The organism is Glutamicibacter mishrai (assembly GCF_012221945.1).
In the GTDB taxonomy this organism is placed as follows: domain Bacteria; phylum Actinomycetota; class Actinomycetes; order Actinomycetales; family Micrococcaceae; genus Glutamicibacter; species Glutamicibacter mishrai.
Map to the genome: position 1 here is coordinate 2,690,880 of NZ_CP032549.1, position 55,541 is coordinate 2,746,420.

The 55,541-nt window shown below is 60.2% G+C and carries 54 protein-coding genes, 3 tRNA genes and 1 riboswitch (1 of these 58 only partly in view); of the genes, 34 read left to right on the plus strand and 23 right to left on the minus strand.

The genetic code is table 11. The annotated features are described in order from the left end of the window. A protein-coding gene (gene hutI, locus D3791_RS12665; RefSeq protein ID WP_172512426.1) for an imidazolonepropionase crosses the window boundary here: on the plus strand, positions 1 to 974 show its 3' portion. 217 nt of this gene lie to the left of the window's left edge; only the last 974 of its 1,191 coding nucleotides appear in the window; its start codon lies off the left edge, out of view; its stop codon occupies positions 972 to 974. Between the two features lie 81 nt (positions 975 to 1,055). After that, entirely contained in the window at positions 1,056 to 1,553 is a 498-nt protein-coding gene (gene tpx, locus D3791_RS12670; protein WP_022875039.1) for a thiol peroxidase, read from the plus strand. Between the two features lie 61 nt (positions 1,554 to 1,614). Here tpx and D3791_RS12675 read toward each other — a convergent pair whose 3' ends face one another. From D3791_RS12675 to D3791_RS12685, 3 genes are all read right to left on the minus strand, one after another. Further along, on the minus strand, positions 1,615 to 2,505 hold the full coding sequence (locus D3791_RS12675) for a phosphotransferase (RefSeq protein ID WP_172512427.1): 891 nt from the start codon (positions 2,503 to 2,505) through the stop codon (positions 1,615 to 1,617). A 66-nt stretch (positions 2,506 to 2,571) separates the two neighbouring features. Next, positions 2,572 to 2,967, minus strand: a complete 396-nt coding sequence (locus D3791_RS12680) for a hypothetical protein (protein WP_172512428.1) — start codon at positions 2,965 to 2,967, stop codon at positions 2,572 to 2,574. A gap of 18 nt (positions 2,968 to 2,985) precedes the next feature. After that, a complete protein-coding gene (locus tag D3791_RS12685) occupies positions 2,986 to 3,831 on the minus strand; it encodes a phosphotransferase family protein (RefSeq protein WP_061954490.1) in 846 nt (281 codons plus the stop codon). Positions 3,832 to 3,892: 61 nt separating this feature from the next. Between D3791_RS12685 and D3791_RS12690 the strand changes: the two genes are divergently transcribed. Next, positions 3,893 to 4,648, plus strand: coding sequence for a CPBP family intramembrane glutamic endopeptidase (locus D3791_RS12690; RefSeq protein WP_022875042.1), 756 nt, complete (start codon positions 3,893 to 3,895; stop codon positions 4,646 to 4,648). A gap of 18 nt (positions 4,649 to 4,666) precedes the next feature. Beyond that, positions 4,667 to 5,086, plus strand: coding sequence for a GNAT family acetyltransferase (locus D3791_RS12695; RefSeq protein ID WP_172512429.1), 420 nt, complete (start codon positions 4,667 to 4,669; stop codon positions 5,084 to 5,086). 42 nt (positions 5,087 to 5,128) lie between these two features. Here the strand turns inward: D3791_RS12695 and D3791_RS12700 are convergent, their stop codons facing one another. Next, positions 5,129 to 5,773 carry a VOC family protein gene (locus D3791_RS12700; RefSeq protein WP_022875044.1) on the minus strand — a complete coding sequence of 215 codons (645 nt, stop codon included), beginning with the start codon at positions 5,771 to 5,773 and terminating at the stop codon, positions 5,129 to 5,131. A 172-nt stretch (positions 5,774 to 5,945) separates the two neighbouring features. Beyond that, positions 5,946 to 6,066: riboswitch (SAM riboswitch) on the plus strand. Between the two features lie 90 nt (positions 6,067 to 6,156). On the opposite strand from D3791_RS12700, the gene D3791_RS12705 reads away from it, so the two are divergent. Further along, complete coding sequence (locus tag D3791_RS12705) at positions 6,157 to 7,515, plus strand: bifunctional o-acetylhomoserine/o-acetylserine sulfhydrylase (RefSeq protein ID WP_035761874.1); 1,359 nt, start codon at positions 6,157 to 6,159, stop codon at positions 7,513 to 7,515. A gap of 2 nt (positions 7,516 to 7,517) precedes the next feature. After that, positions 7,518 to 8,651, plus strand: coding sequence for a homoserine O-acetyltransferase MetX (gene metX, locus D3791_RS12710; RefSeq protein ID WP_172512430.1), 1,134 nt, complete (start codon positions 7,518 to 7,520; stop codon positions 8,649 to 8,651). A 72-nt stretch (positions 8,652 to 8,723) separates the two neighbouring features. On the opposite strand, the gene D3791_RS12715 is transcribed toward metX, so the two are convergent. Both D3791_RS12715 and D3791_RS12720 read right to left on the minus strand, forming a co-directional pair. Further along, a complete protein-coding gene (locus D3791_RS12715) occupies positions 8,724 to 9,581 on the minus strand; it encodes an SGNH/GDSL hydrolase family protein (RefSeq protein ID WP_246242081.1) in 858 nt (285 codons plus the stop codon). Between the two features lie 58 nt (positions 9,582 to 9,639). Further along, a complete protein-coding gene (locus D3791_RS12720; protein ID WP_172512431.1) occupies positions 9,640 to 10,050 on the minus strand; it encodes an SHOCT domain-containing protein in 411 nt (136 codons plus the stop codon). A gap of 289 nt (positions 10,051 to 10,339) precedes the next feature. On the opposite strand from D3791_RS12720, the gene D3791_RS12725 reads away from it, so the two are divergent. Then, a complete protein-coding gene (locus D3791_RS12725; protein ID WP_172512432.1) occupies positions 10,340 to 11,899 on the plus strand; it encodes an HNH endonuclease signature motif containing protein in 1,560 nt (519 codons plus the stop codon). Between the two features lie 400 nt (positions 11,900 to 12,299). Further along, complete coding sequence (locus tag D3791_RS12730) at positions 12,300 to 12,950, plus strand: alpha/beta hydrolase (RefSeq protein WP_172512433.1); 651 nt, start codon at positions 12,300 to 12,302, stop codon at positions 12,948 to 12,950. Here the strand turns inward: D3791_RS12730 and D3791_RS12735 are convergent, their stop codons facing one another. Then, complete coding sequence (locus D3791_RS12735) at positions 12,951 to 13,181, minus strand: RNA-binding S4 domain-containing protein (RefSeq protein WP_022875051.1); 231 nt, start codon at positions 13,179 to 13,181, stop codon at positions 12,951 to 12,953. A 180-nt stretch (positions 13,182 to 13,361) separates the two neighbouring features. Here D3791_RS12735 and D3791_RS12740 point away from each other — a divergent pair, with 180 nt between their 5' ends. The 7 genes from D3791_RS12740 (at position 13,362) to D3791_RS12770 (ending at position 21,541) form a co-directional block, all read left to right on the plus strand. After that, the gene (locus D3791_RS12740) at positions 13,362 to 14,747 is read left to right on the plus strand and encodes a glycine--tRNA ligase (protein WP_172512434.1); all 1,386 of its coding nucleotides are present in this window, start codon (positions 13,362 to 13,364) and stop codon (positions 14,745 to 14,747) included. 6 nt (positions 14,748 to 14,753) lie between these two features. Further along, positions 14,754 to 15,677, plus strand: a complete 924-nt coding sequence (locus D3791_RS12745) for a GNAT family N-acetyltransferase (protein ID WP_061954509.1) — start codon at positions 14,754 to 14,756, stop codon at positions 15,675 to 15,677. Positions 15,678 to 15,760: 83 nt separating this feature from the next. Beyond that, positions 15,761 to 16,960: a chromate efflux transporter gene (chrA, locus tag D3791_RS12750; RefSeq protein WP_216847349.1), complete on the plus strand. Its 1,200-nt coding sequence runs from the start codon at positions 15,761 to 15,763 to the stop codon at positions 16,958 to 16,960. Positions 16,961 to 17,006: 46 nt separating this feature from the next. Beyond that, a complete protein-coding gene (gene dusB / locus D3791_RS12755) occupies positions 17,007 to 18,191 on the plus strand; it encodes a tRNA dihydrouridine synthase DusB (protein ID WP_172512436.1) in 1,185 nt (394 codons plus the stop codon). A 53-nt stretch (positions 18,192 to 18,244) separates the two neighbouring features. Continuing rightward, positions 18,245 to 19,528, plus strand: coding sequence for a deoxyguanosinetriphosphate triphosphohydrolase (locus D3791_RS12760; protein WP_022875056.1), 1,284 nt, complete (start codon positions 18,245 to 18,247; stop codon positions 19,526 to 19,528). Positions 19,529 to 19,537: 9 nt separating this feature from the next. Continuing rightward, positions 19,538 to 21,415 (plus strand): DNA primase, encoded by a 1,878-nt coding sequence (dnaG, locus tag D3791_RS12765; protein ID WP_172512437.1) that lies wholly within the window; start codon positions 19,538 to 19,540, stop codon positions 21,413 to 21,415. 53 nt (positions 21,416 to 21,468) lie between these two features. Then, a tRNA-Asn gene (locus tag D3791_RS12770) sits at positions 21,469 to 21,541 on the plus strand. Positions 21,542 to 21,588: 47 nt separating this feature from the next. Here the strand turns inward: D3791_RS12770 and D3791_RS12775 are convergent. Then, on the minus strand, positions 21,589 to 22,416 hold the full coding sequence (locus tag D3791_RS12775; RefSeq protein ID WP_172512438.1) for a hypothetical protein: 828 nt from the start codon (positions 22,414 to 22,416) through the stop codon (positions 21,589 to 21,591). 241 nt (positions 22,417 to 22,657) lie between these two features. On the opposite strand from D3791_RS12775, the gene D3791_RS12780 reads away from it, so the two are divergent. The 5 genes from D3791_RS12780 to D3791_RS12800 all read left to right on the plus strand — a co-directional run bounded on the left by D3791_RS12780 (position 22,658) and on the right by D3791_RS12800 (position 28,203). Further along, positions 22,658 to 23,467: a DUF4190 domain-containing protein gene (locus tag D3791_RS12780; RefSeq protein ID WP_172512439.1), complete on the plus strand. Its 810-nt coding sequence runs from the start codon at positions 22,658 to 22,660 to the stop codon at positions 23,465 to 23,467. A gap of 200 nt (positions 23,468 to 23,667) precedes the next feature. After that, positions 23,668 to 23,859 carry a hypothetical protein gene (locus D3791_RS12785; RefSeq protein WP_152485601.1) on the plus strand — a complete coding sequence of 64 codons (192 nt, stop codon included), beginning with the start codon at positions 23,668 to 23,670 and terminating at the stop codon, positions 23,857 to 23,859. After that, positions 23,849 to 25,372, plus strand: coding sequence for an ATP-binding protein (locus D3791_RS12790; protein ID WP_172512440.1), 1,524 nt, complete (start codon positions 23,849 to 23,851; stop codon positions 25,370 to 25,372). The genes D3791_RS12785 and D3791_RS12790 overlap by 11 nt, the downstream gene beginning before the upstream one ends. Beyond that, positions 25,369 to 26,928: an SLC13 family permease gene (locus D3791_RS12795; protein WP_172512441.1), complete on the plus strand. Its 1,560-nt coding sequence runs from the start codon at positions 25,369 to 25,371 to the stop codon at positions 26,926 to 26,928. The genes D3791_RS12790 and D3791_RS12795 overlap by 4 nt, the downstream gene beginning before the upstream one ends. Before the next feature lie 48 nt (positions 26,929 to 26,976). After that, positions 26,977 to 28,203, plus strand: coding sequence for a glycerate kinase family protein (locus tag D3791_RS12800; RefSeq protein ID WP_172512442.1), 1,227 nt, complete (start codon positions 26,977 to 26,979; stop codon positions 28,201 to 28,203). Between the two features lie 9 nt (positions 28,204 to 28,212). Here the strand turns inward: D3791_RS12800 and D3791_RS12805 are convergent, their stop codons facing one another. The 3 genes from D3791_RS12805 to D3791_RS12815 all read right to left on the minus strand — a co-directional run bounded on the left by D3791_RS12805 (position 28,213) and on the right by D3791_RS12815 (position 30,268). Further along, on the minus strand, positions 28,213 to 28,587 hold the full coding sequence (locus D3791_RS12805; protein ID WP_028268911.1) for a PH domain-containing protein: 375 nt from the start codon (positions 28,585 to 28,587) through the stop codon (positions 28,213 to 28,215). Positions 28,588 to 28,695: 108 nt separating this feature from the next. Further along, complete coding sequence (locus D3791_RS12810; protein ID WP_281350637.1) at positions 28,696 to 29,139, minus strand: 6,7-dimethyl-8-ribityllumazine synthase; 444 nt, start codon at positions 29,137 to 29,139, stop codon at positions 28,696 to 28,698. Between the two features lie 106 nt (positions 29,140 to 29,245). Next, positions 29,246 to 30,268 carry an LLM class flavin-dependent oxidoreductase gene (locus D3791_RS12815; protein ID WP_172512443.1) on the minus strand — a complete coding sequence of 341 codons (1,023 nt, stop codon included), beginning with the start codon at positions 30,266 to 30,268 and terminating at the stop codon, positions 29,246 to 29,248. Between the two features lie 147 nt (positions 30,269 to 30,415). Here D3791_RS12815 and D3791_RS12820 point away from each other — a divergent pair, with 147 nt between their 5' ends. Together D3791_RS12820 and D3791_RS12825 are read left to right on the plus strand one after the other, a co-directional pair. After that, positions 30,416 to 30,877 (plus strand): GNAT family N-acetyltransferase, encoded by a 462-nt coding sequence (locus tag D3791_RS12820; RefSeq protein WP_022877127.1) that lies wholly within the window; start codon positions 30,416 to 30,418, stop codon positions 30,875 to 30,877. Further along, positions 30,874 to 31,575 (plus strand): GNAT family N-acetyltransferase, encoded by a 702-nt coding sequence (locus tag D3791_RS12825; protein ID WP_172512444.1) that lies wholly within the window; start codon positions 30,874 to 30,876, stop codon positions 31,573 to 31,575. The genes D3791_RS12820 and D3791_RS12825 overlap by 4 nt, the downstream gene beginning before the upstream one ends. A gap of 12 nt (positions 31,576 to 31,587) precedes the next feature. Here the strand turns inward: D3791_RS12825 and D3791_RS12830 are convergent, their stop codons facing one another. Continuing rightward, positions 31,588 to 31,872 carry a helix-turn-helix domain-containing protein gene (locus D3791_RS12830; protein ID WP_081638217.1) on the minus strand — a complete coding sequence of 95 codons (285 nt, stop codon included), beginning with the start codon at positions 31,870 to 31,872 and terminating at the stop codon, positions 31,588 to 31,590. A gap of 46 nt (positions 31,873 to 31,918) precedes the next feature. Here D3791_RS12830 and map point away from each other — a divergent pair, with 46 nt between their 5' ends. After that, complete coding sequence (gene map / locus D3791_RS12835; RefSeq protein WP_172512445.1) at positions 31,919 to 32,692, plus strand: type I methionyl aminopeptidase; 774 nt, start codon at positions 31,919 to 31,921, stop codon at positions 32,690 to 32,692. A 36-nt stretch (positions 32,693 to 32,728) separates the two neighbouring features. On the opposite strand, the gene bioD is transcribed toward map, so the two are convergent. The 5 genes from bioD to bioB are packed head-to-tail and all read right to left on the minus strand — an operon-like array spanning position 32,729 to position 38,357. Next, positions 32,729 to 33,433: a dethiobiotin synthase gene (gene bioD / locus D3791_RS12840; RefSeq protein WP_028268913.1), complete on the minus strand. Its 705-nt coding sequence runs from the start codon at positions 33,431 to 33,433 to the stop codon at positions 32,729 to 32,731. Then, positions 33,430 to 34,608 (minus strand): cytochrome P450 family protein, encoded by a 1,179-nt coding sequence (locus D3791_RS12845; protein ID WP_028268914.1) that lies wholly within the window; start codon positions 34,606 to 34,608, stop codon positions 33,430 to 33,432. The genes bioD and D3791_RS12845 overlap by 4 nt, the downstream gene beginning before the upstream one ends. Further along, on the minus strand, positions 34,605 to 35,774 hold the full coding sequence (locus tag D3791_RS12850; RefSeq protein ID WP_172512446.1) for an aminotransferase class I/II-fold pyridoxal phosphate-dependent enzyme: 1,170 nt from the start codon (positions 35,772 to 35,774) through the stop codon (positions 34,605 to 34,607). The genes D3791_RS12845 and D3791_RS12850 overlap by 4 nt, the downstream gene beginning before the upstream one ends. Further along, positions 35,767 to 37,128, minus strand: a complete 1,362-nt coding sequence (bioA, locus tag D3791_RS12855) for an adenosylmethionine--8-amino-7-oxononanoate transaminase (RefSeq protein WP_022877133.1) — start codon at positions 37,126 to 37,128, stop codon at positions 35,767 to 35,769. The genes D3791_RS12850 and bioA overlap by 8 nt, the downstream gene beginning before the upstream one ends. Then, positions 37,125 to 38,357 carry a biotin synthase BioB gene (bioB, locus tag D3791_RS12860; RefSeq protein WP_022877134.1) on the minus strand — a complete coding sequence of 411 codons (1,233 nt, stop codon included), beginning with the start codon at positions 38,355 to 38,357 and terminating at the stop codon, positions 37,125 to 37,127. The genes bioA and bioB overlap by 4 nt, the downstream gene beginning before the upstream one ends. 169 nt (positions 38,358 to 38,526) lie before the next feature. On the opposite strand from bioB, the gene D3791_RS12865 reads away from it, so the two are divergent. After that, complete coding sequence (locus tag D3791_RS12865; RefSeq protein WP_172512447.1) at positions 38,527 to 39,153, plus strand: maleylpyruvate isomerase family mycothiol-dependent enzyme; 627 nt, start codon at positions 38,527 to 38,529, stop codon at positions 39,151 to 39,153. A gap of 67 nt (positions 39,154 to 39,220) precedes the next feature. Here the strand turns inward: D3791_RS12865 and D3791_RS12870 are convergent, their stop codons facing one another. Genes D3791_RS12870 through D3791_RS12880 form a run of 3 tightly spaced genes read right to left on the minus strand, consistent with a single transcriptional unit; the run spans position 39,221 to position 44,449 of the window. Then, positions 39,221 to 41,569: a GNAT family N-acetyltransferase gene (locus D3791_RS12870; protein ID WP_022877136.1), complete on the minus strand. Its 2,349-nt coding sequence runs from the start codon at positions 41,567 to 41,569 to the stop codon at positions 39,221 to 39,223. A gap of 13 nt (positions 41,570 to 41,582) precedes the next feature. Then, positions 41,583 to 42,926 carry a lysine N(6)-hydroxylase/L-ornithine N(5)-oxygenase family protein gene (locus tag D3791_RS12875; protein ID WP_172512448.1) on the minus strand — a complete coding sequence of 448 codons (1,344 nt, stop codon included), beginning with the start codon at positions 42,924 to 42,926 and terminating at the stop codon, positions 41,583 to 41,585. Then, positions 42,926 to 44,449, minus strand: coding sequence for a pyridoxal phosphate-dependent decarboxylase family protein (locus D3791_RS12880; RefSeq protein ID WP_246242084.1), 1,524 nt, complete (start codon positions 44,447 to 44,449; stop codon positions 42,926 to 42,928). The genes D3791_RS12875 and D3791_RS12880 overlap by 1 nt, the downstream gene beginning before the upstream one ends. Before the next feature lie 339 nt (positions 44,450 to 44,788). Here D3791_RS12880 and D3791_RS12885 point away from each other — a divergent pair, with 339 nt between their 5' ends. The 3 genes from D3791_RS12885 to D3791_RS12895 all read left to right on the plus strand — a co-directional run bounded on the left by D3791_RS12885 (position 44,789) and on the right by D3791_RS12895 (position 47,365). Beyond that, a complete protein-coding gene (locus tag D3791_RS12885; RefSeq protein WP_172512450.1) occupies positions 44,789 to 46,036 on the plus strand; it encodes an MFS transporter in 1,248 nt (415 codons plus the stop codon). A gap of 43 nt (positions 46,037 to 46,079) precedes the next feature. Beyond that, entirely contained in the window at positions 46,080 to 47,153 is a 1,074-nt protein-coding gene (locus D3791_RS12890) for a glycosyltransferase family 4 protein (RefSeq protein ID WP_172512451.1), read from the plus strand. A 139-nt stretch (positions 47,154 to 47,292) separates the two neighbouring features. After that, positions 47,293 to 47,365: transfer RNA gene (locus tag D3791_RS12895), tRNA-Asn, on the plus strand. Positions 47,366 to 47,529: 164 nt separating this feature from the next. Here D3791_RS12895 and D3791_RS12900 read toward each other — a convergent pair. After that, positions 47,530 to 48,489: a methyltransferase family protein gene (locus D3791_RS12900; protein WP_172512452.1), complete on the minus strand. Its 960-nt coding sequence runs from the start codon at positions 48,487 to 48,489 to the stop codon at positions 47,530 to 47,532. 117 nt (positions 48,490 to 48,606) lie between these two features. Between D3791_RS12900 and D3791_RS12905 the strand changes: the two genes are divergently transcribed. The 5 genes from D3791_RS12905 (at position 48,607) to D3791_RS12925 (ending at position 52,235) form a co-directional block, all read left to right on the plus strand. Continuing rightward, positions 48,607 to 48,828, plus strand: a complete 222-nt coding sequence (locus D3791_RS12905) for a hypothetical protein (protein ID WP_172512453.1) — start codon at positions 48,607 to 48,609, stop codon at positions 48,826 to 48,828. Between the two features lie 151 nt (positions 48,829 to 48,979). Then, positions 48,980 to 49,819, plus strand: coding sequence for a phage holin family protein (locus D3791_RS12910; protein WP_061954564.1), 840 nt, complete (start codon positions 48,980 to 48,982; stop codon positions 49,817 to 49,819). An 89-nt stretch (positions 49,820 to 49,908) separates the two neighbouring features. Then, the gene (locus D3791_RS12915; RefSeq protein WP_022876023.1) at positions 49,909 to 50,814 is read left to right on the plus strand and encodes a DMT family transporter; all 906 of its coding nucleotides are present in this window, start codon (positions 49,909 to 49,911) and stop codon (positions 50,812 to 50,814) included. Positions 50,815 to 50,872: 58 nt separating this feature from the next. Then, positions 50,873 to 52,060: a glycosyltransferase gene (locus D3791_RS12920; protein WP_172512454.1), complete on the plus strand. Its 1,188-nt coding sequence runs from the start codon at positions 50,873 to 50,875 to the stop codon at positions 52,058 to 52,060. Positions 52,061 to 52,158: 98 nt separating this feature from the next. Beyond that, positions 52,159 to 52,235: transfer RNA gene (locus D3791_RS12925), tRNA-Ile, on the plus strand. Between the two features lie 54 nt (positions 52,236 to 52,289). Here D3791_RS12925 and D3791_RS12930 read toward each other — a convergent pair. Continuing rightward, positions 52,290 to 52,601, minus strand: coding sequence for a hypothetical protein (locus D3791_RS12930; protein ID WP_172512455.1), 312 nt, complete (start codon positions 52,599 to 52,601; stop codon positions 52,290 to 52,292). A gap of 56 nt (positions 52,602 to 52,657) precedes the next feature. Continuing rightward, complete coding sequence (locus D3791_RS12935) at positions 52,658 to 53,197, minus strand: M23 family metallopeptidase (RefSeq protein WP_172512456.1); 540 nt, start codon at positions 53,195 to 53,197, stop codon at positions 52,658 to 52,660. Positions 53,198 to 53,590: 393 nt separating this feature from the next. Between D3791_RS12935 and rpsB the strand changes: the two genes are divergently transcribed. Next, on the plus strand, positions 53,591 to 54,415 hold the full coding sequence (rpsB, locus tag D3791_RS12940) for a 30S ribosomal protein S2 (protein WP_022876019.1): 825 nt from the start codon (positions 53,591 to 53,593) through the stop codon (positions 54,413 to 54,415). 145 nt (positions 54,416 to 54,560) lie between these two features. Next, positions 54,561 to 55,397 carry a translation elongation factor Ts gene (gene tsf, locus D3791_RS12945; protein WP_028268703.1) on the plus strand — a complete coding sequence of 279 codons (837 nt, stop codon included), beginning with the start codon at positions 54,561 to 54,563 and terminating at the stop codon, positions 55,395 to 55,397. The last annotated feature ends 144 nt before the right edge of the window (positions 55,398 to 55,541 follow it).

Below are 55,541 nucleotides of genomic sequence, written 5' to 3' on the forward strand. Positions count from 1 at the left end.
ACCGCGCCGAGGAATTCGTCGCCCGCATGGCCGGCCAATCCTATGCTGCCGGCGGCATCGCGGTGACCACCTCAGCCACCAGGAGCCTGGGCGATCAACAGCTCGCCGATCTCGTCTCCGCCCGCCGCGCCCAAGCCCTGTCCATGGGGACCACCTGGATGGAAACCAAAACCGGCTATGGCCTGGAGCTGGCCGAAGAACTGCGCCACGCGCAGCTAGGCCGCCCGATGGTGGATACCCTGACCTTCCTCGGAGCGCACCTGGTCCCTTCCGGTTCCGACGCCGATCAATATACCGAACTTGTCGCAGGCCCCATGCTCGAAGCGGTAGCCGAGCACATCGACTTCGTCGACGTTTTTTGCGAGCGCGGCGCCTTCAATGAAGAGCAAACCCGTCGAGTACTGTACGCTGCCCAAAGCCGCGGGATCGCTACCAAAGTCCATGGCAACCAATTGGGTCCAGGCCCGGGCGTAAAGCTGGCAGTTGAATTCGGCAGCCACTCGGTCGACCACGTCAACTATCTTGATGATTCCGATATCCAGGCGCTTGCCGGAAGCTGGGAGCGCTGGGACCGGGCGGGAAGAACCGGAAAGCCAGGAACCGTCGCCACCTGCCTGCCGGCGTGCGACCTATCCACCCGTCAGCCTCTGGCACCAGGTCGAGAGCTCTTGGACGCCGGAGTGCCTATCGCGCTGGCCAGCAACTGCAATCCCGGCACCAGCTACACGAGCAATATGAACTTCTGCGTGGCCACCGCGGTGCTGCAGATGAACTTGACCTTGGCCGAAGCCATCGAGGCTGCCACCTACGGGGGAGCGCTGGCCCTCGGAGTCCAAGACGAAGTGGGATCTCTCGAAGTCGGTAAGCGTGCAGACCTGCTCGTTCTTGATGCGCCGGCTGCCGCGCACCTGGCATATCGTCCCGGGATGAACCTGACCCACAGCGTGTACCGCGCTGGCCAATTGGTGTTCTGAGGCAGTTCAAACCGCCGACTTGTTCTGACCGGTTCGCCGAAAATCTGGCAGTCAATTAGCCATTCGTGATAGACAAGAACCATGGCTAATACTGCTTTTAAGGGAACTCCCGTACAGACCATTGGTGAACTGCCAGCCGTAGGCTCGCAGGCTCCATCATTCACCCTCACCGACACCGGCCTTGCAGATGTCACCAGCGAATCGCTGGCTGGCCGCCGCGTTGTCCTGAACATCTTCCCATCGGTTGATACCGGCGTGTGCGCTGCCAGCGTTCGCCGCTTCAACGAACTGGCTGCCGGCCTGGAGAACACCACCGTCGTGTGCGTATCCGCTGACCTTCCATTCGCACTGGGCCGCTTCTGCGGTGCCGAGGATATCGAGAACGTCACCGCCGCTTCGGTCTTCCGCTCGGACTTCGGTTCGGACTACGGCGTCACCCAGATCGACGGCCCGCTGGCCGGCCTGCTGGCGCGCTCGGTCATCGTCTTGGACGAAGCCGGAAAGGTGACCTACACCCAGGTAGTTCCTGAGATCACCACCGAGCCAGACTACGATGCAGCAATCGCAGCACTGAGCTAAACCGCACAAAGGCCCATCCACGCTTCGAGCTTGGATGGGCCTTTGCTGTACCTGGCCGAGACTACAGCTCGCGCAGCAGTTCGCAGGTCCTGCCTAAAAACAGTTGGGCCAACTCTTCTCTTGGACTCACCGACGTGAAAACTCCCGCCAACATCAGGGCCGCGTCCAGCCGCAGAATCCTCCATGCCGCGGTGGATTCGTCAACCACTCCGGATTCCCGCCGATAGCCTTCGACGATGTCCGTGTAGTCCAGTCCATTTTCCGTGATGGCCGAGTATTCCTGAATGCGGGCGAGTTCCACTTCCGGTGCCGCAGTCAGCGCGTTGCTCCAATCAATTAATGCTTTGGGTGCGCCGTCTATCACTCGGATGTTCTGCCGGCGGATATCCATGTGCAACAAGCTGACTCGACGTAATGACTTTTCAAGTAGTGCGATCAGCGCTGTTTCCTGGGGCAACGAGGGCATCTGATGTTGTGCGCTGAGCCGCGAGTAACGATGAGAAATGCGTTGGCCGAGGTAACGATAAATGTTCGCGTGTTGGCTGGCTTCATCAATAGGTGGTTCCTGCTGATGCATCTGTGCCAGCACGGCGCCCACGGCATGCTGATCTAAGGGCGTTCCATCGTCGTCGATGATTTCTGTGATCAACACCGGATAGCCATCTTGGACAACCAATTGCTCCGGACGGGCAGAAGGCACGCCGTGATCTACCGCCCACGCGCTGAGCTTCAGCTCCTTATGCTGAAGGTCTCGCGCCGGAATCTTCGGATTATTTGCGGTATCAAAAACTCGTGCACGCGGGACACGGTAACTTTCGCGCCGTTTTTCCGTGGCCGCGATGAAAAACAGAAATTCAACACCCTCGCCAGCAAGGAATATGTCGTTCGCTCCTCGTCGATTGGCCAGGCGCGTGGCCGCCGTCGAGGCACTGATCGCTACTGGGTAAGACATCTGTTTCCTGTCCGTTGGCTACGGAAATTTGATTTTGTAATTGGTGGCTCAAAATTCCCCTGCACGTTATGAATCAGCCACTGAGACTTGTAATCGCTGCCCCTGCAGTTCAGCAGCGACAAAGTTGAGAGATTGCGAATAGCTGCCCAAGGTAATTTCCTGGTGGACCACGTTTCCGTCGGACGAACAGGGAACATTGATTTCCCCGTGGTCCGTGCTATCGCTGGTGTTCCATTCAATCGTGGACGACCTCTCCTCACCAGAACATTGCATGGCCAGAGAATACTGTCCACCGTTCAGTGGGAAACCCAACGATAACTCTTGATTCGGCTGCGTCACCTCAGTTCCAATGGATACCAATTCATGCTCCTGGTGCAGGGCGTCGGCTGAAGCCTGAATATCATTGGCGGAGCATCCGCCAAGGCAGAGGGAAACCATCGCCAGCAAAGCGGCTGGTACCACGGACCTACTTCGCAATGTTCAGCTCCCCACAGCCTGCGCGGCATTCTCAATCCGCGGCCCGATCTTGCGCAAGAGCTTATCGATCCTTGGGTCATCGGTGCGCGAGAGGGTATCCGAGAGTCGCTCCAGGCTCATCAGCCCGAGCCAGATCTTCGCCCGATGCGCTTCATCAGGGCTCGGCGCAATCAAATCCACCATCTCCAGCCCGTGCCACAGGCTCAAGTACGCGGTGTTCAGCGCCGGATCCCAGGCGGCGGCCAGATCCCAGTCCAGGATGCCGATCAGCTCTTCATCCACCCAGTGCATATTGTGCCCGGCCAGATCTCCATGGACCAGGCTCGGCGGCACCTGCGCCAACTCATCGAGTTGCGCCCACAGGCTGCTGGCCGGGCCGCGCAATTCTTCAGGCAAAGCATCAAAACACTGCTGTTGGCGCTCATCGGTCCACGAGCCGCGGAAGGCAAAAGGGGAGGCCAGGTGCTCGCGCAGCGGTTCAAGCTCGACCTGGGCCAGGTCGCTGACCAGCTTGCCCAAGATTTTGGGGTCCCCGTAGTGCGGTTCATGGGCGCTGCCCGGGATGAAGGACATGGCTACCGAGCCCAGGGAGTCCACCGTCTGGATCTGCGAGGTCGCCACCGGGATCTGGTAGTCCAACTGATCGGACACGAGCTCAAGCAGCTTGATCGAGCGCGGCATTTCTTCGGTGGCGTCGATGGTGCGAGCCATGCGGATCACCGAGTCCGGATTGGCGATCACCACCTTGTGGAACTGTCCGCCCTCGTTGACCGACGCGTGCTCCCAGGAAAGATCGGGGCGCAATCGGCGGGCGATCGACAGTTCTTCTTCCGTGGCAGGACGGGACACAGATGCTCCTTTAATTCGCTACCTTCAGGCTACCAAAGCCCGCACACAGCCTGATCAGCCTATGATCGAGAACGTGAATGCCAAGATCCTGAAGTTCGAGATCGCCCTGGTCCTTGCCTTGTCGCTGGGGCAGAGCGCGATCTATTCGATCATGAGTTTTGCCGATAAGGCCACGCGGGGTCCGCTGCGCGAACAGACTACCTCGCTGAACAACCAGCTGAGCACCCGCGAATTCTTCGACCTGTCCTACCAGCTGCTAGATATCCTTTTCGCGCTGGTGCCGGTGGCGCTGGCCCTGTATCTGATGAAGCGCAGCCTGGGCCTCGGCACACGCGAGATCGGTTTTGACCTGCGCAAACCTGGCCGCGACGCCCTGGCCGGCACAGGGCTTTTCCTGGCCATGGGGCTTGGCACCCTGGGGGTCTACGCAGCCGGCCGGGCGCTGGGCATCACCACGGCGCTGTCCGCGGCCAATCTGGGGGACTATTGGTGGAGCGTGCCGGTGCTGCTGCTCTCGGCGGTGCGCCATGCGGTGCTCGAGGAAGTGCTGATGCTCGGCTTCCTGTTCAGCTACGCCAAAAAACTGCAGCTGGGATTGTGGACCACGATCATCAGTTCGGCGGTGATCCGCGGCAGCTACCACCTCTACCAGGGAGTGGGGCCGATGATCGGCAATATGCTCATGGGCGTGGTCTTCGGCTGGGTCTACCACAAGTACGGTCGGGTAATGCCGCTGGTGATCGCGCACTTCCTGCTTGATGCCATCGGATTTGTCGGATATGCGCTGATCGGCCCGGCGATCGGGATCGGCGGCTAACCCGGATAAACTGCAAGAATGCAGATTTTCGAGCTGGCTGAAGAACAGATTCCCGATGCTGTGGCGCTGTGGGAAAACACCGGGTTGACCCGGCCCTGGAACGATCCCTACGCCGATGCCAGGCGCGCTTTGGAAACCCCCACCTCCACGGTGCTGGCCATGATCGAAGATGAACAAGTTCTGGCCACCGTGATGGCCGGCCACGATGGGCACCGCGGCTGGCTGTATTACGTGGCGGTGGACCCGCAGAGGCAGGGCTCCGGGCTGGGCGCCACGATGGTGGATGCCGCCTGCGCCTGGCTCGCCGAGCGGGGCGTGCCCAAGGTGCAGCTGATGGTGCGCAGCGAGAATACCGCGGTGCGTGGCTTCTACGAGCGTCTTGGGTTCACCGATCTTCAGATCCTTGCCCTGGGCAAGCGCCTGGATGCCGGCGCATAAAAATGAAAGGTGGGGACGCCATTGTCCCCACCTGCCAATGTACTACAACACCACTGGGCCGTTCTCGGTTTCGAAGGTCACCGACATGATGCCCGGAGTGCCATTGGGCGCCTGGTAGGCCATGGTCACTGCCCCCAGGTGCACGTTTTCCGGCTGCCCCAGCCACTCCAGCACCCGATCGCGGGAGCCGGCAATGGTGATCTCGCTGATCGCCCCGGCCGGCTCCAAGGCTTTGGAAGGATGCAGGTCCTTGGCTTCCTCGTCCCAGGAGATCAGGTACGGGCATTGCGGGTCGGCGATCAAGCCCTTGATGCCGATCTGCTGCCAGGTCAGCTCGCGGCCATCGGGGAACTTGCGGTTGCCCGGAACCGCCTTGCGGCCCAGCCGGTCTTCGGCGCTGGATAGATCGTCCACCGAAACGCACCAGCCCATCCAGCCGCCACCGAGCTCCGAACGAGCCCGCACCGCTTGGCCGAAGGGGGCCTTGTCGCTGGCCGGGTGGTTCAGCACCTCAACGACTTCCAGGTACTGTCCATGCTTGAGCGGGAAGATGACATTGCGCGTCCCGAACCTCGGATGCACGCCTCCCTTGACGAACTCCAGGCCGAGCGACTCGGAGATTCTTTGCGCGGTTGGCAGCAGCCCATCCGGGCCACAGGCATAACTAACGTGATCTAGCCTCATCATGAAGCCATCATGGCAACATGTGACCGCAGTCTCTACTTAGGCGACCCTAATCTTTTTTGCTGAATCGAATTCTCTGCGGCAAAAGCGCGAAGTATGTGAAATATGACCGATTGCGACCATTTCAGGGCGCTTGCATTGCAAAGATCTTCGGTTTTCGGGCACACTGGAAACAGGTCATGAGTCCCAGTAACAAGCCCCGGCTTACTGGGCGGCAACCCTCCAACCGCGGTGGGGTGCCCCGGGTGAAGACCTGGCCCTTAGCTGCACAAGGCGGCTAAGGACAAGCGCGGGTAACCCTGGAAGACTTCTTGATGAGGTGCTTCCTGTCGGTGTCTTCTCAGTGGTGTACCCCCATAGTCATGAAACGCTATTTGGAGGAAACCATGAGCAACAACTGGTCATTTGAAACCCGTCAGATCCACTCCGGCCAAACCCCGGATCCGACCACCGGCGCACGCGCGCTGCCGATTTTCCAGACCACATCTTTCGTCTTCCCGACCGCACAAAGCGCCGCCGCCCGCTTCGCCCTGCAGGAACTGGAACCGATCTACACCCGCATCGGCAACCCGACCACCGACGCGGTGGAAACCCGGATCGCCGATCTGGAAGGCGGAGTGGGAGCGCTGCTGCTCTCCTCGGGCCAGGCCGCCACCACCTTCGCCATCCTGAACCTCGCCGAGGCCGGCGACCACCTGGTGGCTAGCCCCAGCCTGTACGGCGGAACCCAGAACCTGCTCAAGCACACCCTCAAGCGCCTGGGCATCGAAGTCACCTTCGTGGCCGACCCGGATAACCTGCAGGACTGGCGCGACGCGGTCCGCCCGAACACCAAGGCGTTCTTCGGCGAAACCATTTCCAACCCGCGCCAAGACGTGCTGGACATCGAAGAAGTCGCCAAGATCGCCCATGAAAACGGCGTGCCGCTGCTGGTGGACAACACCCTGGCCACCCCGTACCTGATCCGCCCGATCGAATTCGGCGCCGACATCGTGATCCACTCGGCCACCAAGTTCCTCGGCGGCCACGGCAACGCGATCGCCGGGGTGATCGTGGACTCGGGCAACTTCGACTTCGCCAAGGACCCGCAGCGCTTCCCGGGCTTCAATACCCCCGATGAGTCCTACAACGGCCTGGTCTTCGCCCGCGATCTGGGCGTGGACGGCATCCTCGGCGCCAACCTGGCCTACATCCTCAAGGCGCGCGTGCAGCTGCTGCGCGACCTGGGCTCCGCAGTCTCGCCATTCAACGCCTTCCTGATCGCCCAGGGGCTGGAAACCCTGTCCCTGCGCATCGAGCGCCACGGCGAAAATGCGCGCGAGGTAGCCAGCTGGCTCGAAGCCCGCGCCGAGGTGCAGAAGGTCGCCTATGCGGGCCTGGCCTCCTCGCCATGGTTCGAGCGCGCGAAGAAGTATTCCGAGCACGGTGCCGGATCGATTATCGCTTTCGAGCTTGCCGGTGGCGCTGCCGCCGGACAGGCGTTTGTCAACGCGCTGGAGCTGCACTCGCACGTGGCCAACATCGGCGATGTCCGCTCGCTGGCCATCCACCCGGCCTCCACCACCCACGCACAGCTTTCCGAGGCCGATCAGATCGCCGCCGGCGTAAGCCCCGGCCTGGTCCGCATCAGCGTCGGCCTGGAGAACATCAAGGACATCCTCGCCGACTTGGAACTGGGCTTCAACGCTGTTGCCGCCCTGGATTCCGCGGCCGGCGATAACAAGGAATTGCAGGAAACCCTTTAGGAATGGCATCCATTGCAACCACCGAAGAACCACAGCTCGCCGGCGGCCAAGACGGCATGATGCGCCGTAGTGCCGTCGGTGAGCACCACTTCGAATTCGGCGGCTACCTGCCGCAGGTAGAGCTGGCCTATGAGTCCTGGGGAACCTTGGATGACGACCGGTCCAACGCCGTGCTGGTAATGCACGCGCTGACCGGCGACGCCCATGTTGCCCAAGGCGACGCGCACAGCGCTGGCTGGTGGGACGGATTTGTCGGCCCCGGGGCCACGATCGACACCGATAAGTACTTCGTGCTTGCCGTGAATATGGTCGGCGGCTGCAATGGATCCACCGGCCCGTCCTCGCTCGACGAGCACGGCGTGCCCTACGGCTCACGCTTCCCGTTCGTCACCATCAAGGATTCGGTGCGCCTTGAAGCCCGCCTCGCGCAATTGCTGGGAATCACCTCCTGGCATGCGGTGATCGGCGGATCGATGGGTGGCGCGCGAGCGTTGGAGTACGCGGTCGAATTCCCCGAACAGGTCAAGAACCTGGTGGTGATGGCTTCCTGCGCCCAAGCCACGGCCGAACAGATCGCCTTCGCCCAGGTGCAGGCCCAGTCCATCAGGCTGGACCCGAACTTCAACGGCGGCGATTACTACAGCAACGGGGCTCGTCCGGATGCCGGGCTCGGCCTGGCTCGGCGCCTTGCGCACATCACCTACCGCTCGGCAGCCGAGCTGGAGGCCCGCTTCGGGCGCACCGCGCAGCCCGGCGAGCAGCCCACAGGCCAGCTGGACGGCCCGCGCGGCCGCTACCAGGTGGAAAGCTACCTGGATCATCAGGCCACCAAATTGGTGAACCGCTTTGATGCCAACAGCTACCTGGTGCTGACCGAGGCGCTGATGAGCCACGATGTGGCCCGCGGCTACGAGTCGCTGCAGGTCGCCTTGGCGCGCCTGGACAAGGTCAACGTGGTGGTTGCCGCGGTCAACTCGGACCGCCTGTATTTCCCGGAGCAATCCGAGATGCTTGCGGCCAACTTGGCGACCCCCACGACGGTGCATTACATCGATTCGCCGATCGGCCACGATGGCTTCCTGACCGATGCCAGCCAGCTCGACGGAGTCTTGCGCAGCCGGGTTTTCAGCCGCTAGAAGCATAAAGCGAAGGGACAGCTCCCACCAGTGATCGGTGGACGCTGTCCCTTCGTGCTGTCTAATGCCCGGTTACTGCGCGCTGTCGCCGGCGCCCAGCGAATCATTGGGCTTCGGCGCGGTGAATGGCGCAGCCGACGGGCGCTTGGGGGTAATGCCATCGCCTGAGGACTGGTGGCGCAACCGGCGCAGCACCCACGGCGCCAGGTGCTCGCGAGCCCACTGCAGGTCTTCGATCCGCGCCTCGCGCCAGCTTCGGATATCTGCCGCCGGCGCGACCTCGGTGTCGATCGAATGCGGCACGTTCAAGGATTCCAACGCCATGGCGGCAATGCGCTGATGGCCCATGGGGGAGAAGTGCAGGCGATCCGGCGCCCACATCTGGGCCTGATGCAATTCGCGCAGCGCCCACATGTCGGCCACAATCGCGTCGTACCGCGCAGCCACGGTGCGAATATTCTCGTTGTAGATGGCCACCTTGCCGCGGATGCTTCCCAGCACCGGCGTATCGCGGATATCAGGACCGGTGACGATCAGCAGGGTCGCGCCCGTCGCGCTGAGCTTCGATACCGCGCCGTCAAGAATGTCGGCGATCTTATCCGGATCCCCGCCTGGCCGCAGCACGTCGTTGCCGCCGGCGCACAAGGAGATCAGGTCCGGCTTCAAATCAATGGCGGGAGCTACCTGTTCGGCCACGATCTGTCCGATCAGCCGGCCGCGGATTGCCAGGTTTGCGTAGGCGAAATCTGGAACTGTGCTGCTCAGCTCCTGAGCCAGTCGATCGGCCCAGCCCAAGTGCCGGCCGGGATTTGATGGATCGGGATCGCCGATTCCTTCGGTGAACGAGTCACCCAATGCGACATAACGACGCCAAGGATGAAGCGACTCTATTGCGGATTCGGGAGTTTCAAGGTCAAAATCTTTAGGCACAATCTACATTGTTACCCTATGGTAACTATCCGTCAATCAGTCTTGGGGATGATCTGCTTCACCCCTCGCCCCAGCCTTTGAGCAGATCCTGGCGGGCCTGCAAATATTCATCGTTCGAGATGACACCGCGGGACCGCAGGCTCGTTAGCTCCTCCAGCTTTGCTTCCAACGACTGCTTCGGTGCCAATAGATTGGATTGTGCCAATTTAGTCTTCAAATCGGTTTCGAAAGTAATAGGATCCAGGCCCGCGCTTTTGATCTTGCGCGAATTCCGTGCCTGGGCATAAACAATGAAAATCACGACGGCGACGAAAACTACGGCAACCAACCCTAAGAGTATGGGCATCACGGAGAATGTGGCATCAACAAGATCGGAACTCGTGGAAAATTCATCCTCCATGTATCCAAAGCTGGCTTCATCGGTTGGCAGTGACTTGTCATAGTCATAATTAACCTCGCTGCTTCTCATTGCACCTTCGTTCGTCGGCACCTGGCAATATCGCCAGGGAAATAATCATTAGTTTGGGCAAATAGATCTTATTACTAGTCAAGCATGGTTTATTTGATAGAACTTGCTGAACCTGGAACTTTTATCAAATCGCAATCAACATCAAGTGGCTGTTCGCGTCTTCGAATCTGCGCAGGCTTGAAGACCATCCTTTTTCTCGGCTGAAATTTTCGGGCAAAAAACAGAGATCATTGTCCACAATCCGTATGATTCCGGGCTATTTTGTCGGACGCTCGCGGGAAAATTAGATATGAGCAATCCAAATTATTCTGAAGATTATGACGATGAACATCGTCTACCGCTGAGCCCTCCGGGCACTCGCAAGGAGTCTCGTCCACGCTCCATCTTTTCGCAGTATCTTTCGCATCAGATTTTTTATGGACCGGTCATGAAGCGAGCTGAAGACCTGTTTAACGCGGGGCCGGTGCAAAGTGCTTCTGATGCACTAGAACGTCTGAGGACCATTCAGCAGCTCCATGGCTCCTTGGACGCTATGACGTCCACCTTACTGGCGGATACTGTTGAGCAGATTGGAGTGGGCTTCGTAGATAACCTTGCTGAGCTGCGCGCTTCCAACCCGGACGATGTTCGCGAAGCTGAGCGGAGTGCCGAATTCTATCGTGTAGACCCCAGCTCTGATCAGACGATCAATGCCAATTTTGTGGCCGAGGCCGCGGTTGCGCTGAGGGAAACTCCGCAAATGGTGGGCAAGCGCATGTTCTATGCAAAGGGCTTGCGCCATGTCTGCAATGACACTTTGATAGCACTTGCTGCCGGGGAAATCACGGTCAAGGCGGCTCACTACATTGTGAAGTTCTCGCAGGACTTGGCACCAGAGCAAATCGAGATCATGGAGCATCTCTTGCTACCGCTTGCAAAGACTGCCAGCGACGACACTGTCTATCAGAAAGCACGCAGGCAACATGATCGGATGAATCCGGAATCAGCGCAGGAACGCCGCAATAAGTCAGAGGCCGCGCGTAAGGTAACGCACTGGTTCGACGACGCTTCCGGTATGGGAACCATCCAGCTGACCCACCGTTCCGACGTCATCAAGTCCATCATGAGCACTCTTCGTTGGACGGTGGGCCAAGATAATGATCCAAAAGATGAACGCACTCTTGAGCAGCAGATGGCAGACGTGTATGCGGATGCCTTGATCAATGGCTGGCCTGGTAGCGACGGTTCGCCGCTGAAGCCTCGCTTATCGATCACTATTCCAGCGTTGGAAATGCTGGCGAATCCCAACAAAGCCCTTGCTGATTTGGAAGGCGTTGGGCCTATCCCCGTTGGATTAGCGCTTGAGCTGGCGAAAGACGCTCCATCATTCCAGCGGGTCCTCACTGATCCGTGGACCGGCGCGGTAATTGATGTTGAACGTAGGAAGTACACCCCAACGCAAGGAATGAAGGACCTCCTGCGGCACAGGGATGTTCACTGTTGTTTCCCCGGATGCCGGCGCCCTGCTGACGTTTCGGAAATGGATCATATTGATGACTGGGCGCATGGTGGAGAGACTGACCGCGACAATATGCATCTGCTGTGCAAGCAGCATCAGATGTTCAAGCACGCACTGGGGTGGAAAATCCATGCAAGGCCCGACGGGACGAGGTCTTGGCTCACGCCGCATGGGCTGCATGTCATCATCACGCCGGAAAGCGTTGACGTTGTTGAAAACCTGGATCATATAAATGATCACTGTCCTCAGAGGCCTGAACCGCCACTAATCCCGCAGGTCCAGCTCAATGCGGATACGCTTCGGGTTCTCAGCTATCCGGAACAGCCGGAATCAAATCTTAATTCCGCCTGATTTGGCGGACCCAAAGTGATTCGTTGAATGACAAAAATTTTCAGTCATTAAGGGACTTCAAACCACCCATAATCATTTACCGGTATCGGCGATGAAGCTGATGACCTTAGATCCATGCGGCCTCAAACCGTCGGAATGCCGACTACAAGAATTCCTGTCGGCGTGAATGAAAATTTTTTTCAGTCAGTAGATGCGGAACTGCCTGACGATTGGTCCTACTCCACGGTCGGATCCATATTGACAAGTTTTTTCAGTCACGAAGACGAGTGGGTGGGAACTTCTGTGCATCCGCAGAGGTGGTGATCCACGAGATGGAATGACAAGATTTTTCGTTCACTAGCCAAAGGACATAGGGCAATAGGCCCAACCTCGACGATGTCTATTCGCTAATCTTGAGCACATGACTTCATCCGATACCGCGCCAGTGGCCATCATTTCCCGCAACGACGATTCTCGCTTGGGCACCCCGTTGCTGGTGTTCCTGCATGGTTATGGATCAAATGAACAAGACCTGATGGGTCTATCGCGCTACCTGCCCGAAGAGTTCACCTACTTATCCGCGCGCGCACCGCTGCAGGCTGGGCCAGGATTCTGCTGGTTCCCGCTCACGCAAGAAATCGACTATTCGAGTGAAGCCGTTTCACATAGCGTTGTTGCGTTGTGGCAGTTGCTGGAGCCACTGAGCAAGCAGCACTCCTCGATCACGCTGCTGGGTTTCTCGCAGGGGATGGCAATGGCAACATCCTTGGCCCGATATCAGCGCGAGGCCATTACCGCAGTGGTTGGCCTATCAGGCTTTGCCGTTGAACCACGAGACCTAGAGATCTTCGACGACGAAAAACTGCAGCAGAACCCGATTCCGCTGTTCTGGGGCAGGGACCTTGCCGATCCGGTGATTACCCAGGACAAGATCGCGTTCACGCTTGGATGGGTGTCCAAGCATGCCGAGCTGACCAGCGAGACCTACCCGCAAATCGGGCACTCGGTCAGCATGGATGAACTTGAAGACGTCGATGCGTTCCTCAAGAAAGTGGTGCTTGGGCAGGAGTAACTACTGCTGGGAGGTCACTTTAACGCACTCGCCGTTAACGCAGACGACGTCGCCGGGGCGGATCTGGGCCCCGCGGCGGGTATCCACTGCGCCATTGACCGTGACAACGCCTTCGGAAATAAGCTCCTTGGCGTGGATGCCGTCTTCGGCAAGGGAAGCCAGTTTAAGCAGCTGGCCCAAGCGGATCGATTCGTCGCGGATTTCTAGGTCAAAAGCTTCGTTGGCACTCATGGCTACTATTCTTCCCTATAACTGGGCCAGCCGCGCCACGATGAGGGCAAGAGCGGGGAAGTTCACTTTCGCGTTACCCGCATTCACTTAGTCTCACGGCCTTGGAAACGATACCCTTGAACGGTATGTATTTTTCTACGGACCGCAACCAGCGGCCTCGTAATTTCCATTGGAGTTGATATGGCGCCACAGTCCAAGCTAGATCAGGTAATTTCCCTCGCAAAGCGTCGAGGCTTCGTTTTCCAGGCTGGTGAAATTTACGGTGGTTCCCGTTCCGCATGGGATTACGGACCCCTCGGTACCGAACTGAAGGAAAACATCAAGCGCGAGTGGTGGCAGAACTTTGTCCGCGGCCGCGAAGACATGGTTGGCCTGGACTCGTCCATCATCCTGCCAAAGGCTGTCTGGGAAGCTTCCGGACACGTAGCTACTTTCACCGATCCACTGGTCGAGTGCATCCAGTGCCACAAGCGCCACCGTCAGGACCACCTGATCGAGGCCTTCGAAGCGAAGAAGGGCCGCGCGCCAAAGGACGGCATGAGCGAGATTGCCTGCCCTGACTGCGGCACCAAGGGCCAGTTCACCGAGCCACAGATGTTCTCCGGTCTGATGAAGACCTTCCTGGGCCCAGTGGATTCCGAATCCGGCATGGCCTTCATGCGCCCAGAGACTGCTCAGGGCATCTTCGTGAACTTCGCCAACGTGCTCACTGCCAGCCGCAAGAAGCCGCCATTCGGCATCGGCCAGGTCGGCAAGGCCTTCCGTAACGAAATCACCCCAGGTAACTTCATCTTCCGCACCCGCGAGTTCGAACAGATGGAAATCGAGTACTTCACCGCTCCAGAGGATGCACCGAAGTACTTCGACCAGTGGGTCAAGGACTGCTGGGCATGGTTCCTGGATCTGGGTATCAAGGAAGAAAACCTGCGCCAGTTCGACGTGCCAGAAGACGACCGTGCGCACTACTCGGCGGGCACCATCGACTTCGAATACCGCTTCGGCTTCGCCGGCTCGGAGTGGGGCGAGCTCATGGGTGTTGCCAACCGCACCGACTACGACCTGTCGAGCCACGCCAAGGCTTCGGGCGCCGAGCTGACCTACTTCAACCAGGCCACCGGCGAACGCTACACCCCATACGTGATCGAGCCTTCCTTCGGCCTGACCCGTTCGATGATGGCGTTCTTGGTGGATGCCTACACCGAGGACGAGGCTCCGAACACCAAGGGTGGCGTGGATAAGCGCACCGTGCTGAAGCTGGACCCACGCCTGGCTCCGGTCAAGGCCGCCGTGCTGCCACTGAGCCGCAACGAGAACCTGTCGCCAAAGGCCAAGGAGCTGGCCAACGAGCTGCGCAAGCGCTGGAACATCGACTTTGATGATGCCGGAGCTATCGGCCGCCGCTACCGCCGCCAGGATGAGATCGGCACCCCGTTCTGCATCACCGTGGACTTCGACACACTGGACGACCAGGCCGTGACCATTCGCGAGCGCGACACCATGGCCCAGGAACGCGTGTCTCTGGACCAGGTCACCGCCTACCTTTCCGAGCGTCTGAACGGAGCCTAGAGCCCGATGAACGAACTGGAATTCCGGCCCTGGCGCAATGGGGATGACCTGGAGCTGCTGCAGGTTTTTGGTGATCCGCGCTCGCCGCAGGCCCACCAGGACCGCACCATGCTGCGCGAGAACAGCGATGCGCCGTTTTCCCGCACGCTGGTGGCCAGCGTTGATGGCGTAGCTATCGGCGCCGGCGTGGTCTTCGCCTCCTCGCTGCACCCGCAGCGTTTGTGGCTCTACGTCGAGGTGGCTGCTGAGCAGCGTCGCTCCGGCGTGGGCACCGCATTGGTCCGGCAGCTGCGCCAGCAGATCCCGGCCGATCAGGCCCAGCAGCTCAAGGCCCGCTACACGGTGACCCCGGGCGATCCGGCCACCGCGGCGGCAGGTTTCTGCAAGGCGCTGGGGCTGGGCGAAATCCAGGTCTCGCGCGATGTGATCCTGGAGCCGGGCGCCTTGGCGGAACCGGTGTTCGATACGAACGACCGGGTGATCGAGGAACTGTCCACGGGCAGCGTCGAGCTGACCAAGCTGGTCATGGACTTCTACAACAAGGTCCACGAGCAGTGGGATCCAGCCCAGATGACCGTTGGCTCGGCCCAGCGCATGCTGCTCGACGAGCACACCGGCGCCCAAGCGGCCCTGGTGCTGCGCGATAAGCCCAAGCGCGAGGGCGGGGTGCCGCTGGCCTTCGCGGTCAGCTACATTCCAGCGCGCGAGGACGCTCCCTCGGATGTGCTGGTTGGCCACAACCCGGCCTTTAGCGATGACCAGGTGGCTGAAGCCGTGCGCGATATGGTCGCGATGCTGATCCACCAGTATCCGGTGAAGCTGGAAGTGGATTCGTCCATGTTCATCCTGGCTTCGCTGATTGATGCGCTGGCCGGCGTTGAGCAGGCCACGGTCATTTCGACCACGCACATCATGGCCAGCGACGCCTAGAAGCTGCTGCACGTGATGGGACCCGGTTTTCCGGGTCCCATTGCTTTACCTGCTGTTCACTTTACTGACCTATGTTCGAATCCATGCATACAGCGCACGATTATCGCGGCACGGCCACAGAAGTGTTCCGCGCCTTCTTCAAGCTCGGAGTCACCTCCTTTGGCGGACCGGTGGCCCACTTGGGGTATTTCCGCGACGAGCTGGTGGTCAAGCGCCGCTGGGTTGATGAATCGCAGTACGCCCAATTGGTGGCGCTGAGCCAATTCCTGCCCGGTCCGGCTTCCAGCCAGGTCGGCTTCGGATTGGGGCTGCAGCGTGCCGGTTGGCGCGGGGCGCTGGCCGCGTTCCTGGCCTTCACGCTGCCCTCCGCCGTGCTCATGGCGGCGATCGCCTTCGGCGCTTCGATGTTCACCACGCCGCTGGGCACCTCGGTGATCGCCGGGCTGAAGATCGTAGCGGTGGCGATCGTGGCCCAAGCGGTGATGGGCATGGCCAAAACCCTGGCCCCGGATAAGTCCCGAGCGCTGATCGCGGTGCTGGCCGCCGGATCGGCGATGCTCATCGGCGGGGCGGCCGGCCAGCTGCTGGCCATCGTGGCCGGGGCAGTGGCCGGATACTTCTTCTGCCGCGCACCGGGCAGCGCGCTGGATGGCGTCCTGGATATCGGGGTCAAGCGCTCGGTCGGGATTTGGTGCCTGGGCATCTTCGTCCTGCTGCTGGCGGGGTTGCCGCTGATCGCCGCGGCCACCGGGGAGCCGGTGCTGCAGATGATCGACGCGTTCTACCGGTCGGGGGCGCTGGTCTTCGGCGGCGGGCATGTGGTGCTTCCGCTGCTGCATAGCGAGCTGGTCGACCCCGGGCTGATCACCGAGGACCAATTCCTCACCGGCTACGGCGCGGCCCAGGTCATGCCCGGCCCGCTGTTCACCTTCGCCTCTTATCTGGGAGTGCTGTCCCATGGGGGAGCAGGTTCCATCCTCGGGGCGGCGATCGCGCTGGCGGCGGTCTTCCTGCCCGGGTTCCTGCTGCTCGCCGGGGTGCTGCCCTTCTTTTCGCGTCTGGCCGCTTGGCCGAAGGGGCAGGCGATGATGCGCGGGGCGAATGCCGCGGTAGTAGGCATCCTGGCTGCCGCCCTCTACGATCCGGTGTTCACCACCTCGATCCACAGTCCGCAGGCATTTGTGCTGGCCCTGCTGGGTTTTGTGCTGCTGGCTGTGTGGAAGATCGCCCCGTGGCTGGTGGTCGTTCTCACCGTGATTTTGGCGGTAGCGCTGGGGGCTTGACGAAGATCTCAGTTACCTTCGGCGCGAAATCGGCAATAATAGATAGGTGACGACCCTGACTGATGCGCCGAATGACACCCCCACATTGAAGCTGCCACCCCTGCAGCTGGGCAAGCTCACCATCGATACCCCGGTGGTTCTTGCACCCATGGCCGGGGTGACCAACCGCGCCTTCCGCCGGCTGTGCCGCGAGTACGGCGGCGGGCTGTTCGTCACCGAAATGGTCACGGCCCGCGCCCTGGTGGAACGCAACCCGGAATCCTTGCGCATCATCTCGCACGACCCGGACGAAGAGATCCGCTCCATCCAGATCTACGGCGTGGACCCGGGCACCGTGCGCGCCGCGGTGCGCATGGTCGTTGACGAGAACCTGGCCGATCACGTGGATTTGAACTTCGGCTGCCCGGTCCCCAAGGTGACCCGCAAGGGCGGCGGTTCGGCCCTGCCATGGAAGACCGACCTGTTCACTTCGATCATCGAGGCCGCGACCTCCGAGGCCGCCAAGGGCGATATCCCGCTGACCGTGAAGATCCGCACCGGCATCGACAAGGACCACCTGACCTACCTGGAGTCCGCCAAGATCGCCCGCGATCACGGGGCCGCCGCCGTCACCCTGCACGCCCGCACCGCCGGCCAGTACTACGCCGGGCATTCGGACTGGGACGCCATCACCACCCTGCGCGAGGCCATGGACGACCTGCCGGTTCTGGGCAATGGCGATATCTTCAGCGCCGAGGATGCGATCAACATGGTCGAGCAGACCGGCGCCGCCGGCGTGATGGTGGGACGCGGCTGCCAGGGCCGCCCCTGGATTTTCGGCGACCTGCAGGCCGCCTTCGAAGGCCGGGCAGACCGCTTCCGCCCGGGCGTGCGCAAGGTGGCTGATACCGTGTACCGCCACGGCCAGCTGCTCACCGAGTTCTTCGAGGACGAGGGCAAGGGCATGCGCGATATCCGCAAGCACATCGCCTGGTACTTCAAGGGCTACCCGGTCGGCGGCGAGATCCGCTCCCAGCTGGCCCAGGTGCCTTCCTTGGCTGTCCTGCGCGAGCTGCTCGATCAGCTGGATCTGGACCTGCCGTACCCGGGGGACGCCGCCGAAGGCACCCGCGGACGGGCCGGCCACCCGAAGAAGACCCACGTGCCTGACGGCTGGCTGGATAACCGCGTGATGTCCGAGGCACACCGCGAAATGATCAAGGCGGCAGAGCTGGACATTTCCGGCGGCTAACCGCTCGCCGTGGATAACCGTCGAGCCCCCGAAAAGTCACTAGACTAGGTAACATGACTCAGATCCCCGGATATGCCGACGCCGATTCGCAACGGTGGGTGCCCGAGCCAGCCAAGAAGTCCTATCGCACTGCTTTTGAGCGCGACCGTGCTCGGGTGCTGCACTCCTCGGCGTTGCGCCGGCTGAGCGCCAAAACCCAGGTGGTCGCGCCGAACCAGAACGACTTTGTGCGCAACCGGCTCACCCACTCTCTGGAAGTGGCCCAGGTGGGCCGCGAATTGGGGGCGGCGCTGGGCTGCGATCCGGACGTGGTTGATACCGCTTGCCTGGCGCACGATCTGGGCCACCCGCCCTTCGGCCACAACGGCGAAAAGGCGTTGGACAAGCTGGCCTCGGGCATCGGCGGATTCGAGGGCAACGCGCAGACCCTGCGCCTGCTGACCCGGCTGGAAACCAAGACCTTCAGGCACAACGGCCATTCGGCCGGATTGAACCTGTCGCGCGCTTCGCTGGATGCCGCCTGCAAATACCCGTGGTTGAAGGCCGATGCGCCTGAGGTCAACGGCAAGAAGACCAAGAAGTTCGGCGTATACGAGGATGATGCCCCGATCTTCAATTGGCTGCGCAATGTTCCCGAAGCCGCCCCCGGGGTGGTCTGCATGGAGGGTCAGGTCATGGACTTGGCCGATGACATCTCCTACTCGGTGCACGACGTCGAGGATGCGATCGTCGGAGGCCAGCTGCAGCTGCGCTGGCTCAAGCAGGATCTGCAGCGCGAACGGGCCCTGCAGGTCACCCAGGAATGGTACCTGCCATCCACCGACGAATCCGATATCGAGGCGGCCCTGCGTCGCCTGGAGGTCAGCGACGAGTGGGTTTCGCACTTCGACGGGTCGCGCCGTTCCATGGCCGGCCTGAAGGATATGACCAGCCAATTCATCGGGCGTTTCGCGGCCGCCGCGCTGGAGGCCACCCGCGCCCGCTACGGCAGCGGCCACCTGACCCGCTATAACGCGAGCCTGATCGTGCCAGAGGAAACCGTGCACGAAATCGCGGTGATGAAGGGCATCGCCGCCAGCTACGTGATGACTTCGGAAGTGCGCCAGCCGCTGTACCTGGACCAGCGCACCTTGCTCAGCGAGCTGGTGGAGCTGCTGGTGGAGACCGGCAAGGATAATCTGGAGCCGATTTTCGCGGCGGACTGGGAAGATGCGGCCGATGAGGCCGCCCAGCTGCGCGTGGTGATCGACCAGGTCGCCTCGCTCACCGACGTGTCGGCCACCGAGTGGCATTCATATCTGGTCAAGGGCGTAGCCCCTGAAGCACAACTGTTCTAGAAGGGAATCATGGCAGGGCTGATCAAGCGTGAAGATATCGACGAGGTGCGCAACCGCACCGACCTGCGCGAGGTCGTCGAATCCTATGTCACGCTCAAATCCGCGGGCATCGGCTCGTATAAAGGCCTGTGCCCTTTCCACGACGAACGCAGCCCTTCCTTCCACATCCGCCCGCAGCTAGGCACCTTCCACTGCTTCGGCTGCGGCGAATCGGGCGACGTGATCGCCTTCATCCAGAAAATGGACCACTCCTCGTTCACCGAGACCGTGGAGCTGCTGGCCGCCCGGATCAACTACGAGCTGCACTACGAGGACGGGGGACCGGGCCCGCGCCGCGAGGACTACGGCAAGCGCCAGCGCCTGGTGGACGCGCATAAGATCGCCGAAGAATTCTTCCGCGCGCAGCTGGCCACCGAGGAAGGAGCCGCCGGGCGGGAGTTCCTGGCCGGCCGCGGCTTCGACCCGGAAGTCACCGCGCAATTCTCCGTCGGCTACGCGCCCAAGGGCTGGGACGCGCTGCTCAAGCACCTGCGTGCCAAGGGCTTCGCCGATGACGAGCTGAAGCTGACCGGCATGTTCTCCGAGGGCAACCGCGGGATCTACGACCGCTTCCGCGGACGGGTGATGTGGCCGATCCGCGATTTGTCCGGGGCGACCATCGGCTTTGGCGCCCGCAAGCTCTACGAGGATGACCAGGGACCGAAGTACCTGAACACCCCGGAGACTTCCCTCTACAAGAAGTCCCAGGTGCTCTACGGCCTGGACCTTGCCAAGAAGCAGATCTCCAAGAGCCGGCAGATCGTTGTGGTCGAAGGCTACACCGACGTGATGGCCTGCCACCTGGCTGGGATCACCACCGCGGTGGCCACTTGCGGTACCGCCTTCGGCACCGATCACATCAAGATCGCCCGCAGGCTGTTGCAGGATGATGGCACCGGCGGCGAAGTGATTTTCACCTTCGACGGCGATGCCGCCGGGCAGAAAGCCGCGCTGCGTGCCTTCGAGGAAGACCAGCGCTTCATCGCCCAGACCTATGTCTGCGTGGAACCTACGGGGGCGGACCCCTGCGATCTGCGCCTGCATCGAGGGGACGAGGCGGTGCGCGAGTTGATCGGGCTCAAGCGTCCGCTGTTCGAGTTCGCGATCCGCGCCGAGCTGAAGAAGTTCAACCTGAATACGGTGGAAGGCCGTGTGCAGGCGTTGCGCCAGACGGCGCCGATCGTCGCCCAGATCCGCGACTCGGCCATCCGTCCGGCTTACGCCCGCGAATTGGCTGGCTGGCTCGGCATGAACAACGAGGACGTCAACCGCTCGGTGGGCGCATCGATCAAGCGTGCCCGGCTGCCCAAGAATGCCGAGCAGCAGATGCCGGTTCCGGCTCAGGGCGCTGAGCAGCCGGTGGCTGCTCCGGCTTTTGAGCGCCCGGATCATCGCGACCCGGTCATGCGCTTGGAGCGTCAGGCCCTGGAAGTGGTGATCCAGCAGCCGCAGCGTCTTCAGGATGAGCAGTGGCAGGCCTTCTACGAGGCGCGGTTCATGGCTCCGGCCCATTCGGCGGTGCATGATGGGATCGTGGCGGCTTCCAGCGCCGGCGCTTCGGCCACCTCCTGGGTGGAAGTGATCCGCGATGAGGTGCCCGAGCAGCTGCGCAGCTTTGTTTCGGAGCTGGCCGTGACCAGCATCCCGGCTTCTGATGAGCACAGTCTGAACCGCTATTGCGCTGACATCATCAATGGATTGATTGAGCTTCAAATCACACACCGGAAGGCTGAGCTGATCGGGCGTTTGCAGCGCGCCGAGATGGAGCCGGAAGGCGAGGAATACGCCCAGATCAACCGGGAATTGATGGAGCTGGAGATGCGACGGAGGATCCTTCGTGGCACCTAGGGCGCCGATTTTGCATTAGCGGGATTCTTCGGTAAAGTTATATCTCGTTGCAATCCTCCATAGCTCAATTGGCAGAGCATTCGACTGTTAATCGAAGGGTTACTGGTTCAAGTCCAGTTGGAGGAGCTCATAGAAGGATCCCGGCTCGCGAAAGCGAGTCGGGATTTTTTGTTTTATCCGATGGAGTCCCACAGGCGCCGGGATTCCACGTACCAGAAGTAGGCGAACAGCCCGATCTGGAACCACTCGACGATGAACAAGGCTTCATCAACGCCGGCGATCAGCAGGATCGGCCAAGCGATCAAACCCAGCGCCATCAGTCCGAGAATGACGCGATAGCGGTTCGGAGTGCCGCCGCTGGTATCAGCCGGGCACATGGGTGCGTGGCCTAAGTGGCTGGCAATGGCGATGCCCATGGAGAAGATCAGCAAAAACGCTGCGCTGGCATGGACCCACGCGAAAGTCTTTCCTTCGATGGCTCTGAAGAGCAGCAGCGCGACGAACACGGCGAGCAGGGCAGTGCTGATCCAGCCCAAGGTCTTGGTCAAGGAGCTATGTGCCAGGGCCTGGTGCGGGGTACGAGCGGTCTTGAACCCCAGCCAGACAAATGCCGCGCTCACCACCAACACGGCGACGATGGCCACACGAACCGAGAGAATCAATTTGCTTTGGTCGCCCGGGGCAAGCGTGGAGAGCGTCTCGCCTAATTTGGTGGGAACCAGCGCGACGAACATGGCGTAGAACCCCGCCAAATTCAGGGCATAGTCCTCCAGTTCTTCGCCGCTGTACACCACCAGCAGGGCGCCGGTGGTCACCAGCATGGCCACAAACAGATCTCTGGCAGGACCCAGGTAGTAGGAACTGAGCGAGTCCTCGATGCCCTGATTCACGAGGCCGTAAATCACGATGGCCACCACAAGAAGCAATGGGACCACGAGCAGCATGAGGCGCACATAGCGCAGGGTATCGCGACCTTGTGAGCGTTGGATTGTGTGGGCCATACCAGCATTCTGTAACGAAGGCATTGGATTAGGGAAAGAGACTTGCCCAGTCAGGCCAGATCTTAAGGGAATTCAGGGTATTCAATCGGAATTAATACGGGCGAAAGCCAAACTGTCGGTATCGAATGACATGATCTTTGAAGAGTCAACCAAGACTCTGATTGCACCTGGGACTGTCATCCATTCAGGTCGATCATCCTTACAGAGGCCTAGGCCCTGTCATCACTCGAAGGAAAGATTCATGAGCATTCAAACACCAACAGATCCCGGAATGCCGTTTCCGTCCACCGCCCCGAAGAGCACTGCTGGCAAGGGGTTGGGCATTGCCGCCCTCGTGATCGCGATTCTCGCGCTCGTCCTGTGCTGGGTTCCGATCGTGAACAACGTGGCAGCGATTCTGGGCGTGATTGCCCTCGTGCTGGGTATCGTCTCCCTTGTCATCGCGCTCAAGCGCAACGGCAGCAAGGGACTGGGTATTGCATCAAGCGTGATCGCGATCGTGGCCATCGTCTTGGTCTTCGTGACCCAGTCCTTCTACGTCAAGGCCATCGATGAAGTCGCCAGCGGCATCGAGGACGCAGCGGATGGTCAAGTAGCCGCTCCTGCAGAGGTCGTAGACCAGGCCGAGGACGAGACCCAGGTGCTGGCGCTGGGCAAGGCCGCCAACGTCGGCGAGTACTCGGTCAACGTCAGCGCCGTGAACTTGGACGCCGGCAAGGCCATTGCCAAGGCCAACGAGTTCAACGAAAAAGCCAAGGGACAGTACGTGCTGGTTGATATTTCGGTGGTCTACAACGGAGATGAAGAAGGCGACGCCTGGATCGATTTGAACCCGGAACTTGTCGGCTCGGATGCGAGTATTTATGACACCAGCACCGCCATGGTCGTTCCTGCCAAGCCGGCGACGGACGCACCAACCCTGTCCAAGGGCGGCAAAGCCAGCTACCAGGTGGTCTTTGATGTTCCGGCAGAAGCCGTGGCGGACGCCAAGATCCGAGTGACCGAAACCATGTCATTCAACGATGAATCGGTGCTCTGGGCAACCAAGTAACCTGGCCTCAATCGTATAGCGCAACCCAGGCTCCATGACCCGCTCAAGGGTGATGGAGCCTGGGTTTTTAACATTTTTTGCCCGGTGTACCGCAAGAATCCGCGGTTAAAAGCGCGTCTCATATAGTTCTCATCGACGCATCATGGAACTCTCATGGTCAGCTAATGACCGGCTCACGTGGGTCTTTTAATGTTCAAAGCATGATTCGCCGCATACTTCTCATTCTTCTGGTGCTCGCTGTTCCAGCGGGCCTCGCCAGCGCAAGCCAAGCCCTGGCCGATAACGCCGACCCGGCCATGGGCCATCAGCCACCGGTTATGGTCAAGCTCAGCCCTGCCCCGCAACCCGCAACCACAACGCGGGAGAAGGGGGAGCAGGAAGATGCAGACTGACACCGAAGCGCAGCAAGGATCATCAGTCTCCGCCCGACTGAGGATCGTTGGATGGATCGTGTTGACCACTGCCGTGGCACTGCTCGCAGTGACGGCGACCATGCGATCGATCATGACGGCCCAGATCGCCGAGGCAGCCAACGTCGGCATCGCCCAGGAGATTGACGAGTTCAGGACTTTTGCGGCCGAGGCGCTCGACCCGACAACGGCCCAGCCCTTCACCTCGATGCATTCGCTGATGGAACGCTACCTTGCCCGGCAGCAACCCATGGCTGGCGAAGCGATCGTGGCCAAGGCAGAAGGCAAGGTAGCTACCACAGGCAATACGGCCGACCACGCCGGCCGGCTGCTGGCACAGGACCCGGTCCTCTTGGGCCGGATTCTGGCGAGCGAAAAAACCTCGGGCGTTTCGAACAGCGACCACGGAACCGTGCGCTGGGCCAAGGCCGTGGCGCAGGAAGCCGGAGGCCAGAATGGCCCGAAGCAGCAGGGGCAGCTGGTCGTCGCGCACTATATCGCCGGCGCGCAGGAGCGGGTTGACCAGCAGGCGGTGCTGCTCTTCGGCATTGCCGGCGGGGGACTGACACTCACCGCGGGCATCGCATGGCTCGTATCGCGGCAGATCATGCGCCCGATCCATTCCATGAGCGAAACCGCCGCCTCGATTACCGCCAATGATCTTTCGGCCCGCGTGCCGGTGGTGGGACGCGACGATCTGGCGCAGCTGGCACAGACCTTCAACTCCATGCTCGATCGCGTGGAAACCGCACATCTGGCCCAGCGACACTTCATCGCCGAGGCACGCGAGCATCTGCACAATCCCCAGCGGGAACTGGCAGCCGCCCTGTCCGAGCTCAATAGCGACGCCGTGGGCGCGCAGCGCAGGCAAGAAGTGATTGCCACAGCGCAGAATCTGATTGACCAGATGGGACAGACGCTGATCGATCTGGAAGTGCTGGCGCAGAGCAGCAATCCGGACTTCGTGCAGCCCAGCCTGGTCTCAGTCGGCGAAGTCACCGCGGATGTGGCCGCGGCGGCAGCACGGCCGGGAGCCTACCCGCACCGGCAATTCAGGATCCAGGAATCGGCGCGGGCCCAGGCATGGCTGGATCCCATCCGGGTATCCGAGGCCATGCACCAGCTGATCCACAACGCCGTCGCGCATACCGCTGCTGGCGAGTGCATCCGGATCGGCTCAACGATTGACGGGGACCAGGTGAGCTTCTGGGTCGCCAACGAGGGACCGGCCCTGGACCCTGAACGGGCGAAAGCGCTCTTTGAAACCTATCGAAGCGCCCCGAGCAATGAAGATCGAGCCGCAGGCATGGGGCTTGGCTTGGCGGTGGTCAAGGCCGTCGCGCAGGCGCATGGCGGTACCGCGTGGGTCGAATCAGGCGAGGGGATCGGAGCACGATTCGGTTTCTCGCTTCCGATGGACAACCACGATGCGCCGGGCGCGCAGGACGGCCAGCTGCCGCACCAACTGGCCAGCATGCTGGGGAGCGAATCATGAGTTTGACGCCCATCAATGAAAAGTCCGGGTTCCGGTATTCCACCGAATCACCGGCGGCCTTCAACAGCGATCGGCAGCTGGAGACCAAGCCTCGAAGCAGGTGGAAGCCGAAACACACCTCTGCGGTCATTGCGGCCGTAGTGCTGGCGGGGTTGATCGCGGGCTGCGGTTATGCGGCCTTCGGGCCATCGGCGGGGACACCGAACTCCCTGTCCGCCCAGGGTGCGCTGACCCTCGCGGTGTTCGCAGTGGCCATCTGGCTGTGGATCTTCTCTCCGGTCTCCGACACCTACGTCGCCTTGGGCGCTTGCCTGGTGCTCGTGCTCATGGGAGTGCTCCCCGAAACTCAGCTGTTCTCTTCCCTGGGTGAGGACACGATCTGGCTGCTCTTGGCCGCGTTTGTCATCGCCGCCGGTATTACCGCGACCGGGCTGGCTACCCGGGCCGCGGCCTGGATCGTCTTCGGGGCGCACACCCCCAGGCAGCTGATGCACCTGAGCACCGGGGTTCTGGTGGCTACGGCCTTTGCCGTTCCCTCAACCTCCGGGCGGGCAGCCCTGGCGATCCCGGTGTTCGTCGCCCTGGCCAAGGCGCTCAGTGCGCACCGCCGGGTAGTGCTCGCCCTGTCGCTGCTCTTCCCATCGGTCATCCTGCTCTCCGCGGTCGCCTCCTATCTGGGGGCCGGTGCCCACCTGATTACCAGCCAGATTCTGGTGGCCTCCGAGTATGAAGGCTTCTCGTTTGCCACCTGGCTGCTATACGGTTTGCCGCTGGCTTTGGTCTCTTCGCACCTGTGTGCAGAGCTGGTGCTTCTGCTTTTCACCAGCAGGGAGGATCGCGGGCAGGTTTTGAGCGTCGGGATCAAGAAGATGCAGGAGCATTCGCCGGTTCCGCTCTCCGGCCCGTTGTCGGTAGCCCAAAGCCGGGCCGCGCTGCTGGTCGGCGTGGTGGTGGTGCTGTGGTGCACCGAACCATTGCACCAGCTGCACCCGGCGGTGGTGGCTCTGCTGGGCTCGCTGTTGGTGGCAAGCCCTGGCTTCGGGTCGGTGTCGCTGGCGAAAGCGCTGAAATCGGTGCCGTGGTCGATGCTGATATTCATGGCCGCCACGCTGGCCCTGGGCACCTCGCTGATCGAGTCGGGGGCCGCGCAATGGCTGGCCCATGGTGCGCTCGGTCCGGTAACGCAGCTCGGTCCTTCAGCTCCGTGGATCTTCACGGTTCTTGTTGTGGTGATCTCCGCTGGAGCCCACCTTGTCATCCAGTCGCGCTCGGCCCGTTCCGCGGTACTGATTCCGCTGGTGGTTTCCCTGGCCCCCGGGGTGGGGGTGAATGCGGTAGCCATTGCCCTGGCATCGACTGCCGCGGCCGGTTTCTGCCACACCCTGACCAGCAGCGCGAAGCCGGTGAATCTTTTCTCCGATATTGAAGGGGTCACCACTTATCAGCCTGCAGACCTCCTGAAATTGAGCGCTGCGCTGGGGCCGCTGATGATCCTGCTGGTGCTGGTTTTCGCCTTCTGGATCTGGCCTCTTATGGGTCTTGAACTCTTCGTCTAATAACCCCTTCGGGTTCCGCATTTTTTACTCAGTAAAGGACACATCATCATGGCACACGCACTTCCACAACGAATTCTGGTCGCACCTTCCGGATTCAAGGAATCATTGGATGCTGCCGCAGTCGCCGCGGCCATCGGGGCCGGAGTCCGACGGGCGCTGCCCGGGGCCACCGTCAAAGCAGTGCCCATCGCCGACGGCGGGGAAGGAACGGCAGAAACCCTGGCCAGCGCCACCGGCGGCCATCTGGTACCGATTCGCGTCACCGGTCCGGTAGGGAAGCAGGTGGATTCCCACTATGCGATGCTCGGCGGGGAAGCGAGCGGAACCGCGGTGGTGGAAATGGCGGCGGCTGCCGGTTTGCGCCTGGTCCCGCGAGACCAGAGAGACCCGGGCGCCACTACCAGCTATGGGGTCGGTGAGATGATCCGCGCCGCAATCGACAGCGGGGCGACAAAAATCCTGGTGGGCTGCGGGGACTCCGGCACCTCTGACGGAGGCATGGGAGCGCTGCAGGCACTTGGCGCCAGAATCCTGGATGCCCAAGGGCGCGAAGTCCCCGCCGGCGGCAATCACCTGGGCCGTATCGACCGGCTGGATCTCGAAGGACTGCACCCAGCTGTGGCTGAAGGGAAAATCCAGATCACCATGGCGCTGAACCAGCACAATGTGCTCACCGGAGCCCGCGGTGTTGCCCGGGTCTTCGGGCCGCAGAAGGGTGCGACGCCTGCGCAGGTGGAAGAGATGTCCGCAGGCTTTGAAGGTTGGGCTTCGGTGCTCAGGAGGGACGCCTTGGAGGAGGCCGGATCCACCGACTTCGCCACTGGGCCTGGCACCGGTGCCTCGGGCGGACTGGGTGCTGGATTGGCAGCGATCGGGGCGATCCTGATGCCGCGCTTCGAAGCGATCCTGGACTCAGGTCTGGCGGGAATCGACCTGGACTCGATGTTGCGCGGAGCCGACCTGGTGATCACCGCCGAAGGCGCCATCGATTTCCAGACGCCCAAGGGCAAGGTTCCGGCCGAGGTCGCCCGCAGGGCATCGCTGCATGGGGTACCTGTGGTGGCGCTTGCCGGAACCTTGGGCCGTGGTTGCCGCGATGTGCACGACATCGGCATTGACGCCATTGCGTCGATCATGCCGATTCCGATGACTTTGCAGGAAGCCGTGGATGACGGGGAGCGGCTGCTCATCGAAGCGGCTGAACGCTTCATGCGCACCATTATCCTCGGGGCCTCGATGGCGGTGGCTCGGCTGAGCCCGCGTGCTGCGTGGTAGCTGTCTCTGTTACAGAACGTAGCTGGCGATCAGCTGCGAGAGAGCCCGGACATCAACTTTGCCCTTGAACTCCAAGCGAACCTTGCCCAAAGAACTGAACCAAAGGTCCAGTTCTGCGTCGAGGTCAAAGGTTCCCGCCGTCTCGACAGAGAAAGACTGGACTTTTGAATAGGGCAACGAAGTGTAATCGCGCTTCTTGCCGGTCATTCCTTGGACGTTGACGGCAATGAGCCGCTTGTTGGTGAAGACCACGTAGTCGCGAGCACCCTTAAAAGCAGCAAGCAGTTCTTCGCCGGTTACGAGCATAGGCATGATTTCTGGTGCTACTTGTGCAAGATCCCAGGGGCCCAATTTGAACACTGAAGAATTATTAAAATCGATCATGTCCTGATCGTACTGAAGCAGAAGGACAGGATAGATGCGGCTCAGGCGTGCTGCCTGCTTCCACCAGATGTGGAGCAAGCAACACGCCTGATGACTGTCTGCTGGAGACTAGAGTTCGATGGCTGCCACGGTTCGAACTGCGCGAGCTGCCTCTGCACCCTTCTTGAGGAAGTGCTCGAAGTAGAAGTTCTGGTGCTCGTCGCTGGAATGGAAGTGGTGCGGGGTCAGGCTCACCGAGAAGGTCGGCACATCGGTATCCAGCTGGACGCGCATCAGCCCGTCGACCACTGCCTGGGCGACGAAGTCGTGGCGGTAGATGCCTCCGTCGACAACCAACGCGGCGGCAACGATCGCATCGTACTTTCCGCTCTTTGCAAGGCGCTGTGCCTGTAATGGCATTTCGTAGGCACCAGGGACGGTGACGGTGTCGATGGTGTATTCGGTACCGGAAGCGTCCATATCGGCGGTGAATCCGGCCAGTGCCTGATCGACGATATCTGCGTGCCAGCTGGCCTTGATGAATGCGACCTTCAAAGGGGTGCTCATTAAAATCTCTCTATTCTTCTTCTTCTGGAAGTTCGGTTCCTATGGCCCTACCCTAGTGACCAGCGACCTGCTGGCTTAATGCCTTGTCGAAAACACGTAACCTTTAGCGTTTTCAGCGCCAGCCGAGCTGCGGGGCCACGTGGGTGAGGATCGACTCGATCACGTGCGCGTTGTACTCGACGCCCAACTGGTTGGGAACGGTCAGCAGGAGCGTATCGGCCGCGGCAATGGCTTCATCTTCAGCCAGCTTTTTGGCCAGCTCGTCAGGTTCGCCGGCATAGGATTTGCCGAAGACCGCGCGGGTCTTGGCATCAATGTTGCCAATCTGGTCCGAGCTGTAGCGGTCGCGGCCGAAGTACTGCCAGTCGCGTTCATCGGTCAGGGCGAAGATGCTTCGGCTCACCGAGACACGAGGTTCGCGCTCATGGCCGGCTTCATTCCATGCATCGCGGTACAGCTGGATCTGCTCGGCCTGCTGGACGTGGAAGGGCTTGCCCGATTCATCATCCTTCAGCGTGGAGCTTTGCAAGTTCATCCCGAGCTTGGCGGCCCATACCGCGGTGGCGTTCGATCCGGAGCCCCACCAGATGCGCTCTCGCAGGCTCGATGAATGCGGTTCGATCCGCAATAGCCCCGGCGGGTTGGCGAACATCGGGTTCGGGTTGGGCTCGGCAAAGCCCTCGCCGGAGAGTACTTCGAGCAGCCGCTCGGTGTGGCGCCGTCCCATGTCGGCGTCGGACTCACCGGCTTGAGGCTCGAAGCCGAAATGGCGCCAGCCGTCGATGACCTGCTCGGGTGAACCACGGCTGATGCCCAGTTGCAGTCGGCGATTGGAGATCAGGTCTGCGGAGCCGGCATCCTCGGCCATGTATAAAGGATTCTCGTAGCGCATATCGATGACGCCGGTGCCGATTTCGATGCGGCTGGTTTTGGCGCCAATGGCAGCCAGCAACGGGAATGGCGAGGCATACTGCTGGGCGAAGTGGTGAACGCGGAAGTATGCTCCGTCCGCTCCCAGTTCTTCCGCGGCCACTGCGAGGTCGATGGCCTGCAACAGGGCATCCGAAGCACTGCGGGTGCCGGATTGCGGATGGTCGGTCCAATGACCGAAGGACAAGAATCCGATGTTCTTCATATTTGAGCCAACAAGTAGTTCTGATCGGTTATTCCGTGACATTTATTCCGTGACATCGCTGAATCTTAGGGCGCGCGGATAGGTTTGTTATTAGAAACTTGTCGCTAACACCGCGTCAAGTTGAAGACGTTGAGAAAGGCCTTCTACATGACACAACACGAGGCAGTCGTCGTTCGTCCGGTGACAACTACGGACCAGACACGGTGGAAAGAGTTATTCAGAGGGTACCGGGAGTTCTACCGCCTACCGGAGTCGGAGGATGTGGTTTCTCGTGTCTGGGGTTGGCTCATGGACCCAGAACATGAATGCCAAGCACTTGTGGCCGAGAGCAACGGTATTGTCGTGGCATTTGGGAACTATCGACGTTTTGCGCGCCCTTCCACCGGTAGCGTAGGGCTGTGGTTGGATGATCTGTTCACTAGCGAACAGGCTCGTGGCCAAGGCGTGGCGCGAGCCATCATCAACGAGCTCGCCCAACTTACAGGTGTGCAAGGAGCATCGGTTCTGCGATGGATTACCGCACAAGATAACCTTCAGGCGCAGGCGCTCTATGACCAGGTTGCTACCCGTACCAGTTGGGTTACCTACGACGCTGCTCCTACCGCATGATGGCCAAGAATGAATTCGGTCAGCCGGTCGGAGAACAAATCCCTGAGTGGGTGCCGGCTCCACTGCCCAGCGCGCAGACACTTAAAGGTCGATACTGCACGCTAGAACGGCTGAATCCCGACAAGCACGCAGAACAGCTATACGCCGCCTATTCGAATGAATCCGATGGGCGGGACTGGACTTACTTACCGGTCGGCCCTTGGGAGAACTTTCAAACGTACTTCGCTTGGACGCAACAGGCTGCTGCGAGTGTTGATCCGCGCCATTATGCAGTGGTGGACAACTCCAATGGGCGGGCGCTGGGCACGTTGGCGTTGATGCGTCACGACCCTGCCAATGGAGTTATTGAGGTCGGTTTTGTCGTTTTTTCTGGTGCGCTCAAACGCACGCGGATCGCGACCGAAGCACACTATCTGCTCATGAGTTATGTTTTCGATACCCTCGGCTACCGACGCTATGAGTGGAAATGCGACAGCCGTAACGAGCCATCGATGAAGGCGGCTCATCGTCTGGGATTCGACTATGAGGGAACCTTCAGGCAGCACGTTGTTTATAAGGGACGAAATCGAGACACCGCATGGTTCTCGATTATTGATGGAGATTGGCCCAGAGGGCGAGCTGCCTTCAACGATTGGCTGGATCCGTCCAACTTCGATAACAGAGGCCAGCAAAGGCGACCACTGAGCATAAACCGTTGACGTTCAAGTTGCCTATCGTGTTGGTACGGCGGGTTCCAAGAGATCTGAATCCCTGGATGTCGCTAATTCGATCCAGATGGAATCCAGCGAAAGGTCCAGAACGGCTGCCACCGCAGCGATGGTGGAAAACGCTGGGGTGGCTACTCGACCGGTCTCGATTTTTCGTAGAGTTTCGGGGGAGAGACCTGCTTCAAGTGCAACGTCGAGGATGGTGCGTTGACCCCGGGCACGTCGAAGGATGGATCCAAGGATCTTGCCTTGTTCCAGTTCTTTTGCGGTGAGCGGTAATCTAACCATAATAAAATTATAGTACCGGTACTATATGACCGGTATAGTTATTGGCATGATTGAAATTCTCACAGCCACTGAGGTTGACCGCGCCCGGCAGACCGGGCAACTTGTTGGTACCATCCTCGCTACGCTCAAAGAGCGTGTGCAGGTAGGAACCAACCTGTTAGAAATCGACGCATGGACCAAGGAAATGATCTTGGAAGCAGGCGCCGTGTCCTGTTACGTCGACTACGCTCCGGCCTTCGGAAATGGACCTTTTGGGCACTACATCTGCACCGGAGTTAACGACGCAGTACTGCACGGTTTGCCACGCGATTACCGCCTAGCCCAAGGGGATCTGTTGTCCCTGGATCTGGCCGTCACACTTCATGGGATCTCCGCAGACGCCGCGATTAGCTTTGTTGTAGGTTCCGAAGGCACCGAAGAAGACCAGAACCTGATCAACACCACCCAGCTCGCGTTGGCTGCCGGAATCGAGGCAGCTAAGTCCGGTGCGAAAATCGGTGACCTGTCCTTCGCTATGGGGTCGGTGCTCAAAGCAGCTGGCTACCAAGTAAATCTGGAATTCGGTGGCCATGGCATCGGTACGACCATGCACCAAGACCCGCACGTATCCAATGACGGACGCCCTGGTCGCGGTTACACCTTGCGACCAGGACTCTTGCTGGCGCTAGAACCATGGATCATGACCGATACCGACAAATTGGTCACCGACAAAGATGGCTGGACCTTGCGTAGCTCGACAGGTTGCCGAACGGCGCATACTGAACACACCATCGCGATTACCGCATCGGGCGCCGAGATCTTGACCTTGCCTAAGGCCTGAACACTTAGGCGTTAGGTTGTTGCTGAACATGCGCGTCTAGCTGGGCCAAGCCAGGGTTCGCGCTACCTCATGTAGCGCGGTGCGGCATCTGGACGGATCGCGGACCAGCCCTGCTGGCAGCGCCCCGGCGAAGTCCCAGCCACCATTGACGGCCAGACGCTTCAGGTTCGCTAGATTGCGTTCATGTAGCGACCCGGGGTTTTGCGGGTAACTGCCCAACAGCAGCGTGCCCCGGGTGAAACCGCGGGCCGCGCATGCTTCTAGAGTTAACGCCGTATGGTTCAACGTCCCTAAATCCGGGCGCGTGGCCACCACAAGACTGGCATCTACCGCTACCGCCAGATCGGCAATGGTTTCCCCGGCCTCGGTCAGCTCGACAAGTAAACCGCCGGACCCCTCGATGAGCACCACCTCATGTGCGGCAGCTAGTTCGCTGATCCGTTGTCTGTGCTCGGCCAAGGGTGGCAATGCAACAGCTGGGTCCAGCCCGGCGCACAGTGCGGCGTCCACCGGGGCCATCGGGTGACGCAGACGCACCCCTTCGAAAACCGCGAGTGGCTCGGGATTCCCCAGCCAGCACGCAATGTCTTGTGCGTCCCCGGGGCTAGTTCCTTCAACCCCGGTTTGTGCCGGCTTATAGAGAGCGACGCTGTGCCCTTGGGTCAGCGCGCGGGCCGCCAGCACCGCCGTTGTCACGGTCTTGCCGACCTCGGTATCGGTTCCAGTTATTGCAAAGATCAAGGCCGTATCCTCTCGGCAGGGTACTTGACGGGCACGGTGGTTGGTGCTTGGAAGGACAATAGGTGGGTGAAGGGCGTCGACGGCCCAGCCAAGACGATCGACGGCAGGCAACGCGCGGTTTCGGCGAGCACCAGCTCGGATTCCATCCGGGCTAGGGCTGCGCCCAGGCAACGGTGGACCCCGTAGCCGAAGGCCAGCGAGTCATCGCCGACCGCGCCGAGCTGACCACCGGATAATCGCAGCACCAGCTGCTCTCCGGCTTTGAACTCAAACTCGCCGATCCGCACATCGCTGGTGGCAACGCGCCGCCAGGTCGGTACCGATGATGCCCGGGCCAGTACCTCGCGTATCAGCTTCTGTGCGCTCGCCGGGGCCGTATCCGCATGGGACAACTCGCTCCACGGATGATCATGCAATGCCGTATACAGTGCGGTCTGGATGAGCATTGAGGTGGTTTCTTGCCCGGCGATCCCCAAGAAATAGGCCAGCGAGCGGATCTGGCTCTCTGCGACCCCAGCCCGGTGCAGCGTGGCATAGAGATTCCCGTCATCACGCGGCACCGCCTGATGCACCGAGACTTCCAGCCATCTGAAGTATTGGGCCGCGCTCTTGGCCAGAATCAGCTGCCGTTGTGCATCGGGCCAGCCCCAGAACAGCTCCAGCGAGTCCTGACTCCAGGTTTTGAGCATCCCTGGGTCGGGCACTGGTAAGCCGGTCAGGCGCGACATGACTTCTACCGGGATCACTGTGGCCAACTCGGTGACCAAATCCACTGATTCGCCAGTGCGCAGCCGCAGCTCCAGACCTGAACAGATTTCGCGCACTCGGGTCAGGATCGGCTCGCTTTGGGCACGGACTTTGGAAGGGCTGAAGAAGCGTGCCACAATCCGGCGCACGGCCAGATGTGCTGGCCCCGAAGCGCTGGCCAGTACCTCGGGTAGTGCGAACCGGGCTCGAGCTAGGATGCGCAGCGCGGCCGGGTCCAGCTCCACTGCCGTGGTCAGTGCATTGGCCGGGGAGAATACCTCAGGCCTTGCGAGGATGGCGCGTACGGTGTGAGGATCCTCGATACATTGGTAGCGCGCGTTGATCGCTTCCGGGTAGGCCATGGAAAGCTCTCCAGCTAGGGGCGCGTCGGCCAAGGCGCTGGATGTCGCAGCGAAAGGACAGGTCACGAATCCTCCTCGATGATGGTGCGGGCCACCTTCGCAATAGCCGCTGATAATTCTGGGCGCCGGTGGTGTGCGTGAGCGGTGAGCCTGATTCGGGATATGCCATCAGGCACGCTGGGCGGGCGGAAACAGGCCACAGCGATTCCCTTGCCTGCCAGGGCGGCAGCAGTCCTGGCCGCCGAGTCAGCCGTGGGCATTTTCACCGAGATCACTGCGCCGGCCCCGACTTCCACCCGGTCGGCCAGCGACAGCTGACCTTGCAATAGGTCGCGGATCAGCCCAGCGCTGTGTGCCAAGGCGCCAAGCCGTTGCGGGTCGGCTAGGCGCAGGGCCGCCAGCGCTGCGGCAGCAGCGGCGGGAGACAGCGCAGTATCGAAGATGAAGGTACGGGCGGTATTGACCAGATGATCTCGCAGCTCCGGTGCTCCTTGTCCGCCCAGCAATACCGCGCCACCCTGGGATCCCAGTGCCTTGGACAAAGTGGCGGTGGATAATACCTGCCGCTGATCGGCCAAGCCGGCAGCGAGTACTGCGGAACCTTGGCTGGTGGCGGCCAGAGAGTGGGCCTCGTCCACCAGCAGTAGGGCACCGAACTGTGTACACAGCGTGGCCAGCGCGGCGAGCGGGGCGGCATCGCCGAACACCGAGTAGATGGATTCGACCACCAACATCACCCTGGCCTTGGGGTGCTTGCTGCTTCGGTTGGCTTCCAACAGCCGCGTGAAATCCGCCAGATCGTTATGCATGGCGGTGGCGAGCGTGGCGCCCGAGAGCCGGGCGCCGTCGATCAGGCTGGCGTGGGCATGCGCGTCGAGAATGAATAGGCTGCCTGGCCCGCCCATGGCTGCGAGCACCCCGAGGTTGGCGGTGTATCCGCTGGAGAAGACCAGGGCTGCTTGGCGTTGGGTGTACTGGCAGAGCCCCGCTTCCAGTTCGCGATGCACACTCAGCGTTCCGGTGGCCACCCTACTGGCGCTAGCCCCGGCGCCGTGGCGCAGGGCGGCGTCCGCGGCTGCCCGCCGGACCAGATGGTGAGCGGACAATCCCAGATAATCGTTGGAGGACAAGTCGAAGAGCCCGGTTGCGGAAGTATCGTTGCGTTGCAGTCCCCGGCGCAGGCGAACCGTGGCGCGCGTCGCCAACCAGGAGTCCCAAGCCGGCTCAGCCATGGATCTGCTGTACGGCGCCAATCACACCGCGGCCCAGGGTCGCGAGCTGATCGGGGGTACTAATATAGGGCGGCATCACGTAGACCAGATCTCGGAAAGGGCGGACCCAAACCCCGCGCTGAACAGCAGCTTCGGTCACCGCGGACACCTGGACCTCGGATGCGAGCTGGATGACGCCCACCCCGCCTAGTACCCGCACATCTTTCACCTGCGCTAGGTCTGCTGCCGGTGCCAGATGCGCGCGCAAACCTGATTCTAGGGTGGCGACCTGATGGCGCCACGGACCATCATTGGCCGCGGTGCTGCGGTCCCCGGCGAGCAGATCCAGCGAAGCGCAGGCCACTGCGCAGGCCAGCGGGTTGCCCATGAATGTCGGGCCGTGCAGCAATGCCGAGCCGGTCGCTCCCTTCGCTCCGGCTAGGGCAGAAGCGATCCTCGAGGAGCAAAGCATCGCCGCGAGGGTCAGATAACCGCCGGTCAGCGCCTTGCCCACACACATGATGTCCGGTTCGATACCCGCATGCTGCACCGCAAACAATTGCCCGGTTCGACCGAAACCGGTGGCAATTTCGTCGGCGATCAGCACCAGGTCGTACTGGTCGGCCAGCTCGCGCAGGATGCCCAGCACCGCAGGGGGATAGATGTGCATACCGCCTGCGCCCTGTAACACCGGTTCGCACACTATCCCGGCCAGCTGCCCGGCGTTAGCCGCGATCAGTTCACGCGTCTCTTGCTCCCATTGTGCCAAGCGGGCGACAGAGTATTCCCAGTCGCCCTGTGCATTGCGGCGCGCCGCCGGTGGCTTGGGCAGGAATAACTCGCTGGGGGAACGTTGAGCGAACGCGGAGTGCATGCCGTCTACCGGATCGCAGATGCCCATGGCCGCGAAGGTATCCCCGTGGTAGCCGCCGCGCAGCGCGGCAAAGCGGTGGCGCTCGGTGTGGCCCATGGCTTCCTGATATTGCAGGGCGAGCTTAAGCGCCACCTCGACGCTGATCGAACCGGAATCGGCGAGGAACACATGACGCAACCCATTAGGGGTCATCTCGACCAGGCGTTCAGCCAGTTCGATGGCCGGTTCGTGGGTCAAGCCACCGAACATCACGTGGCTAAAACGCTCTAACTGGGTGCGGACCGCGGCATCCAGTACCCGGTGGCGATAGCCGTGCACCGCAGACCACCATGATGACATTCCGTCGAGAACCTCGTGGCGAGTGCCTGCGGCATCTTCCAAGACTAGTTGGGTTCCGTTCGCCTCGAGCACCGCATAGTGGGCTCCGGCATCCAGAGGTGCGTAGGGGTGCCAAACTAGGCCGACATCGCGCGATAGCAGGTTCGTTCCGGTGGTGATCATGCGTTCGGATTCTGTGCGGTCCCGGCGCCACGGCGGCGAAGAACCGGTTCGGCCGTGTCAGTGCCACAGCACGAGGGGGCGCTGCCAGATTTCGGGGAGACAGTGGCGGACCCGCAAGAACTGGCGCAGCCAGGTGATTGAGCATTGTCCTTATCACAGGGGTCACCGGTGGGTTGAACGGTGGTTTCGGACAGGGGATTGACCTGCTGCTTCGTGTCGTGGTCGGTTTGACCGAGGACCACGAACCCCGCGTCACCGATCATCGCCAGATCATCTTTTGCATCCTGGCCTTCGCTGGTCAGGTAGTCGCCGAGGAAGAGCGAGTTAGCTACTTCCAAGGCGGTGGCCTGCAAGGAACGTAGATGCATTTCTCGCCCTCCAGCCATACGCACTTCCTTGTCGGGGCAGACCATGCGAACCACAGCCAAAATACGCAGGCAGGCAAGTGGCGTGAGGTTCCATGTTCCTTGGAGCGGGGTGCCGTCAAAGGGCATGAGGAAGTTGACCGGAATGGAGTCCGCGTTCAAGTCACGTAAGGCGAAAATGGCCTCCACTAATTGTTCGGGTGTTTCTCCCATCCCGACAATGAGTCCCGAGCAAGGCGAGAGGCCGGTGTTCTTGGCTTCGCGAACCGTTGCGACTCGTTCGTCAAAGCTGTGTGTGCTGCAGATTTCTGGGTACATGGATTCGGCGGTGTTCAGATTGTGGTTGTAGGCATCAGCACCAGCGGCTTTTAAGCGTTGGGCCTGACCGTCCTTCAGGATGCCCAAACACGCGCAGACCTCAACATCGGGATGTTCGCCTTTGAGCGCGTCAATCATTGTTGCCACTCGGTCTACGTCGCGATCGGTGGGTCCCTTGCCTGAAGCGACCATGCAGACGCGCGATGCGCCACCGGCAATGCCCAAGCCTGCCTGGTGCACTGCTTCTTCTGGTTTGAGCCACGTGTACTTGAGGATTTCTGCTTTAGAGCCCAGACGTTGCGAACAATAGGTGCAGTCTTCGGGGCAAAGCCCGGATTTGAGGTTGACCAAGTAATTGACCTTCACCGTATTTCCAAAGTGTTCGCGGCGTAGTGCGCCGGCGGCACCCACGAGGCGAAGGGTCTGGGAATCTGGGGTGTTTAGTAGTTCGAGTGCTTCGTCGGCAGTGAGCTGGTGACCCTGAGAAATCTGTTCGGCAAGCTCAGTGAAATTGGTGGCCGTGGACTGCTGGCTTTGTGAGTGCATGCTTTCCCTATGATGTGAGTAGAAGTTCAAGTTTCCCGCAAGTCTTGAACAGTGTTCAATTATGGGCACTAATGTAACAGGAAAACTGTGTCATTTGGCATTATTTGCTTTGATGCGACGTCGCATACCCAAAAATGAAATGAATTCGGACGTGAAGGGGATCGTGTAAATGCAGTCTCGGATCTGGGAACTTGTTAGTAGTGAACGCACGCAACTGCTTGGAGTGCTTGAGAACTTCACAGAAGATCAATGGCATATGCGGACACTAAGTGAGCAGTGGCAGGTGCGCGATGTTGTTGCACATTTGACGTCCGCCGGTTCGACCGGCGTGGTCGCATGGCTAGTCAATATGTTCGGTAGCGCGCTGAACGTCGATCGACATAATCAGAGGCTGCTAGAAAAATACCTCGGCGACAACGATCAAATGACTCTAGAAAATTTCCGACACAGCCAGAATCTGAGGATCGCCCCGCTGAACTCAGCAGCTGCATTGCTTGGAGAACTCGTCGTTCATGGACAAGATATCGCGGTACCGTGCGCTGTTGAATATAAGCCTTCAGCGGACGCCGTGATGGAGGTAGCGAAGTTTTTCGTGACGAAGGACTTCGCGGTGAACAGCAAAAAATTGGTCAAAGGGCTGAAACTGAGCTCCAATGATCAACCTTTTGTCCATGGCTACGGTCCTGAAATACGTGGCCAGCTGCTGGACCTAGTTATGGTGATGGCCGGACGCAAGGACAACTTGGCCAAATTAGAGGGCGCTGGGACTGAAATCCTTGCCGCGCGCCTAGGCTAAATAGCAGCAACGAAAAACATCGCGCCGCACGATTACTGTGCGACGCGATGCAGAATTATCAGTTGAGTTAGTTGGCTCCAACCAAGGCAGACGCCAACGGGTTCTCCAAGTCCCCGGCATAAAGCAGACCACCGGACTGGTCGGTGAGATCAAGCATTTGCTGGTTGTTGCGCAGCTGCAATCGGTTGAGGCAGGAGAGCGGGAAAGATTGTGCAAACAATCCCAGCTCGTCAAAGCGCTGAGAAAATTCAGGATGCTCGGCACGGTAGTCCATCAGGCGCTCAGCCACGATCTTCCAGAAGTCGGCTTCGGGCAGGATGTCTTCAACATCCAGCAACGGCGCCAGGAAGCGGAAGAAGGAATCGAAAACATCGGTGAAGACCGAGAGCACAGGATCCCCGCCGGTTCGCACACGGCGGATTTCTTCGGGCAACTCGACCCGGTCCGAGAGCACGGCGATCTCCTCGCCCAAATCCTTGAGCAACACCTTCTTCACAGCGCCGTTTTCCAGGATCATGATCACGTTTTCGCCATGGGGCATGAAGACCAGGTCGTAGGCTGCCAAGCAGTGGACCAGCGGGACCAGGTAGGCGTCGAAGTATTCGGCCAGCCATCGAGCAGGGTCCAGGCCGCTGCGCCGGACCAGCGCCGCGGCAAAGGACTTGCCCTGCGAATCCACATGCAGCAGGCTGGCCATGGTGGCCAACGTCTGTCCTTCTTCCAGTAGGTTGATCGGCGATTCGCGCCACAGGGCCGCGAGCATCTTGCGTTGTGGCGCGCTCTTCTCGGTGGCCGCTTCGAACTGCGGATTGCGGTAGCCGACGGCAGCGATCTCGCGCAGCAGGGCCACCGGCTGGGTGGAGAGCACAGGGTCATTGTCGAATAACTCGCCCAGCCACTGGTTGATGGCCGGGGTGACCTTCATGTATTCGGCGCTCAGGCCGCGCATGAAGCCCATGTTCAGGATGGACATCGCGGTCTTGACGTAGTGCCGGGTCGGATCCGAAAGGTTGAAGAAGGTGCGGATGGACTGTTGCGCCTGGTATTCGTCGTGGCTGGTGCCGAGCCAGATCAGCTGCTTGCGCGCGATATCGTTCGCGAAGGTCACCGACAGGCGGTTTTCCCACTGCCAAGGGTGCACGGGCATAAGGATGTACTCCTCGGCTGAGTATCCGGTGCCGAACAAGGCCCGGGCCAGCGCCTGGTCCAGCTCTTTGCGCTCGCCGTCATCCAGCTGGCTGGCCAGAAGGGATTCGTAGTCCAGGGTGTCGATCGCATCAAACTGGGCGCGGGATTTGTGCGCCGCAGCCCACCCGAGATTCAGCGCGGCACCGGTTTCCGGGGCGTAACGCAGGTAGTCGCTGCGGCCTATGCCCATGCGGCCATTGTTCGCGACAAAGCAGGGATGGCCTTCGGTCATGGAGGACTCGACCAGCTGGAAGGACTGGGCCGCGGTGCCAGGGAACTGGGCGAGCGCGGCCGAATCGTGCGTGGAATGGACCTGCTTGTAGCAGTGGCTGGACAGCGTCGAGGACAGCTCTTCGAGATAGGTTGGCAGCTGCGCCTCGGAGAGCGTGAGCTCTTGATAAAAACGGGTCACGAAATCGATGACATCGACCTCGGAGGGTTGCCAGCTTCCGTTGATGTATTCGTGGTGCTCCAGGCTGGCTGGCGCAACCAGCCAGTGGTTGAGATGGAATCGGCGCGCGGCGAAGAGGTAGCGGTGCCCGTCCTTCTGCACCGAGTAGGTACCATCGCCGTGGTCGGCCGGTTCGAGCAATCGTTCATGGGAGAACTCACCGAGGGCCTTGGCCAGCACATGGCGGTGGGCGATCTCCCAGCGCTCGGGGGAGAGGAAGGAGGAACCCAGGTTGTGCCCGGTGGCGGTTTCGAAATCATTGCGGGTGCAGATCGAGAGCAAGGCCTGCTTGATCGAACCATCGTGTTCGGCCAGTTCAATGGGGCGGACCGGGCGGAAGCCGACCCGGGCGTTCAGCGCGTGGATGGCCTTGTTGCGCACATCCGGTTCGACGATGATCCGCTCGATGCCAGGCCGGGTGAAGGCATGGCTCACCGCCGCGGCCATGGCTTCGAGGGTGAAACCGGGCTGCGGCTGTTCACTGGCCGGCGCCAGGAAATGCAGCCCGCGATCGCCTCGCACGTAGTTATAGGCCTGGGCCAGCGGCGAGGCGGCAGGGTTGTACAGCTCGATCAGGAACCGAGCGGCCCCTGATTCATCGAGCCCGAGCAGCACCTCATAGTCCTCGGTGGCCAGCAAGGAGTTGTATTCGGTGTTGATCTGATCTTGGGTGGCTGTGGGCATGCCCCAGAAAGCGGCGTGCTCGGTAGCGATCCATGAATGGAGCAATGCGGTGTCGTGCGACAGCTCGACGGAGCGGAAAGTGAAAGTGGTCATTGGGTGGGGGTCCTTAGGCGTGCGAGGTGGCTTCGGTGGCGGTGGGCAGTCCGGTCAGTTCCGCTGCGCCGAACTCTTGGAAGGCGATGCGTTCTTCGACCTGGTACACCTCGCGGCCGGCCAGGCGGTTGATGATCACCGAATTGCGATAGGCGCCCATGCCCAGATCGGGCGCGGTGAAGCCGTGGGTATGCAGCTCGGCGTTCTGCACGAAGATGTCCTGTTCCAGGCCGATGGAGTATTCGCGGTCCACGTTGAAACGGCCATCGGCCAGGTAGCTGATGCGTTCGGTGATCCCGCCAAGGAAATCGGGCACGCCGGCGCGGTAGCCGGTGGCCATCACCAGATTGTCGACCGCGAAGTCCAGGTCTTGTTCGGTGCGTTCATGGCGCAGCGACACATTGATGTTCTGGCCATCTGCGGTGATGCTGGTGGCGGCGCAGCCGGTGCGAAGGTGCACATTGGCCGGGGCAGTGATGCTGCGTTCGTAGAGTTCCTTATGGATCTCGTTGATCAGATCCGCGTTGATGCCCTTGTACAGGCCCTTCTGCTCGGCGGAGAGCTCATCGCGCTTGGCCATCGGCAAGCCGTGGAAGTGGTCGATGTATTCGGGCGAGGTCATTTCCAAGGTGAGCTTCGTGTACTCCAGCGGGAAGTAGCGCTCGGAGCGGGTGGCCCAGATCAGATGGTCTTCTTCGGGCAGGCTGCGCAGCAGGTCCAAGAAGATTTCCGCGGCGCTTTGACCGCTGCCCAAAACGCAGGTGACCTTGGCCCGGGCGGAGCCGGTGGATGCCAGCAGCCCGTCGCGTTCGAAGAGGTAGTCGCTGGAGTGCACCACCTTGCCGGTGCCCAAAGCATTTTCGCTGATCACCGGTGGAAGGTAGGGCTGGGTTCCGGTGCCGAGCACTAGTTTCTGCGCGGTGAAGCGGCTCATTCCCGCCTCCGTGAGCACCGAGAGGTGGTAGAGGCCATCGCGGTATTCAGCCTGAAGCACCCGGTGCCCGAATCGGACACTCTGGATGCTCTCGGCGGCCCAGGCCAGGTAGTTGGAGTATTCCTGGCGCAGGGCGTAGAAGTCTTCTCGGATGTAGAACGGGTAGATCCGCTGCTGGCCCTTCAAGTAGTTCAGGAAGGAGTACTTGTTGGTGGGGTCGGCCATGGTGACCAGGTCCGCCATGAAGGGTACCTGCAGATGTGTTCCGGGAAGCATCATTCCCGGGTGCCAGACGAATTTTTCGGCGGCGTCGAGGACTGCGACCTTGAGGTCTGCGAGGCCGTCGGTCAAGGCGGCAAATCCCAGGTTGAAGGGGCCGGCGCCGATGGCGATGACGTCGAAGTGCTCGCTTGGTTGATTCATTACTTTTCTCCGGTGGTGCGTTCGGCCAGGATTTCGGTGCCGATGCGGCAGATGGCATCGAGGATCTCGCTGATGTCAGCCAGCGTGGTGTTGGGGTTGAGCAGGGTGAGCTTGAGCAGGCGCTTGCCGGCCACCGTGGTGGCTGCGATCATGGCTTCGCCGCTGGCGTAGAGGCGTTGGCGGATCTGGTTGGCCAGGACGTTATGCTCGGCCAGATCCAGGTGGTGCTGCGGGTCTTCGAAGGAGAAGACCAAGGTGCTCAGCTGCACGTCGGCCACCAGATGAAGCTGCGAGCGCATGGCGACTTCCTGCTGGGCGTCTTCGGCCAGAGCAATGACCTGGTCGAACATTTCACCCAGGCGCGAGGCGCCAAGCGTGCGCAGGGTGACCCACAGTTTCAGCGCGTCGAAGCGCCGGGTGGTCTGCAGGGACTTGGACACCTGGTTGGGGGTGGCGGCGGCTTCGGCGGCCGGGTTCAGGTATTCGGCGTAGTGCGCAATGGATTCGAAACTCGCTCCTGAGCGAACAATCAGGGCGCTGGAACCGATGGGCTGGAAGAAGGACTTGTGGTAGTCCACGGTGACCGAGTCGGCCTGTTCGATTCCATCAAGACGGTGGCGGTGCCGGTTCGACACGAGCAGGCCGCAACCGTAGGCGGCATCCACATGCAGCCAGGCGCCGGACTCGGTCGCGATCTCGCGCAACTCGGCCAGCGGGTCGATGGCGCCGAAGTCGGTGGTGCCGCTGGTGGCGGAAATCGCCATGGGGATCAGGCCTGCGTTGAGGTCTTCGGCCAGCTGGTCGCGCAAGGCCTGGGCATCCATCCGGTGCTGGGCATCGGTAGGGATGGCAACCGCGGCTTCATAGCCCAGCCCGAGCAGCATCGCGGCATTGCGGATCGAGAAGTGCGCATCTTCGGAGCAGTAGATCCGCAGCTTCGCCAGGCGTTCGGGCAGGGAACCTTCGAGCCTGGCAGTTGCGGTATTGCGGGCGATGAGCATGGCCTGGAGATTCGATTGCGTGCCGCCGGAGGTGAAGATCCCGTCAGCGGTGTTGGCATCAAAGCCGATGAGCTCTGCGGTGAAGCTGACCAGCTTGCGCTCGATCAGGGTGGCGCCGGCGCTTTGGTCGAAGGTGTCCATCGAGGTGTTGATGCTGGTGACGAAGTTTTCGGCAACAACCGCTGGGATGGCTACCGGGCAGTTGAGGTGGGCGGCGTACTTGGTGTCATGGAAGTAGACCGCGTCGTCGAGGTACAGAGAGGTCAGCTCGTTGAAGGACTGTTCGGTTGAGCCCAAGGGCGAATGAAGATCCACATGGTTGATCTTCGCTGCCATCTGCTGTGGTGTCGGCCCGGTGGTCGGGGCGCTGGTAGTTGCGAATCTCTCGGCGACGAGGGATACCGCGTGGTGTGAAGCTTCTTCGTAGGCTCCTGCGGTCTCTGAGCACAACAGTGCGTCGTCGAAGAGCGGGAGGGGAACATCAGGGATTTGCAGGGTAGGTAGTGAGGCACCCAAGAGCATGCTCCTCAGATAGAGTCAATATATATTTGGTCAGGCTCACCTAACAAGAATCTATTAACAACACAAAGCAATTAGTTAATGCAAGCCGAGAAACCCAAGTTCTGCGGGGGTGAGATTTTTTCGACATTTTTCACCCTGGCCTACTGTGCATGTGGTAAATTGCCTGCTGACCTGAAGTTTGAAGGTTCATCTTTTTTTGACCCAGAATGGCGAAGCGGAGTGAATCCCTCTGGTTTGGTTGACTGTGAAATAACGCTAATCGTTCGATTGCGAATTGCGGGCAATCGTACTGGCATTCCTATATGCTCAAGCAACTGGAGCAAGGGAGTACATGTCACGATGGGTGAGACCAAGCAGCGTTCGCGCAGCCAGCGTTATCTCCTTGGCTCCAATGCCTCGGATGCTGCCGGTCGAACACTGACTGACATCACCGTTGACCTGATCTTTGTCGGCACGCTGAGCGCAACCGCCTTTCAGATGGGGCTGCTGAACACGCTCGGATCGCTCGCCTTCGTCTTCGCCAGCATCCCGGCCGGACACCTCGTGGACCGGCACTCGGCGCTGAAAGTGCTGCGCATCGGATTGGCCGGGAAAATAGCAGTTCTGGCCTGCCTCGCCGTTCTTGCGATCAGCGGGACATTGAACATCGCGCTGGGCATGATGCTGTGCGTGCTGTTGGGCATCTGCAATGTCTTTTCCGAAACGGCGCAAACCGCCGCGGTACCCAGGCTCATCGGCGAAGAGCCTGAAACGCGGGCCGCGGGCATCAGCAAGCTCATCGCACGTTTGGGTGCAGCGGATCAAAGCCTGACAGTGATCATTCCAGCGCTCGCCGGTACCGGCTTCGCCCTATTTGGCGGGCCGACGCTGCTGAGCCTGTCCGCAGCCCTCGGCGGTTTCGCCTTGATGCTGGCATGGAGGATTCGCGGCTATCGCGCCGGAAGCACAGCCAATGAAGTGCGCGATCGCAGCGCAGGTTACGGCTCCATGCTCACCGGGCTTCGCTACCTGGTTTCCAACCGCTTGCTCCTGGCCACCACAGTAACGGTGGCGCTCTCCAATCTGGGGTTGGCCATCGGATCATCCGTGGAAGCGATCTTCATCATCAATGACCTGGGCTTTGGCGAAGTCGGGTTCGGCGCCTATGCCTCGGCCTCGGGCGCTGGAGGGTTGATCGGCGCACTGCTTGCTACCAGGGTCACCGGAAAGTACTCATCGCCCGCCCTCTTGCTGTGGACCGGGCTGGCTCAAATGGTGCTGGCTTCGATGGTGTTGGCCGCGGCATTTACGAGCGGTATCTGGAGCATTTGCTTGCTCGGTCTTCAGGCCTTGGGCTGGGGGAGCGTGGCTTTGATCTTCAACATCTCTGCTTCGTCCTGGCTGGTAGAGATGGTGCCAGAAGAATTGCTTGGGCGGGTGCTCAGCGCTCGCCGCCTGCTGACTTTCGGCGCCGTTCCCATCGGCAGCTTGCTCGGTGGCGCGTTGGGCTCCGCGCTAGGTACGCAGGCCGCTTTAGCTGGCTGGGTGGCGGCAAGCATGCTCGCGGTGTCGTGTTTCCTGATCCTTCGAGAACCTGCCAACCGCTAGGCTGGAAGGTATTGGATCCGAGAAACCTAAGGCAACTGCGCACGTGAAACTTGTTATCGACGCACGATACACCCGCATTACCCACCATGACGGAATCAGCCGATACACTGCCGGCTTGATCGCCGCTGCCAGCAAGTTGGCAGACGTCACCATGCTCATTAACGACCCCCGCCAGCTGGCCATGCTGCCCGAGGTGCCCTACCTGAAGATCTCTGCTCCAACCAGCGTGCTCGAACCCTTTGTCGCCTTGCAGATCAACAAGCTCTATGCCGACGTGGTGTTTTCCCCTATGCAAACCATGGGGACTTTGGGCAGGAACTTCCCGGTCATTTTGACGCTTCACGACCTGATCTACTACGCGCATCCGCACGCGCCGAAATTCCTTCCGGCACCGATCAGGATCGGCTGGTTCCTGTTCCATCAGGTCTACTGGCCGCAACGCCTGCTCCTGAACCGGGCTGACGCGGTGGCAACCGTCTCCAATACGACCGCAGGCCTGATGCGAAAGCATCGTCTGACCAAGAAACACATCGGGCTGGTATCCAATGCACCCACCGGTGGCTTTGCGCGACGCGATCCGGAAAACAAGCCCCAGAAGACCCTGCTCTACATGGGGTCCTTCATGGAGTACAAGAACGTCGAGACCCTGATCCGGGCCATGGAATACCTCCCGGATTATGAGTTGCATCTGCTCAGCGGCATCAAGGAACCTCGACGCCAGGAGCTCACGGAATTGATTCCGGCCGGGGCAAAAATCCTGTTCCACAATGGCGTGAGCGATCAGGAATATGAGCAACTGCTCAGCGAGTGCACTGCCTTGGTGACGCTCTCGCGAGAAGAAGGCTACGGACTGCCGTTGGTGGAAGCCATGAGCATGGGTACCCCCGTGGTAGTCACTGATATGCCGATCTTCCGTGAAGTAGCTGAGGAAGCTGCGCTGTACGCATCGCCCGATGACGCTCCAGGATTTGCCGAGCAGGTGCGCACGTTGGCTGATCCGGCTACCTGGAAAGAATTTTCTCAACGCGCGGTTCAACGCGCGGAACACTACTCCTGGGAACGCTCTGCTCAGCAGCTGCTGGAATTAGCCAAGTATGCGTCAGATCACAGGAAATAAGTTCAGGATTCGTCGAGTGGGCGGCAAATTGAAACAGGGTTAAATCGCGGAAAATTAGCGAGAAAACAAGCCCTATCCGTCGAGCGGCTGCCGATTTGAAAACCTGACTTGGCCAGTGCTAAAGTATTACTCGTTGCATTCCTCCATAGCTCAATTGGCAGAGCATTCGACTGTTAATCGAAGGGTTACTGGTTCAAGTCCAGTTGGAGGAGCTCATAGAATAATCCCGGCTCGCGTAAGCGAGTCGGGATTTTTCGTTTGCGAGGTGGAAGCTTGAAGATTCAGGCGGCGGGCTGAACTATGAAACAGGGCGGAAGCCTTCACTGCTGGCTGTGCACATCCTTGACGACGTAGCAAGAATCCATCACGTAGCGGCCTAACGGCGCTTGCGGATTTTCGGGATCCAGCAGGAAACATTGTTCCGGTAGGACCGGAACTCGTCGCCAAAACTCTCTTCGAGATTGGCTTCCTCCGATGGCCTCACCAGCCAATTCCAGAGCAGCGATCCCGCGAACGCGTAAATGACGACAAGCCAGGAGCTCGCCACTAGCCCCACCGCCATGCCCTGGACGATTCCAGCGACAGCCATTGGGTTTCGTACGAAAACGTAGGGGCCGGAAATGACCAAGCGGTTCGGCATCGCGGACGGCAAGGGCGTTCCTTGCCCACGGGTGGACATGGTCACAGCAGACCAAATGCCCAAGCAGCTAGCCAACACCAACACGCAGATCCCGAAGATCCGAGTCCAAAGTGCGAAGTCGACTGCCAAGCCCAAGCGCTGCTCTGCCTGGATGATTATCGCCGGAATGATGCACAAGAACACTAGCCAAAAGAGGATCAGCTGCCTTATGGTGCGCGACAGATGGCTTCGGGCAGCTTGCGAAGGCGCGGGGCGAAACGCGAAAGGGCCTCGCAACAACAACTCGGTCGGGATCCGCCCTAGCAGAAGCTGCGTGCCGGCAAGAACGGAGCAGACCGAGGATGCAATCATCAGCAGCGCGCCATAACCAGCTGTTCGGGTGACCAGGGAATAGGCAAGGAGCCCGAAGGTGACAATGAGAATCCAGGGGACAACGATCCAGACGGTCCGCCGCAACCCGCAAGCGACCAGCAGGGAACCAACGACAAAGAGGGGCATGTCGAACCATGCGATTAGCCCCGCTGGCAAATCGCCAAGGGTGGTTGCGCGAATCTCGTCGAGGGTGAAAACGCCAATCCACCAGCATGCTCCAGCCAGCGCTTGGAGCGCAAAGTAGCAACGAGACCAGATGTGTGGCCAAGGCCGGGCTGGTGAGCTCCGACCTTCCTCTTCGTCCCGATGTGTGGCGTCCTGCATGGGATAACCTTACGTCCGCTTAAGGGCGAAGAATCGCAGCAGCGGCAGCAAGGTACCTTGATATGCATCAGTCGACTCAATGAACTTTGCGCAAACCCCAAGCATCGCCGAGGGTACGTGCAACACGAAATCGAGTTGGCAAGCTTCGGAGGATTCTTGCAGTATCAGCCGCTGGGGCTTCGCATGATGTTGCGTGCAGAGTTGGTGGAAGCCACCAGCGTCAGATCTGCCGTGCAAAGTGAATCGGAGCGGTTCTTTCGTCCCGAAATTGAGCTCGGAGAAACAACTAATTTGAAGTGGTTACCCGGCAAAGGCTGGATCTCCTATAACCTCAGGTGATTAGACGATAGACTTTCGAATCGTTAACAGTTACACCCACAGCATGAGTTTGGGCTATGGGTTTTACGCCTGAAGACTGAGTCGTTTGGGGCAACCGGGGTGTTAGCGTGAGATACGTCGGTTGCTGCGCGATCGAGAATATGGAGAAACCATGACTGAAGCTGAATCGACGCAAGCTGACGAAAGCCTAAAGTCGAGCGTCAAGAGTGCGAAGGCGCAGGTTGATGGACTCAAGGAGCTTGTTCCACAACAGCTCTCAGACGAAGTCAAGCTGGCGACGACCGTACTTAAGGGCAAAGGAATCAGCCTTGGCATGGCAGCTGCACTTGCAGGTGCTGCACTCGTCGTGGTTTTGCTTTTTGTGATTGCCGTCGTAGTGACCTTGGTAAACGTTCTGGCTATCTGGCTACCTGGATGGGCCGCAGCACTGATTGTTGCCGGCTTCTTCCTGCTGGTCGCAGCCATCTTGGGCTTGGTGGGATACGCCAAGGTGAAGAAGGCTCTGCCGTTGAAGCCAGAAGCAGCAATTAGAGGTATTCGCCATGACTTGGGTGTGCTCAAGGATGGCAGCGAGTTCGACGTCAGCACGCTCGACGAACCGCTGAAGAAGAAGTCTGATGAAGACGAAGATAGCGACAAGAAGAAGGAACCAAAGCCGCCAGCACCAAGCGCTGACGAACTGATCCTTCGGACCCGCCGTCGTCGTCGCCAGATTCAGGCACTGCGTGACAACCTTGGTGAGAGCGTCCAGGCGCCTCTGGCCAAGATCGACAAAGTACGTTCCTTTACGCAAAGCGCTGGAGACAAAGTTTCCGGTGCGGCGGCCAAGGCTCGTGGATTCGTTCGACCAGCGTCTTCGGCTTCCGAAGATCAATCGGAGGCTGACAGAGCCAGCGGTCAACGCTTAGAGCAGGCACGTCCGTACCTGGTGATGGCTGGTTCAACGCTGGCACTGGGTGCAGTAATTCGCGCTCTATTCAAGCGCTCCTAAGTTTTCGACTGACGGGGCGGCGCTACAGCGCCTATTGGAACTGGGCTGCCCCGTCATGTACGAAGAATTTAGGTTAGAAAGGCACTGACATGGTCTGGATCGCTATTGCGGCGGCACTATGCAGTGCCTTTTGTCTTGCCTTCGGTGCCCATTTCCAATCCATCGCAGTACGCAATTCGGTCGATGGACTGGAACTGACACTCAAGAACGCAGGAAAGCTCGCCACCAATAAGGGATGGATGGGCGGACTGCTGCTCATGATCCTGGGCATGGCGCTCAATGTTTTCGCTTTGGCTAGCGCCCCGTTGACAGTGGTGCAGCCAATTGGCGCAATCGCACTGGTTATTACCGCTATGGTGAATGCCAAGGAAACCGACATCACCATGAACCGCCCCACGGTGATGGCGATCATCAGCTGCATGCTCGGTTCGGTCGGCTTCGTCCTTCTGGCAGTGACAGCAACCAATAGTAACCATGCAGTAACCGAAGCCCAGTCACATCTGATCGAATTGATCCTCGCTGGAGTGGTCGCCATCGTGGGATTGGCCACGATCCTGTTCCATCGAAAGCTCGGAGCGATCTTCTTCATCGTTGGCGCCGGCGTGCTCTTCGGATTCGTTGCGGTGCTGGTGCGAACCATTTCCATCGCTGTGCTGGGCATCGGCAATAGCAGCTTCCTGCAGTTGCCATGGATCGCTGGCCTGGCCGTTATCGTCGCAGGTCTCCTGGGGTCCTATTTCGTGCAAAAAGCCTACTCAAAGGGCCCTCCCGAGCTGGTGATTGCGGGTTTGACCGTGATTGACCCAATTATCGGCATCGTCATTGGTGCCAGCATCCTCGGCGAATTGCGCCCCGATGTCCCGATGTTGGTAACGGTGCTGATGCTGGTGGCGGCCGCGTTGGCTATCGTCGGTGTAGCGGCCCTGTCTCGCCATCACCCGGACGTGATCGAGCGACGCAACCAAGCCGAAGCTGACAAACAACTGCCAGAGTAGAAATAGACTGAAGATCCAGACTTTTTCACCAAACCAAAATTCTTGTGAACGACTAAGGATGCCCGTGGCCGAGGAAAAACCACTGACCATTGTCATTGCAGCTGATACCTATCCGCCTGATGTGAATGGCGCAGCGATGTTTTGCTACCGGCTCGCTACCGAAATGCATGCCCGTGGCCACCGGGTGCACGTGCTTGCGGTGCGTGGCGATAAGGGCAAGACCTTCACTGAAATCCGCGACGAGGCTATCGTGCACCGTCTGGAGTCGCATTCGGTGCCGACTCATGAATACTTCCGAATCGTCTTCCCCTGGGAAGCGAACAAGCAGATCGACAAGCTGCTGGCCGAGATCAAACCGGATGTCATCCACGCGCAAAGCCATTACATGATCGGCCAGCGCTCAATTGGGTGGGCTCGCAAGAACAAGGTCCGTTCCGTGGCCACGAACCACTTCATGCCCGAAAACCTTGATCCATTCCTGCCATTCCCGCGCTGGTTCAAGCGCATTGTTGCGCATAATTCCTGGAAGGATATGGGCAAGATCTTCGGCCGCGCCAGCGCCGTGACTACGCCAACCCCCTTGGCTGCCAAGGCTATGCGCGAGCGGGCAAAGCTGATGAACGTGCTGCCGCTGTCCAACGGCATCGAGGTCGGCAACTATGAACTGGCACCGGGGGAGCAGATCATCAAGAATGACTTCCCGACGATTCTTTTCGCCGGCCGACTGGCGGTTGAGAAGAATATCAACGAACTGATTGAAGCTCTGCCGCTGATGCGTGAAGTTCCCAATGCCATCATCGAGATTGTCGGCGGCGGCGAGCAGCGCAGCCACCTGGAAAAGATCGCTGACGAGTTGGGCATCCGAGACCGCGTGCGTTTCCTTGGCCATGTCAGCGATGAGGAATTGCGCCAGGCATATTTGCGCTGTGACGTGTTCTGCCAGCCGGGTACCGCTGAGTTGCAGTCTCTGGTCACTCTCGAAGCGCTCTCTGCCTCGAAGCCTGTCGTCTTGGCCAATGCCATGGCGTTGCCGCACCTGGTTGATGAAGGCGTCAACGGGTACATGTTCAAGCCGGGGGATCGAGAAGATCTGGCACAGAAGCTTGACCGGATCTTGTCCATGGACGAAGCGCAGCGATTGAAGTTCGGCGAGGCCGGTCACCGCAAGGTGCTGAACCACGCGCAGAAGAAAACCATGGACTCCTTCGAAGCGCTGTATCGTGGCGAAGAGGTTTCAACCCACTAATGCGGATGACGGGCAGCGGTGAGCCAAATCGGTGTTTCGGCTCGTGATGCCCTAGAATATTTCGAGTGTGGTTACGGCTTCGTGCTGCGAACGCATGTGGGGAGTTAGCTCAGTTGGTTAGAGCAGGGGACTCATAATCCCTTGGTCATGGGTTCAAGTCCCATACTCCCTACCAAGGCAAATCGCCCGATAACTTGTGTCAACGAGTTATCGGGCGATTTTCTTGTGTTCAGTTCAGCGGATCTTCCGGGTGTGGCTTCCCTGCATGCTGGATAGTTCCAGGACGGGAGTCCGGGTCTTTGCCCATGACCATGTTTTCGATGGTGATGCCGGCATCGCCCAGCGGTTCAAAGCCTTGGCGAAGATTGCCCTGGCGTCGCGCGAGAATGAGGCGGCGGATGAGGCCTGCAGCCGCGGCGAGCGGGAATACTATCCAGGGGATGATCCCGAAGTTCGTTCTTGTATCGTCGTCCGAGAGCCCGTAGATCACGCCAAGCAACAGGATCACGACGCACACTGTTATGGCTAACGCTTTTTTCATCGCCCGCTCCAGCCGATCTACTCTCCAGGTGCCTTCATCGTACCGGGCCGGGCCTGTTATTGCTCCAGCGGCAACAGGATTGACGGGCGCATATCCCGGATCAGCAGAACCGGATCGATATATTCGCCATTCAAACGCACGCCCCAGTGGATGCACCGGGATGAGCAATGAGCTCCGGTAGACACCGTTCCCACGTGAGCTCCGGCAGCCACCCAATCGCCCACCTCCGCCTCCGAGGTGACCGGTTCGAGACTGGTCTTGAATCCGTTGCCGTGATCAATGACCATCACAGGGCGGTCGACGATTCTCGATGCGAAAGTCACCTGCCCTCGCTGTGGAGCGAAGACCTTATCTCCTTCGGCGGCGGCGAGATCGACGCCGCGGTGCCCGGGGAGCCAGTTCTCGGCCGGCTTGTCAAAGGGCTCGGCGATCCTTGGTTCACCCGCCAACGGCCATCGCCAGCCATCGGCCGTTCTCAGTGCAGACGGAATCTGCGGCGGAGGCTGTTGTGCCGTTGACGCCCCGGTTGCAAACAGGATCACTCCCACGGTGAGCGCCAGAAGCTTGGCTGGTTTCAGTGCCGGATGAGTTTTCATTCTTATAGCGTGGAATGAAGCGGGAGGCAGATAGCGAAAAATGCGTCGGATTGTGGGTAAGCCGATGGGCTCTAGATCACGGTTCTGCGTGCTGTGAGAACCAATGCGTGTAGTACACTTGAAACAGCAGTTTCCTGTCATAGGTGTGTCCAAAATTGGATGCAACGGGCAAGAGACTGACTTCGCGTATGAGGTTCCACGGTCAAAATGGCTGTGGCCTGAGGTTCCAGTGGTCCGAGAGAATCGGTGGACCGACGGCGAGATGCCAAGCATCTTCGGCCCTCATGCTAGGGCGGATATCCACAATGGCTATCTGCATCAACCCGAACAACCAAGAGCAGTTACCGCGGGCGCACCTGTGCCCGGTCCGCCACTGCTGAAAGGAGTTGCGACATGCCAGTCGTAACCATGCGAGAGCTGCTTGACAGCGGCGTCCACTTCGGCCACCAGACCCGTCGCTGGAACCCAAAGATGAAGCGCTTCATCTTCACCGAGCGCAACGGCATCTACATCATCGACCTGCAGCAGTCGCTGTCGTTCATCGACCGCGCTTACGAGTTCGTGAAGCAGACTGTTGCTCACGGCGGCACCGTGCTGTTCGTTGGTACCAAGAAGCAGGCTCAGGAATCCATTGCTGAGCAGGCTAACCGCGTTGGCCAGCCATACGTGAACCAGCGTTGGCTCGGCGGTATGCTGACCAACTTCCAGACCGTTTCCAAGCGCGTTCAGCGCATGAAGGAACTGGAAGAGATCAACTTCGAGGACGTTGCTGGCTCGGGCCACACCAAGAAGGAACTGCTGCTGCTGAAGCGCGAGCTGACCAAGCTGCAGAACAACCTCGGTGGTATCCGTAACCTGACCCGCACCCCTTCCGCTATCTGGATCGTTGACACCAAGAAGGAACACTTGGCTATCGACGAAGCTCAGAAGCTGGGCATCCCAGTTGTTGCCATCTTGGACACCAACTGCGATCCAGACGAAGTTACCTACCCAATCCCAGGCAACGACGACGCTATCCGCTCCGTCAACCTGCTGACCCGCGTTGTTGCTGACGCTGTGGCTGAAGGCCTCATCGCCAAGAACAACAAGGCTGCAGGTAAGTCTGAGGGTGCCGCTGAGCCACTGGCTGAGTGGGAGCGCGAACTGCTTGAGGGCGAGAAGGCCAAGGCTGAGGCTCCTGCTGAGGAAGCTGCAACCGAGGCTCCAGAAGCCAAGTAGTCACCTGCGTGACTCTAAGAGTTTGCCTTGAGACACTAGCGTGTTGATTGAGGCGAGCTCTGCCAAGTCTTGTGGGACGGGCCGGAGAACCGACCCGTCCCACAAGCAAATCAAACTTGAAACTCCTAGCTGAATGGGATTGCACGTGGCAAACTACACCGCTGCTGATATCAAGGCACTGCGCGAGCGCACTGGCGCCGGCATGATGGACGTTAAGAAGGCTCTGGACGAGGCTAACGGCGACGCCGAGAAGGCCATCGAGATCATTCGCGTCAAGGGCCTGAAGGGCGCTACCAAGCGCGAAGGCCGTTCGACCGCTGAAGGCCTGGTTGCTGCCAAGGTCGAAGGTACCGTTGGCGTAATGGTCGAGATCAACTGCGAGACCGACTTCGTCGCAAAGAACGAGAAGTTCATCGCTCTGGCTGCCAAGGTCCTGGATGCCGCTGTGGCTTCCGGCGCTGCAGATGCAGAAGCACTGCTGGCTTACGAGCTGGACGGCAAGACCATCGGCGACACCGTCATCGAAGAGGGCGCAATCCTCGGCGAGAAGATCGTTGTCCGCCGCGTTGCCCGCATCGAGGGTGCCAAGGTTGCTGCTTACCTGCACAAGACCAGCAAGGACCTGCCAGCTCAGGTTGGCGTTCTGATGGCTGTGGATGCAGACAGCGAAGCTGCTGCAACCGTCGCCCACGACGTTGCTGTGCACACCGCTGCAATGGCTCCAACCTACCTGTCCCGCGAAGAGGTTCCAGAAGATAAGGTTGCCGACGAGCGCCGTATCGCTGACGAGACCGCTCGCGCAGAGGGCAAGCCAGAAGCTGCATTGACCAAGATCGTTGAAGGCCGCCTGACCGGTTTCTTCAAGGAGATCGTCCTGGTTGACCAGGCTTTCGCCAAGGACGCCAAGAAGTCCGTAGGCAAGGTCTTCGAAGAAGCTGGCACCAAGCCAGTTGCTTTCGCACGCTTCCGTGTTGGCGCCTAAGCCCTAGAGCTTCAGGCACTATCAACACGCGCTAAGCGACACGCGCTCAGGGGAATCTGAGCGCACAAGACAAAGGGAGGTGAGCACCGAGAAATAACTCGGTGACTCGCCTCCCTTTTCTTGAGCCCGGATCACAAGATAACT

Bases quoted from the DNA above. Each gene is read 5' to 3' on its own strand.
- tpx (WP_022875039.1), top strand. From the start codon at position 1,056: ATGGCTAATACTGCTTTTAAGGGAACTCCCGTACAGACCATTGGTGAA.
- D3791_RS12675 (WP_172512427.1), bottom strand. From the start codon at position 2,505: ATGTCTTACCCAGTAGCGATCAGTGCCTCGACGGCGGCCACGCGCCTG.
- D3791_RS12690 (WP_022875042.1), top strand. From the start codon at position 3,893: ATGATCGAGAACGTGAATGCCAAGATCCTGAAGTTCGAGATCGCCCTG.
- D3791_RS12695 (WP_172512429.1), top strand. From the start codon at position 4,667: ATGCAGATTTTCGAGCTGGCTGAAGAACAGATTCCCGATGCTGTGGCG.
- D3791_RS12700 (WP_022875044.1), bottom strand. From the start codon at position 5,773: ATGATGAGGCTAGATCACGTTAGTTATGCCTGTGGCCCGGATGGGCTG.
- D3791_RS12705 (WP_035761874.1), top strand. From the start codon at position 6,157: ATGAGCAACAACTGGTCATTTGAAACCCGTCAGATCCACTCCGGCCAA.
- metX (WP_172512430.1), top strand. From the start codon at position 7,518: ATGGCATCCATTGCAACCACCGAAGAACCACAGCTCGCCGGCGGCCAA.
- D3791_RS12720 (WP_172512431.1), bottom strand. From the start codon at position 10,050: ATGAGAAGCAGCGAGGTTAATTATGACTATGACAAGTCACTGCCAACC.
- D3791_RS12725 (WP_172512432.1), top strand. From the start codon at position 10,340: ATGAGCAATCCAAATTATTCTGAAGATTATGACGATGAACATCGTCTA.
- D3791_RS12730 (WP_172512433.1), top strand. From the start codon at position 12,300: ATGACTTCATCCGATACCGCGCCAGTGGCCATCATTTCCCGCAACGAC.
- D3791_RS12735 (WP_022875051.1), bottom strand. From the start codon at position 13,181: ATGAGTGCCAACGAAGCTTTTGACCTAGAAATCCGCGACGAATCGATC.
- D3791_RS12740 (WP_172512434.1), top strand. From the start codon at position 13,362: ATGGCGCCACAGTCCAAGCTAGATCAGGTAATTTCCCTCGCAAAGCGT.
- D3791_RS12745 (WP_061954509.1), top strand. From the start codon at position 14,754: ATGAACGAACTGGAATTCCGGCCCTGGCGCAATGGGGATGACCTGGAG.
- chrA (WP_216847349.1), top strand. From the start codon at position 15,761: ATGCATACAGCGCACGATTATCGCGGCACGGCCACAGAAGTGTTCCGC.
- D3791_RS12760 (WP_022875056.1), top strand. From the start codon at position 18,245: ATGACTCAGATCCCCGGATATGCCGACGCCGATTCGCAACGGTGGGTG.
- dnaG (WP_172512437.1), top strand. From the start codon at position 19,538: ATGGCAGGGCTGATCAAGCGTGAAGATATCGACGAGGTGCGCAACCGC.
- D3791_RS12775 (WP_172512438.1), bottom strand. From the start codon at position 22,416: ATGGCCCACACAATCCAACGCTCACAAGGTCGCGATACCCTGCGCTAT.
- D3791_RS12780 (WP_172512439.1), top strand. From the start codon at position 22,658: ATGAGCATTCAAACACCAACAGATCCCGGAATGCCGTTTCCGTCCACC.
- D3791_RS12785 (WP_152485601.1), top strand. From the start codon at position 23,668: ATGATTCGCCGCATACTTCTCATTCTTCTGGTGCTCGCTGTTCCAGCG.
- D3791_RS12790 (WP_172512440.1), top strand. From the start codon at position 23,849: ATGCAGACTGACACCGAAGCGCAGCAAGGATCATCAGTCTCCGCCCGA.
- D3791_RS12795 (WP_172512441.1), top strand. From the start codon at position 25,369: ATGAGTTTGACGCCCATCAATGAAAAGTCCGGGTTCCGGTATTCCACC.
- D3791_RS12800 (WP_172512442.1), top strand. From the start codon at position 26,977: ATGGCACACGCACTTCCACAACGAATTCTGGTCGCACCTTCCGGATTC.
- D3791_RS12805 (WP_028268911.1), bottom strand. From the start codon at position 28,587: ATGATCGATTTTAATAATTCTTCAGTGTTCAAATTGGGCCCCTGGGAT.
- D3791_RS12815 (WP_172512443.1), bottom strand. From the start codon at position 30,268: ATGAAGAACATCGGATTCTTGTCCTTCGGTCATTGGACCGACCATCCG.
- D3791_RS12820 (WP_022877127.1), top strand. From the start codon at position 30,416: ATGACACAACACGAGGCAGTCGTCGTTCGTCCGGTGACAACTACGGAC.
- D3791_RS12825 (WP_172512444.1), top strand. From the start codon at position 30,874: ATGATGGCCAAGAATGAATTCGGTCAGCCGGTCGGAGAACAAATCCCT.
- D3791_RS12830 (WP_081638217.1), bottom strand. From the start codon at position 31,872: ATGGTTAGATTACCGCTCACCGCAAAAGAACTGGAACAAGGCAAGATC.
- map (WP_172512445.1), top strand. From the start codon at position 31,919: ATGATTGAAATTCTCACAGCCACTGAGGTTGACCGCGCCCGGCAGACC.
- D3791_RS12850 (WP_172512446.1), bottom strand. From the start codon at position 35,774: ATGGCTGAGCCGGCTTGGGACTCCTGGTTGGCGACGCGCGCCACGGTT.
- bioA (WP_022877133.1), bottom strand. From the start codon at position 37,128: ATGATCACCACCGGAACGAACCTGCTATCGCGCGATGTCGGCCTAGTT.
- bioB (WP_022877134.1), bottom strand. From the start codon at position 38,357: ATGCACTCACAAAGCCAGCAGTCCACGGCCACCAATTTCACTGAGCTT.
- D3791_RS12865 (WP_172512447.1), top strand. From the start codon at position 38,527: ATGCAGTCTCGGATCTGGGAACTTGTTAGTAGTGAACGCACGCAACTG.
- D3791_RS12870 (WP_022877136.1), bottom strand. From the start codon at position 41,569: ATGACCACTTTCACTTTCCGCTCCGTCGAGCTGTCGCACGACACCGCA.
- D3791_RS12875 (WP_172512448.1), bottom strand. From the start codon at position 42,926: ATGAATCAACCAAGCGAGCACTTCGACGTCATCGCCATCGGCGCCGGC.
- D3791_RS12880 (WP_246242084.1), bottom strand. From the start codon at position 44,449: ATGCTCTTGGGTGCCTCACTACCTACCCTGCAAATCCCTGATGTTCCC.
- D3791_RS12885 (WP_172512450.1), top strand. From the start codon at position 44,789: ATGGGTGAGACCAAGCAGCGTTCGCGCAGCCAGCGTTATCTCCTTGGC.
- D3791_RS12900 (WP_172512452.1), bottom strand. From the start codon at position 48,489: ATGCAGGACGCCACACATCGGGACGAAGAGGAAGGTCGGAGCTCACCA.
- D3791_RS12910 (WP_061954564.1), top strand. From the start codon at position 48,980: ATGACTGAAGCTGAATCGACGCAAGCTGACGAAAGCCTAAAGTCGAGC.
- D3791_RS12915 (WP_022876023.1), top strand. From the start codon at position 49,909: ATGGTCTGGATCGCTATTGCGGCGGCACTATGCAGTGCCTTTTGTCTT.
- D3791_RS12920 (WP_172512454.1), top strand. From the start codon at position 50,873: ATGCCCGTGGCCGAGGAAAAACCACTGACCATTGTCATTGCAGCTGAT.
- D3791_RS12930 (WP_172512455.1), bottom strand. From the start codon at position 52,601: ATGAAAAAAGCGTTAGCCATAACAGTGTGCGTCGTGATCCTGTTGCTT.
- D3791_RS12935 (WP_172512456.1), bottom strand. From the start codon at position 53,197: ATGAAAACTCATCCGGCACTGAAACCAGCCAAGCTTCTGGCGCTCACC.
- rpsB (WP_022876019.1), top strand. From the start codon at position 53,591: ATGCCAGTCGTAACCATGCGAGAGCTGCTTGACAGCGGCGTCCACTTC.